Genomic DNA, 57,671 nt, shown 5'->3' with positions numbered 1-57,671 from the left:
CACCAGCGCGTTGCCCACCAGTTCATGAAGTCCGGTGACCTCGACGCCGGGCACCCAGTAATCCATCAGCGGGGGCAGGGCCGCCCGGTCGATGGCGCACACACAGCCCAGCATGTTGACGCCGTATTTCTCGTGAACATACTTGACCGCATTGGCTCTGGGAAGACCGCCCCTCAGACGCTGTTCCATGATTTCCTCGGTGTTGGTTCCCGAGCCGCTGCCGCAGCAGAAGGTGTATTCACGGATGGTGTTGGCGGGCATTTCGTAGAAATGGTTGCAGACCGCGTTCAGCACGTAGCGCGGTTCGTCGAGGAGACCCATGCCGCGCGCCGTGTTACAGGAATCGTGCCAGGTGACCTTGAGGTGGTCGTTGCGGCTCGGATCCAGCTTGAGCTTGTTGTGCTTGATCAAATCCGCGGTGAACTCGGCGATGTGGACCATTTTGGTTTCGGCCGCGTTGTGGAACACCGTGCCGGTGATCGGAGACTTGGGCACTTCGAGGAAGTCGGCCGGGCCGTTCATGGTGCTCATGTACTGGTTGATGACCCGCCACATGTGGCCGCACTCGCCGCCCAGGATGTACTTGACGCCCAGACGTTTGGCTTCGTGGTACATCTTGGCGTTGAGTTTCTTCATCAGGTCGGACGAGGAGAACAGGCCGAAGTTGCCGCCTTCGGAGGCGTAGGTGGACAGGGTGTAGTCCAGCCCGATGTGTTCGAACAGCATCAGGTAGCCCATGAAGGTGTAGGTGCCCGGATCGGCGAAGGCGTCGCCGGAGGGGGTCACGAACAGAATCTCGGCGCCCTTGCGGTTGAACGAGGGGTTGATCTTGACGCCGGTGATCTCTTCAATGTCGTCACAGAAAAATTCGATGATTTCCTTGAAGTTCTGGGGCTGGATGCCCAGATGGTTACCGGTGCGTGAGCAGTTGGCCACCGGGTCCTTGATCCAGTTGATGTTCACGCCCAGAAGGCTGAGAAGTTCCCGGCCCATCATGGTGACTTCCGCCGTGTCGATGCCGTAGGGGCAGAACACGGAACAGCGTCGGCATTCGGTGCACTGATAGAAGTACGAGAACCATTCCTTGATGACCATGGGGGTCAGCTTGCGTGCCCCGGCCAGGCGGCCGAAAATTTTGCCCACGGTGGTGAAATCGTTGCGGTAGATCGACCGGAGAAGCTCGGCCCGAAGCACGGGCATGTTCTTGGGATCACCGGAACCGATGTAGAAATGGCATTTGTCGGCGCAGGCACCGCAGCGAACGCAGATGTCCATGAACACTTTCAGGGAACGGTATTTATCCAGCCGTTCCTTGAAGCCTTCGTGAATGATCTGCTGCCAGTTTTCAGGGAGTTTCCAGTCCTCGTCGGCCGGAGACCAGTCTCTGGGGTTGGGCAGATGCAGGTAGTCCAGGGTTTTGGGTTTGGCCGGATACAGGTATTTGCCTTCGGAAAAATCCGGAGGAACATCCATCCAGTGTTTGGCCGGCGGTGTGTCGTCAATCTTTATCATATCTTCCGGTTTAATATTCATCAGGACTCCTTTTCCACTGGAAGACCAGCTTCGATCATTTTCTCCCTGAATTCGTTCTCGTATTTCTCATAGGTGACGAATTCCAGATCAGGGTTCCACGGGTTGATGTGCCGTTTGATGCGGCTGTTGTTGGCCAGGTTGCGGGTGGGGCTCAGGAACACACCGCCCATGTGCATCAGCTTGCTGAACGGAAAGTAGATCAGAAGCGTCGAAACCAGGAACAGATGAACGAACAGCATGGGGCTGACGTTCGCGGGGATGACTGCGTTGAAGGTCACGAGGCCCATGGTCATCTCCTTGATGGCCAGGATGTCCACCCGGAGGAAATAGCGCATGTAGATGCCGGTTCCCGCGATGCCCAGAATCAGGAGCAGGGGGAAATAATCGGCGATCATCGAGATGTACTTGACCTGGGGGATCATTACCCGGCGGGAGAGCAGGTAGAGCACCGCCGCGAACAGGACAATGCCCGACGCGAAGACCAGGGGGAGACCGATCTGGAAGAAGCTGTCCAGGGTTTCCACCAGGGAGACGCAGAAGGGAACCGGTTCGAGGAAGAACCTCAGGTGCCGAAACACGACGGCCAGGAAAGAGTAATGGAACGCCAGGGCCGCGAGCCACAGCCAGATTTCCCATTCGTAGGAGATCCGGTCTCCCTTGATCGCGCTCTTGGTGTTCCTGAAAAGGGACCGGAAGGTCACGATTTCAAAGAACATCCGAAGGATAACGCCTCTGGTCGTGGAGGGGTTATCGATCGCATTGTGCTTGATCCAGGTCAGGGATTTCTGCTGGCCGCATGTTGTGGGGATTCGGAAGGGGACCGGAGACTTGGCCCACTTGAAGATACGGTAGATGAAACCGAGGACGAAAACGGCCACGGCCACATACGGTATCCATATCCCGAACACCACCTGCAGCCCCGGTATGCTGCCGCCTGCATAGGCGACGGCTCCCAGAACGACAACTGCAACGAGGGACATCATAATATTTACGATCATTTCTTTTCCTCACCCTTTGGAGCTTCCCGGTGTTGACCGTCTTTCATTCGACCGCCGGCCTGACGCGAAGCGGGGTGTGTTGTGAACGCCGACCCCGATCACAGGCAACCCCTTTTCGGCATGCATGCCGCCGGTTGGAAGAAAAAACGGCTACTAACGTTCGAAGCCTCCGTTTTTATAAACATCATGTGGAATAATATCGGTCCCGACTTCGGGCACCTCACACAATATATCCGCTTTTTCCAGAAGCTTGAGCGTTCTGGTTTTCACATGCTCCGCCCGGAATTTGAAGATCTGTTCCCGGCAGCCCATATAAATGTCAAAGGCGATAAGGCTGAGTCCGTCCACCTTGCCGTTGAAATCGTCGAGCTCGGACCGGGTAATGTCGCCGGACGCCAGGCCCTTTTCGGCAAGTTCATGAACAATGGTTTTGAGAAAAAAAACAAAGGCGATGGAGATTGACGGGCTGAATTCCTGGACGGCCCGGATGCGGATCGCGGGGTCAAGCAGGGAGAGGAGGTCTTCCCGGGGCTTGTCCGTGATCAGGGCCTCGAAGGTGTCCGTCAGGCTGTGGAAGGTCGTGGCGCCCACCGGATTGGAAAAGGGATCCGACAGATTCAGAAGGAAGCTTGAACTTTCGGAGGGAAAGGATCGGATCACCTGATCGAACCAGCGTTTGACGATTTCGGACTTTTTCCGGTCCAGTAATTTTTTCAGGCCCATCGTCTCTCCTTCGGTTGTCCTGCGCGCCGTCCGGCGTGGCTTACGCCCTGTGACGATTTGTGTAACGCCCTTGAAAAACATTTATTTTCAAGTATATTCAAAGCTTTTTCAAACGAACCATATAGTGCATTTTTACGTTTTATGTCAAGACCTAGTTTGGCCGGTTTCAGGGCCGGGGGCCGTTTTCATCGGACGATCACCGGCGGGACCCGGGGCTGCCGATCGCCCGGCCTCAACGGTAAAATCGCTGAAGGTACGCAAGCGAGGTGTAAAGATCTTTTTCCTCGTGGGGCTCCAGAGTCAGCACCGGTCCGCGGTTTTCGATGAATCGGAACAGCGGGTCAAAGTCGATGGTGCCCTCGCCCATGGCCAGATGACTGTCCCGGTCCCCCCGGTTGTCGTGGAGATGGCACTGGCCGATGCGACGGCCGAGCACGGCCAGCCAGCGGTCCAGGCCGACGGTGCCCAGAGCGTGCAGGTGGCCCACATCCAGGCAGACGCCGACCGTTTCCGGGTCGAGGGCGTCGATGAGGGGAAGCAGGTCTTCGGGCGTTTCCTCGTAGACGTTTTCGAGCATCAGGCGGGTGCCCAGACCGGCGGCGCGCAGGGAGGCCTTTTGGAAGAAGGCGAGGCTCTTCTCCAGCCAGAGATCCCTCATGAACACGTGCTTTCTCGGATCGTACCCCGCATGGACCACCGTCGTGACGGGCTTTATGGCCCCAAGGGCTTCGAACATCTGATCGAACCGTCTTTCCGTCACAGCCGTGATGGCCGGATCCGGGGAGGTCGGCGACAGATCCATGAAGGGGCCGTGGACCGTGATGCGGCGGCCAAGGTCCCGGAACCGGTCGGCCGCCCGTTTGAAATCGTCCGGGGCAAACCGGTCCAGGGATTCGGCGTCCAGGCCGATTTCCGGGTTCAGCCCCAGGTCGAGAAACCGGTCCAGGTAGTCCGAAACGAGCATCCGGAAGGGAATATTCACCTGGACCTTGGCCGCCATGTCTTTCATCGCTTGATCCTCATCGGGTTTTCAGTTATACATGCAGAGGTATCGCACGTGCGCCGACACCTTGGTTTTTCACCCTCATTGACATAAAGGCGGCCGGAATCATGACGAAAACGGGTCCACCCTTTGCCTGTTCACGAACCGCATCGGTTCTGATCGTTATCCTTTTACTGGTTTTCGGGGTTTTTTCAAAGGCTTTTTCCGAGAATGCCCCGCAGCCGGGACGGGCCTACCTGATCCCGGTCAGCGGCGAGGTCAGCCCCCAGATGGCGGCCTTCATTAAACGCTCGGTGGGAGAGATTCCCCTGGGGGAAAAGCCCCTGATCGTGTTCGAGATGGATACCTTCGGCGGACGGGTGGATTCGGCCCTGGCCATCGTCGAGACCATCACCGGGATCCGGGAGGCCTCGACCCTGGCTTATGTGAAAACCAAGGCGATTTCAGCAGGCGCTCTTATCGCCCTGTCCTGCGAGCGGCTGGTGATGAAGCGGCACACCACCATCGGCGACTGCGCCCCCATCACCTATTCCCAGGACGGCCCCCAGATGCTCGGCGAAAAATTTCAGTCACCCCTTAGGGCCCAGTTCCGGTCTTTGGCCAAAAAAAACGGGTATGACGAAAATCTGGCCGAAGCCATGGTCAGCGCCGACCTGGAGGTGTTCCGCCTGGAGCTGGACGGGAATACCCTGTACCTCGAAGCCACCGAATACGCGGATCTTCCCGAGGCGGACAAACAGCGGGCGGCCAACAAGAAAACCGTGGTCCGCAAGGGCGAGCTGCTGACCATGGACGACGTGGAAGCCCGCGACCTTGGGTTTTCCCTGGCCAGTGCCGACGATCTGGCCGACGCTCTGGCCAAAGCCGGTCACGGGTCCCTCGAAACCGTGACCCTTGAAAAGAAATGGACCGAATCCTTTCTGGGCCTGATGATCAGCCTCAGTCCCATTCTGATGATGATCGGTCTGGCCGCCGTCTACACCGAAATCAAGGCCCCCGGCTTCGGTGCGCCGGGCATCGTGGGCATCATCTGCCTGTCTCTGGCCTTCGGCAGTCAGTACGCCGTCGGCATGGCCAATTACACCGAGCTTCTGATCGTTGTTTTCGGACTGGTGCTTCTGGGATTCGAGGTGTTCGTGATTCCCGGTTTCGGCATCGCCGGGATCGCGGGGTTTTTCTTCATCGCCGTGGGCCTGGTGCTGAGTCTCCAGGACTTTGTGCTTCCCAAACCGTCCATGCCCTGGCAGGGCGATCTGATGCTCAAAAACGTCACGATGGTCCTGGGTTCCTATGTGGTGGCCATCATCGCGGGCCTGTTGATGTTCCGCTATGTCCTGCCCCGGTTTTCCTTCGCCGCCCGGGGGCCTTACCTGACCGGCACCCTGTCCGATTCCCACGCCGACTCCATGGAGGTGCGGCGGGCAAGGGTGGGCGATCAGGGCGTGGCCGTGTCCTACCTCCGGCCCTCGGGTAAAATGAAAATCGGCGGCGACCTGTTTGACGTGATCACCGAGGCCGAGTTCATCGAAAGCGGCACGCCGGTGACGATCACCCGGATCGACGGCAACCGGATTATTGTCGCACGAAAGGAAGAGACCCCATGAACGCGCTTATCCTGCCTATTATCCTTCAACTCGCCGGCATCGTGGTGGTCATCGTGGAAGTGATCGTCCCCACCGGAGGCATCCTGGCCGTTCTGGCAACGGGCCTGATCGGCTACTCCCTTTATCTCGTGTTTTCCGTCGTGTCGCCTTCGGCGGGGATGATGTTTGTGGCCGCCGATCTGATCCTGATTCCTCTGGCCCTGGTTTTGGGGCTCAAGCTTCTGGCCCGGTCTCCGGCGGCGCTCCGGAAGAGTCTGTCCCGGGAGGACGGGGTACAGTCCCAGTCACCGGAGATGGAACATTACATCGGCATGGAGGGGACGGCCCTCACCGACCTGAGGCCGTCGGGGACGGCCCTGATCAACGGAAAAAGGCTTGACGTGGTCAGTCGCGGCGAGTATCTTGAGAAATCCTCAGTCATCGTTGTTCTTGCCGTGACGGGCAATCAGATTATCGTCAGCAAAAAAGAATAATGAACCAAAACGAATAAACGAACAGATGTGACACCTGATGAACTCGTAAAACGTCATCAAAGGACGGCAAAGAAAAACGTTCGAGCTTACGGCGTCGCGAATCCCGAGGAATGAGACGTACTTAAGGGTACGCCGCAGTGACGAGGGATGAAGCGCAACGCTTAAAATCGGACGTTTTACGAAGCCATCACACTTAAGAACCTAACATTCACGGAGGGTCCGGCAGGGTAAGGGTTCCTTTCCCCTTTATCCCTTCCGGTGCTCCACATCACGCAGGGGGAAAGTATGGCCAACTTGAACACCATTTTCTTTGTCATTGTTCTGCTCGCCATTGTCATCATGGTCTTTTTCGTGGGCTCGTCGATCAAGCTCTGGATTCAGGCCCTGGTGTCGGGGGCCCATGTGGGGATTTTCAACATCGTGTTCATGCGATTCAGGAAAGTCCCGCCCAAACTGATCATCGAATCGCTGATCATGGCCGTCAAGGCCGGCATCAGCGTGGATACGGACGGGTTGGAATCCCACTATCTGGCCGGGGGCAACGTGACCCGGGTGGTCCAGGCCCTGATCGCCGCGGACAAGGCCAACATCGACCTGAAGTTCAACCGGGCCGCAGCCATCGACCTGGCCGGACGTAACGTGCTCGAAGCCGTGCAGATGAGCGTCAATCCCAAGGTCATCGAAACGCCGAAAATCGCCGCCATGGCCAAGGACGGCATTCAGCTCAAGGCCATTTCCCGGGTGACCGTCCGGGCCAACATCGACCGCCTGGTGGGCGGGGCCGGGGCCGACACCATTCTGGCCCGGGTCGGCGAGGGCATCGTGTCCACCATCGGCTCGGCCAAGAGCCACAAGGAAGTGCTTGAAAATCCCGACACCATCTCCAAGACCGTTCTGGCCAAGGGCCTGGACTCAGGTACGGCCTATGAAATCCTGTCCATCGATATCGCCGACGTGGATGTGGGAAAGAACATCGGCGCCGACCTGGAAACCGACCGGGCCGAGGCCGACAAGAAGATCGCCCAGGCCAAGGCCGAGGAACGCCGGGCCATGGCCTTCGCCGCCGAGCAGGAAATGAAGGCCAAGGTGGTGGCCATGCGCGCCAAGGTGGTCGAGGCCGAGGCCCAGATTCCCCTGGCCATGGCCGAGGCCTTCCGCAGCGGCAACCTGGGCATCATGGATTACTATAAAATGAAGAACATCATGGCCGATACCCAGATGCGGGAGAAGATCGTGGCCGACGAGGACTCGTCCGAAGACCGCAACGTCTAACCAAGCGGGGAGCCCATGAATTTTGATACGCTGATCACCATCGGGGTGATCATATACATCATCGTGTCCATCCGCAAAGCCATGTCCCACGGGAAAAAGGGCGCGGGTGAAGCCAAGGGGACGACCGGCATCGGGAAAAAGCTCCGGGAGATGGCCGAGCAGATCAAGGACGAGATCGAAAAGGCCAACCGGGAGATGCAGGCCCAGACAGCGCCGCCCCCGCCTCCGCCGGTGCCCGACGGCCGGTATGAGGAGGACGACGAAGACGAGGAGGAGAGCCTCTGGGACGCCGTGGTCGATGAGGACGCCGACGAGGCCGAACCGGCCCGGGTTCTTCGGCAGAGCGTGCTCTACGAGGTGCCTTCCGCCCCGGCATCCCGGCAGGATCGCTGGGACAGTGAGGCGGACACGGCGGACGAGACGGATGAGGACAACCATCGGAACATCCGCGCCGCCGAGCCGGAGGCGGTGCCGAAACCGGTTCCTTCCGGCCGGCGGCCGCCGTCCCTGGCCCGGCAACGGGGCCGGCGGCATCTTCAGCATGCGGTGATCTGGTCGGAGATACTGGCCAAACCCCTGTCGCTCAGAAAATAATCCCAAGAAAAAACACCCGGGTTTCTTTCCGGGTGTTTTTTTTATTTCACCTAACGGCGTCCCCCCCCTATTCGGACGGGCGCACGGGAAAGGACACCATGACCACGCCACGACCCACCGTCCGCCTGACGGTGATGCTGATGGTCTTCACCGTCTGCGGGTGTACCGGCGGCCCCGGGCCGTCCGGATCGCCGGCCTCGCCTGCGGAGTCCCTGCTGCCCATGACCCGGGCCGGAATCCGCGGTCATCAGATGCTTTACGACGAGGGCTGGTTTGTGGTCACCTCCAGCCGGGACGCTTTGGCCTACGCCCGCGAAAACGCCTTTCGGCGATCCGCCGAATCCCTTCGGATGATCGCAGGGGATGTGAAACGGCACAGCCTCGATTACGCCGAGAAGACGGCTGACGACGGCAAGGCGGCTCTGTCCCGGTCCGTGGGGCTGCTCGAAGGGGGCACCGTGATCAGCGGGGCGCTGCTTTCCGGGGCCCTCGATCTGGCCGGCGAAGAGGTTGATTTTGCCGCGGACCGGTTTCAGGCCGCCTGTCTGCATTTTATCCGGGGCAACCTCAGCGTGATCAGGCGCAGCAGCGAGGAATACCTTCGCCTGACCGCCCTGCCCGGTCATTATTTCGATACGCTGAGCGAGGATTTTTCAAATATCCGTCAGCTTGCCGACCGTGCGAACCGCGTGGTGGCCGAGACGGTGGCCCTGTCCTGGGACGACGCCTTTGACGAGGCGGCCCGGGCCTTTCACGCCGAGTATGAACAATCGGGCAGGCGGGGCAATTCCCTGACGGCCCTGGGCGATATACTGTCCGGTTACCTCAAGGCCTTTTACGCCGGGTTGGCCAAGCCGGGCGCGAAAAGCATCGTCGAGTACGGGGCCAAAGGGGCCGGCTGTGGGATCTTCCTTCCGGCGGCCGCCGTGACCGTAATCAGCGGCCGGACCATCGAGGCCACGGGAATGGCCCTTTACCACACCAGCCGGACGGGCTACCATGTGATCGCCCCCACGGTGGAATCCGGCCTTTTGGCCGGACTGGCCCTGACCTCCGCAGCGGCGGCCCCGGTGACCCTGGCCGGAGGGGCAGGGCTGTCGGCCGTCAACCAGGTGGCCTTCACGGCGGCCTCACCCGTCTGGTCGGCGGGGAAAATCGCCGCCGACACCGCCGTCAACACAGGCCGGTATGTGGCCCGGGTGTCCGTCGATCTGGGCCGGGGCACGTCCGAGGTCCTTATTCATCAGGCCTCGTCGGCGGTGGTTTTGGGCTACAATGCCCTGACCGCCGTTCCGGTCCATCTGTTTCTCGGGACTTACGACGCCGTGGTGCTGCTCTGTCTGGACGGCCCGAACCTGGTTCTGGTCCTGGCCCGGGGCAGGGCGACCGGAGACGACGGCCCGTCGGCCTATTCCCTGGGCGCCCTGCCTGCGGGCACGGTGCTCGATCTTGATACACTCAGGCAGGATCCGTCGATAGATGTCCAGGTGATCAGCGATGATCCGGACATCATAGGCGGGGTCCTGGAACGACTTCCCGATGATCTGAGGGAGACACGATGAAACAGATCAACGCATGGATGGCGGTGGCGTGTCTTGTGCTGATTCCGGCCTGCGCCGCAAAACAGCCCGACCCCCTGGAAAACACCCGGAAACTGGTCCGGGAAGGGCATGCATCGCTTTACAACAACGGGGCGTTCCGCGTCCCCCGAAGTTCGATCTGCCTGATTCCTCCGGCGCCGGAAACCACGGAGCTGATCATGGAACTGGCCGGATTAAGGGCCCGTCAGGCCTTTCTCCGCTCGCTCAAACAGGCGTCCGAATCCGTCTATATCGTGTCCGAAGGCACCCGTCTGACGTTCCGGGCGGCCGGGACCGCCCGGGACACGGGCCGGGACACGGCGGAATATATAAGGCGCCACGCCCGGGAGGGGGCGGTGCTGCTGCTGGACCGGACCTGGGACGGCGGCCGGGACCTGGTCGGGGAATCCTGGCGTTTCAGCGGGCAGGTTGCCGATGGGGTGGCCGCCGCCGCAGAGGCCCTCGACGATGACGGCGCACGCCTGGGTCAGCGGCTCGATGCGGCGGGCAGCGCCCGCCGTCTGGCCCTGATCCGGGAGGCCCGCGCTGCGGCGGCAACGCTTTACAATGACCGGGTTGAGGGCGCCAAAGACAGCCTGGCAACGGCCCGAAGCCGGTTTGTCAAAGGGTATCTGGCGGTTCCCGAGAATCTGGGACGGAACCTGGACGCAGCGGGGGATCATCTGGACGAGGCTTCGTTTTCACGGATTCTCGCCCATGAGAACCGAAGGCGGAAAAAAGCCTCCGACAAGGCCGTCAATCTGATCGTTGGGACGGCCGCAGGCTATGCCGATGACGTCCGGGGCACCCTGGCCCGGGCCGGGGATGAATGGGAGGGCGTCTACACCACCGGCCTTCCCCTGACCAGTCTCAAGGTGTTTCGATGGGTGCTTCAGGGCCTGTTCTGGGACGCCGTCATCGAACCCGCCGCCAAGATGACGGCGGGGGGGCTGGGGTATATCGGCGTTAACGGCCTGGCCTTCCCGGTCATGGTCGTGGAGGAGGAAGGCCGTGCCCTGGCCAGGATCGCCGTGGACGTGAGCTGGAACGCCTCCCGATCTGTCTACGATGTGACGGCCCCGTCGGCGGAAGCGGCCCTGGCGGCAATTTACGGGGTTCTGGAATACGGTGCCGGGCCCGTCTCGGCCGGAGCCGTCCTGGCCGGAGGTCATCTGGCGGGCGGAGCCGGGCTGGCCGCCGCCAACGTCGGCGGCATGGTGGTCTCGGGAACCGGGAAAGCCGCCGGTGTCGCCGGCCGGTATATCGGGGTGCCCCTTGCGGCCGCCGGTGTGGCGGTCACCGGCACCACCGCGGGACTGGCCGTGATGAGCGGCGGTGCGGTCACCTCGGGCGCCGTCGTTGCCGGCGGTGAGGTCGCGGCGGGCGGTTCGGATCTGTTCGGCAACGTCATCGCCGGGACCACGCTGGTGACGGGTACCGCGGCGTCTTTGGGCGGCGGCGGGGCTTACGGCGTCTATCAGTTGTCCAAAGCCGTGATGGTCCCCAGCGGCTACGAGCTGGGGGCCGGCCTGGTGCTCAGCTATGAAACCCTGTCCCAGCTGGGAGCCCAGTCCATCCTGGCCGTATCCGACTGCGCCTACCTGGTGCTTTCGCTGGAAGGGCCCCGCTGGGTGCTTTACGCCGTCAAGGGAACGGTGGATCAGGGCGACGATCCGGCGCCCGGCACGGTCCTCGATCTTGACGCCATGCATCGTCAGGGGGAAGAAATTTACAACCTTCCCGTCAGTGACGATGAGATGAAACACGTGGTCTCATCCGCTTGTCAACATCTTCCCCTTCTGGGAAACACGCCGTCTGAAAATATTCCCTGATCGATGAATAAATCTTGACATTTCATCATATTTTGTCTTTAAGGGTAACGTTTTTCAAAGCCCGACGGTGTCACGAACCAAGACGTTACCGCATGAATCCGCTCCCTCCGGAGCCGTCCGAATCCTTTCTCCCCGTTTCGGTCCATTCATGGCACGCGGATCACGGACGGTGCCACCCGATACATCAATCACCCCGACCCTGACCGACGGCCCCGCCTGTTTGTTTTTCGGGAAACGGTCCCGGATCTGCGGTCCAACCCACGAAGACGGAAACGAATCAATGAACACGATGCACACGGTACAGCGGGCGGGTCGAACCCTGGTCATCCCGATTCTTGTTCTTTTTGCGGCCGCAGCCGTGCAGGCGGCGGATTATGAAATCCATACCCTTACCGATCTCCAGGCCGTCACGCCGGACCATCTGGCGGACCGCTGTATTCTGATGAACGACATCGACGCGTCGGAAACCGCAGGCTGGAACGAGGGCCGGGGTTTTGAGCCCATCGGCATGCTGAACGGCGCGCCGGTTTCTCCCTTCACCGGACAGTTTGTCGGAAACGGGCACCGGATCACCGGCCTGACGATCCGCCGGGACCAAAACACGGTGGGGCTGTTCTCCGTCATCGGCATGGGCGCCGGGGACGTGGTGATCTGCGACCTGACCTTAGCGGATGTGGACGTGTCGGGGCTGATGCACGTGGGGGCCCTCGCGGGCGGCGTGGACATGATGGGGGAGGCGGGGGCGTCGATCGAGATATCGGGCTGCTCGGTCCTGTCGGGAACCGTGGCCTCGAGCGGAACAACGCCGGAGACGGCTGTGGGCGCGGGCGGCCTGGTGGGCACGGTCCAGGGCTTTGGCGATGCCGGCACCTATCTGGTGGTTCCCGCCGATGTGCGCCTGACGATTCATGATTGCGAGACGGCCTGTACGGTGACGGGCGGCGATGCCGTGGGCGGTCTTCTGGGCTGGGCCCAGGGCAACGGGACCACGGCCGACGTGCTTTCGTTTTTCCGCAACACCAGCCGGGGGGCGATCACCGGATCGAACGCCGCCGTCGGGGGATTGGTGGGCCTTCTGGTCCACGGGACCCTGGCCGACAGTCAGGGCGTAGGTGCCGTGACCGGTATGAATCTGGCCGGGGGAGCCGTGGGGCTGATGTCCGGACTGTCCTCGGTCAGGCGGTGCAGCGCCGAAGGGCCGGTTGCCGTGACCGGAAACGAGGCGGGGGGGCTGGTCGGACGGGTCGAGCTCAACGCCGCCGTGACCAACTGTTTCAGCACCGGCGCCGTCTCCGGCGGCAGCACGGTGGGCGGCTTTGTCGGCGCAAATGCGGGCAGCATCACCACTTGTTACAGCACGGGAACGGTTACCGGCGCAGACCCGATGGGCGGGTTCATCGGGTCTTACGGGGGAACCCTTGCGGCCAACGTCTGCGACCTTTCGGCCACCGGATTGATCAGTGAGCCCCAGACCGGGATTACCGTGCTGACCGCTGCCCAGATGAGAGAGCCGGCGGGCTATCCCGGCTGGGATTTCACCGCCGTCTGGGCCATGGAAACCGCACCGGGCCATGAAACCCTGCCTTTTTTCCGGTTCCGGGGCGGATCAGGGACGGCCGACGACCCTTACCGGATCGGCGACGTCTACGGTCTTGAAGGGATCAGCCATGGCGCGACACTGTCGTACAGGCTTGTCGACGATGTGGATGCATCCGTCACGGCCCTGTGGAACGGGGGAACGGGGTTTTCGCCTCTGCCCTTTAACGGCCGTCTGGATGGGCAAGGGTTTGCAATCCGGTCTCTTTATGCCGATCGATCTTTGTTTGACGAACCCGCCGGACTGTTCGGTACTCTGGAGGCCAACGCGCTCATTGAGAACCTGATGCTTGAAGACGCCCGGGTCATCGGCGGTGAATCGCATCCCGCAGGCCTGCTGGCGGGAAGCAGTCGGGGGACCCTCCTCCATTGCGCCGTGTCGGGTCGGGTGTCCGGCGCTGATGAGACCGGGGGGCTGATCGGGACTCAGCTGGACGGGCACATCGCGTTTTGTTCGGCGGAGGGGGTGGTGATGGGCGGCGACGCCGTGGGCGGTCTGGCCGGTGCCGTCTCGGGCGGACGGATCGAACACGGCGTGACCCGTGTGGAGGTCCACGGCATGACGGCGGTGGGCGGTCTTGCGGGCAGTGAACGGAACACCGAGGTGACGCGGTGTTCGAGTCGCGGCACGGTCAACGGCTATCAGTCGGTGGGCGGGTTGATCGGACACGACGGCGACGGTCTTTCCATGATTTCCCAGTGTTTTTTTCAGGGTGAGGTCACGGGCTCCCTGGGTACCGGCGGTCTGATCGGTCAGGCCATGGGCACCCTTTCCGCCTGTTACTGTTCGGGTCAGGTCCGGGGGGATATCGAAACCGGCGGTCTGGTCGGCCGACTTCAGGGCCGGGCCGGCGACTGCATGAGCACCATGGCCGTTGACGGCCGAAGCCGACTGGGCGGCCTGACCGCAACCCTTGCCTCGACCGGCCGCATCACCCGGTGCTACAGCGCGGGAACCGTGTCGGGAGACGCTGTGACAGGCGGGCTTGTGGCCTTAAGTCTGGCCGGACCCGACGGAACACGCGACTCGTTCTGGGACTTTGCGGCCTCGGGCCTGACCGCCTCGGACGGCGGCGAGGGAGAGGACAGCGTCGCCATGCGGAAACGGGAGACCTTTGACAACGGGGTGGACCGCCTCTGGGATTTTGACACGATCTGGGCCATTGCCGAGGACCGGACCCGTCCGGTGCCCCTCTGGGATCTTAAGGCTGCGGACCTTGCGATGGCCCCGGATCAGACCGCCGACCCCATGTCCGGCCGGACCCGCCGGCAAGCCGGGATGACCTTAACCAATCTGGGCCCCCATGGGGCTGTGGCGGTGACCGTTACGGCCGTCGGTGAATCGTGGCGCGAGCCCTGTGTGTCCATGGACGGCGGTCAGACCTGGACAGCGGTCGACGGCTCGGTTCAAATCCCCGCCCTGGACGGGGGCGAGTCGATCCGCCTTTTGTTCCGGGACGACGGCGCCGACGGGATTCCGGATCCGGATGCCCGGATCCGGGTGGATGCAAACGGCCATGATCCGGATCTTTCCAACAATATCGGAGCCTTTGACCGGGCAGACACTCCGGTGTACGGCGGTGACGGCAGCGGCTGCTTCATCGGCAGCCTCAACGACTAAGGGCAACGAAAGGACGACGATGAACAAGGCGATAGCGATGATGGGCCTGCTGGTTTTCCTGGCGCTGGGATCTCTGCCCTGCGCGGCGGCCGAGATGACGGTCCAGAAAGCCCAGATGATTCTCAAACATTTGAATTATTTCCCCGAAGCTGTGGACGGCAGCCTGGGCCCGGCGACCCGGAAAGCCGTCCGGACCTTTCAGGCCGATAACGACCTGACGCTCACCGGTCGGCTGGATGCGAACACCTGCGCCCTTCTCAAATCGGAGGAAGAGCGGATCACCCGGGAGTTCGAACGGAAGAAGCTGGAGGAGCAGACCCGAAAGGCTCAAGCCCGGCTGGCGGAACTCGGGTATTACCGGGGGCCGGTGACCGGACGCAAGGGGGACATCCCCCAGACCGATCTGGTGGCCTTTCAGATGGTTCACGCCCTCACGGTCACCGGAGACCTGGACGCCGCCACCGTCGACCGGCTGCTCAGCGACCAGGCCCTTCCCAAACCGGCGCCGGAACCGGAGAAGGAGCCCGTCGCGTCGCCGGAACCCGTGGCGACGCCCCAGCCTCCGGCGATCCGGCGGACCGCACCCTATCTGACCGCGGCCGTGGGCGCCCTGTGTTACCGGCCCCATTCGGGTTACGACAGCACCGATTACGACGCCCTCAACCGGACCCTGAACCCCGATGAGGCCGTGCGGTACCAAAGCGAATCGCTGGTATTCACCCGCGTGACCGTCCATGATGACGACGATTATGTTTATGGAGCCACCAGCCGTCTGACCGGCGGGGACAAGGCGGCGGACGCCCTGGGGCTCGGCTGGGCCTTCGAGCTGAAAAAGCGCCCCTTTGTCGTGCATGTGGATTATGTGGAGGTGGAATCGGGGGCGGTGTTCGGCGGATTGGAACACACCATTGAAAGCCGGAGTCTCGAAGCGGAATGGCTGCTGCGGTATCGTCCGGGGCTGGACGCGGGGCTGAACGTCAGTCATGAGATCTATCCGACCCTGGTTTCCTGTCGGGCCGCGGACGCCGCCTTGCGGGCCATCCGGTTTGATGAGGATTTTCAGCTGAGTACGGTCAATCTGGCGCTGCGCTACGACAGCCTGGCTGCAGGCAAGGGGCCGGTTTTCGGTCGGGGGCATCTGGTTCCCTACCTGACGGCGGGGTTTTATGGCGGCCTGGCTCTGGGTACGGTGTCCGACGGGGTGATCGACGCCCTGAGCCGGGATCTGGATCATCGCTTTTCATCGTCGCTGATCCGGTTCAATGTCAAGGTCAGTCCCGAAGCGGGCCTGGTCTACAGGCGGGTGCGCAAAACCGGAACGATGAACCTCACCCTGGGTTACGGCCTGTCCGTTCACTGGCCCGTCTGGGAACTGCCCGGAGATTCCGATGACGACGAGGTGCGGTTCTACCGACGAAATCTTTCCCACGGACCGGTTTTGGGCCTTCACATGGTGTTCTGATCCTGATCGGCGGACACGTCGGGTTCACCGGAGGGACGGCGCCTCAGCCAACGCTGTCTGCGAAGTCTGAAGACCTGGGCGTGGAGCACATACTGATGGATGTGTTCCTCAAGGGTGGGATCAAGGTCCACAAAACGGCAGTGACAGGTACTCTCACCTGAGATCCGGAGGATTTCCGCCCGGGCTTCCAGAGCGAATCCCTTGCGTCCGGGCAGGGTCATGGCCAGACACTGACGGTCTCCGGCGCGCCCCCTGTCCCAGTCGAAGGACAGTCCCCCGGCGCTGATGTTCCGCATCAGAACCCGGTGCTCACCGAAGCGACCGAAAATCGGGTTGTCCGTGTCGGTATCCAGCCTGAAACTCATGCGCCGGTTGTCGCTGTCGAGATCGATGGTCGGCGTCTCAGATGTTTTCTTTTTCCAGAACAAATTCCACCCTCCTGTTGATGGCCCGGTTGGGCTCCGAGGTGTTGGGAACCAGGGGAAACATGTCTCCGAATCCGGTGGCGGTCAGCCGTTTCGGCGAAACGCCCTGCCTGATCAGGTATTTCAGCACGGCGGTGGCCCGAATGGCCGACAGTTCCCAGTTCGATTCAAACATCGGCGTCGAGATCGGCACATTGTCCGTGTGGCCCTTGATGTTGATGTTGTACTCGCTGTATTCGCCGAGGATGCTGATCACTTCGTCGAGGATCGGTTCGGCCGTGGGACTCAGGCGGGCCGATCCCGTGGCAAACAGCACCTTGCCCCGGATGCGGATCACGATCTTTCCGTCGAGGACCTCGAGCACCACGAAGTCGCCCAGATGTTTCTGGGTGATGTACTGGTTGATGTCCTCGAGGATGTCCTCGGTGTTCTCGGTCTGGCCGGGCGGCGTTTTTTCCGGTTTGGGCTTGAGGCCCGTCAGCTGTTCGATGGTCAGTTCCGTCTGCATGATGTCGGGGATTTCGATGAATTCCAGGAGGGTCGACGTGGGCTCGCCGGTGCCGGGATTGACCCTTATCGATTCGAGGATTTCTTTGTATTTCTCCACGTTGAAGGTCGACAGCGAGAACAGGAGCACGAAAAAGACCAAAAGAAGGGTCATCAGATCGGCGAAGGTCACCAGCCAGTCGGCGACGCCGTCTTCGTCGGTCAACGATTCCGTGATCGGGGCCTCTTTCATCATTTGATCACCATCTTGTGCAGGGGCACCCGGCTGTGGGCCGGAATGAAGGATGACAGCTTCTCGTAGACGATCATCGGGTTGTTGCTTTCAAGGACCGAGATCGAACCTTCGAGCATGATTTCCAGATTGATCACCTCCATGACGGTCCGGGATTTCAGCTTGCCGGCGATGGGCAGGAAAACCAGGGTCGAGGCCAGCGAGCCGTAGAAGGTGGTGAGCAGGGCCACGGCCATGGCCGGTCCGATGGTGGTGGGGTCGTTCAAGGTGCTGAGCATCTGGACCAGACCGATGAGGGTTCCCAGCATGCCGAAGGCCGGGGCGTAGGTACCCATTTTCCGGAACACGTCCTGAACGATGAAATGGCGCATCTTCAGGGATTCGATTTCCGTCTGGAGCGAGGCCCTTATCATCTCTTCCTCGGACCCGTCGGCGATCAGGCCGCAGGCCTTTTTCAAAAACAGCGAATCGGTTTTCACATTGCTCAGCTCGAGGATGCCCTGCCGTCGGCTGATATGGCAGAGCTTGAGCATGGTGGCCAGGATTTTGTTGGGGTCTTCCTTGTCCTTGGAAAAGACGAAATAGGCGGCCTTGAAGGCGGCCACCACATCCTTGAAGGCGAAGGTGATCAGGGTGGTGGCGATGGTGCCGCCGAACACGATCATCAGACCGGGGACATTCATGAAATTATGAATGTCCCCCCCCAGATAGATGGCGCTGAAAATCAGCAGAAGGCCGGAAATGATTCCGGTGAGTGACGCAAGATCCATGGCGAAATCCTCAAACGGGCCGGATGTGAACGTGAACGGCTGGAAAAGATGAAAAAACGGGATTATACTATCACGGTGAACGGGGTTGGGTCAAGGTAAGGCGAAGGGCACGGACCACGGACTGACACGGACATGCACGGACACACACGGACGGTCGTGAACACCGCTCCGAAGGACAAGACCGTGTCAGTCCGCGCCTGTCCGTGGTTCGTGCGCGCCGTCCGGCACGACATCCCCGGAAATCACCCGGTGAATCCGGCCGTCACGATCCTGAAGAATCAAGACCCCCTCGTCGTCCACGTCCGTGACCCGGCCCCTGAGTGCGGCGTCGAGCAGATATACGGTCACCGTGCGTCCGATCAGGTCGGACAAGGCTTTCCACCGTGTCATCAGGTCGGGAAACCCCTGGTTCTGGATCTGGTCGTAGGCCGCTTCGACATGGGCCAGAATCCCGGCGACGAGGTCCGGCCTGCTCCAGCGTCTGCCGCTTTCGATCAACAGGGAGGTGGCGAGCCGCCGGATCTCCGGGGCGAAATGGTCCACCGGGCTGTTGACGTTTAGCCCCAGGCCCACCACCACCACATCCACCTGATCCATTTCCATGGTCATTTCGGTGAGGATGCCCGCCAGCTTTTTCCCGTCAATGAGCAGATCGTTGGGCCATTTGATGTTCACCGGCAGGCCGGTGAGTTCGATCAGGGCTTCGGCCACGGCCACGGCGGTCATCAGGGTCAGGCGGGAGGCCGCAGCGGGGCTCATGCGGGGACGCAAAACCATGGACAGGCAGATACCCTCGCCGGTCGGGGACAGCCAGCTTCGGCCTTTGCGGCCCCGGCCTTCGGTCTGCTGCTCGGCGATGATCAGGGTGCCTTCCCCGGCCCCCCGGGCGGCCAGGACCTTGGCCTGGTCGTTGGTGGAGCCGATAACCGGGTGGTAATCGATTGTTGTTCTGCCGAAGGTCCGGGTGGTGAGACGGTGGCGGATCTCACCGGGCAGCAGGAGGTCAGGCGTGCCGGCGAACAGATACCCCTTGCCCGGCGATGCGCTGATGGCGTAGCCTTTCTGCTTGAGCACCGCCACATGCTTGGATACGGCGGCCCGGCTGATGTGAAGCGTCCGGCTCAGATCTTCGCCGGATACATAGTCTCCGGCCCGGCTGCGAAGGATATCGAGCAGTGTGTCCCGTGTGTCCATGGCTGAAGGGTCCCGTGCCGAATCAGTCTTCGTCGCTTTTGACGATGAATTCGCTGAGCTTGTCGCAGAGACTTTCCGGCCAGACCTCGCCGGCGAGAAACAGTTCTTTCTCCTCCTCGGTCAGGCTGTTGCGCAAGCTGGGGGGCAGGCTTTTGTATGCCGCCTGCCGTTCGTCCCGATCCTTTTTACTGAGCGTCGTGTGTCCCATATCCGTCCCTTTTTATGGCGATTGTGTGATCATGCCGCTTTTTAGCACAGCGCCGCCTTGAGTGCAATTGCTCAGTTGGCAGAGGTCAGATCCGCCGGAATCCGGTCGGTCAGGGCTTTGGTGATCATGCTCAGACTCGATCCCGGAAGCATTTTGCAGTTCGTGTCGTATTTTTTGCAAAGACGCTTGATCGTCCGGCAGGCATTGTGGCTGTTGCAGTTGACCGGGCAGAGGACCAGGTCGGCCTGGGCCACCATGTCGTCGATTTTTCGTGTGCCGCTTTTCATGTAGCCGTCGTGGTAGATGAACTCATGGCCGGAGGCTTCGACCAGATTCCGGTAGAAGGGTTCAAGCTTGGTGATGCCCCCCACCATCAGAACCCGGCGCGGACAGTGCGTGCAGTCCCGGCAGCAGGCCGGCTCATCCCCGGGCGTTTTGGAATCGTCGGCCCGGGGGCAGATCAGACGGCGGACCTCCTCGCTGAGCAGCCGGTTGTCCGATTCCAGTTCGAAAGACCGGATTTCCAGTGTGCGTTTTTGACGCTCCAGGTGCCGTTTTTCCTCCTCGGCCCGGGCCAGATCGGCCTTGAGTATTTTCAGCGCGTCGTCCCGGTAATCGGGCGCCGGGTATTTCGGGTGCGGGGGTGGAGCGGGCCGGTTCTGCCGCCGGGCTTGATCGTCCAAGTCCTTCCGGGCCTGCCTCAACTGACGGGTCACATCCCCGCATTTCTTTTTCTCCCGGTTCAGCAGGGCGGCCAGGCGGCGGTTCACATGAATCTGATCATCGATTTTTCGGCGAGCCCGGAGGATGTCGGTCATGTTGGTGTGGCAGAGCATGTGGAGATCACCGAAGGCCTTGACCTTCAGGGACTGCCCCACGTCGCTCCGGGCGCAGATCGTGAAAAAAAGGCCCTCGATTTCGCCGGAAGCGCAGGCCGGGGCCCAGGCGTTTTCCAGCTCTGCGGGACCCAGGACCCCGTACCGGGCGATGGCCCTGCGGTGTTTGTGACGGATGAACCGGTCCGCCCGGCGCGATGTCGGATTGTCCGAATCCAGAGCTTCCATCAGGGTGTGGTGGATCTGATAATCGGTTAAGGTCCGGGGGTCATGACCGCTTTTTTTCAGAATTGCCGCCTGTTCGCCCACCGTCAGGCAGGCGCCGATCACCGGGCAGCGGAAATTGGGGAACAGCTCCCACAGGGGAGCTATGATGCCGGGAGAACCGGATGCCGTTGGCTCAACGAGGCTCATGATCATGGGGTGTCTCCTTATGAATGTGATGATCCGATGATCGGATCGGGGTCAATGGGTCGTGCCGGGCGGTCCGGCCTCGTGCATCCGAGGTCTTTCGGACGAGGGACAGGACCGTGAGGCGACGTATGTTAGATATATCAAACAAAATAATATGGCAATAAAAAAATACGTTATGTCGAATCATGCGGCGCGGCCCGGCCATCATCATGAAAAAAGGGTGATTTCAAAGGGTAAACTGTGTTATGGCTGGTGATGGTCACGTCCGGATCGGGGAACCGGGCGGCCGGTCGCCACAGACCGGCCATGACGGCGGCTGCGTCATCACGTTCAGCAAAGGATTATCGACGGCATGAAACCATCCGACACCGGAGTGCGCCTCTCCCAGAAGGAAAAAAGTCAGTTGATGCGACAGCGCCTGATCGAGGCCACCCTCGACTGCCTTCAGATGTACGGGTTTCACGGAGCGTCCCTGTCCCGGATTCTGGACAGGGCCGCGGTTTCCCGGGGGGCCTGGCGTCACCATTTCCAGAGCAAGAACGATCTGGTGGCCGCCGCTTCGGAGTACCTGCTGTCCACGGCCCTGGACCGGGCCGGGCGGATCGCCGGGGAACTGTCCGAACAGACCGCCGGGCCGGCCGACCTGCTCGAGATGATCTGGGATCGTTTTTATCAGGGCCGTTATCGGGACGTCTGGGTGGAGTTCAACGTGGCCTGCCGGACCGATGCCGAACTTTCAGACCGCCTTGCGCCGGTGATCCGGCATTTTTTCGACGAGATGGACAGGATCTGGGAGACCCGGCTGTCCCACCTGTCCCGCCCGGGGCTGTCGGCCCGCACCGTGATGAACCTGTCGCTTTACCTGCTCCGGGGACTTGCCTTCCAATCGGTTTCCCTGGATCGACCCGACCACTATCGGGAGATGCGGGACAGCTGGACGGCTGTGCTGCTCCGGCTCCTCGAGGCCCCCGATACGGCTCCCTCAAAGTGACCTTAGGGCAACTGCCCTGAACCATACAAAATTCTTGACTTCATTCGATGAACCTGATTGGATGGTCAAAAAAACATACCGATCAGTTTGTTTTTATCAACCTCGCCAACCAAAAAGGAGAGCCAGATGTCAGACACCGGCAGACAGTACACAGCGGACGTGGTGGTTATCGGCGGAGGACTTGCAGGGATGGTTACGGCGTTTGAACTGCTGGACCTCGGCAAGCAGGTGGTGATTCTCGACCGGGACACCCCGGACAAATTCGGCGGTCTGGCCAAGGATTCTTTCGGGGGAATCATGATGGTCGACACCCCCCTTCAACGAAAAAGCGGCATCAAGGACTCGCCGGAGCTGGCCCTTGCCGACTGGCACAGCTACGCCCGGTTCGATCGGGACGCCCACTGGCCCAAACGATGGGCCGAATTGTACGTAAACCGGTCCCGGGATCTGATTCACGACTGGCTGGACCGTCGCAAAATCCGTTTCCTTCCCGTGGTCAACTGGCCCGAGCGGGGGCTGTACTGCCCCGGCAATTCGGTGCCCCGCTGGCACATCGCCTGGGGCACGGGCTACGGCATTATCGAGGCCGTCGAACGGGACCTTGCGGCCCATCCCAACCGCAAAAATCTGAAGCTCTGTTTCGGGCATCGGGTCAGCGGCCTGGATATGACAGACGGCCGGGTCACCGGGTGTCACGGCACCCTCGAAGGCACAAAAGACACCTTCCGGGCCACGGCCGGGGCCGTGGTGGCGGCGGCCGGCGGCATGTGCGGCGGTGATCTGTCCCGGGTCCGCAGGCACTGGTACAAACCCTGGGGCAGCCCGCCGTCCACCCTTCTCAACGGGTCCCATCCTTACGCCGACGGCTTGATCCATGACTGCATCGAGGGCCTCGGCGGCAACATCACCCATCTGGACAAACAGTGGCATTACGCGGCGGGGATCGCCTACCCCAAGGCCGCCATGCCCAACAAGGGCTTAAGTCTGGTCCCCCCCCGGTCGGCTCTGTGGATGAATGCTCTGGGCCGGAGGATCATGGGGCCCCTGCCCCTTGTGGGCTACACGGACACCCGCTATCTGGTCGAACAGATTCTCCGACAGCCCGGCCAGTACTCCTGGCATGTGATGAACTGGAAAATCGCAATCAAGGAGCTGGCGGTGTCCGGCAGCGAACACATGAAGGCCTTCCGGTATAAAAACAAGGTGAAGCTGGTCAAGGACGTGCTCTTCGGCAACACCGAGCTGGTCAATCGCCTGATCGGCGAATCGGCCGATATCGTCACGGCCGACAACCTGGACGACCTGGTGCGGCGCATGAACAGCATGGACAACGAATACATGGTCGACGCCGAGGCCTTCAAGGCGGACATAAGGGCCTACGACGACCACATAAGGCGGGGGCCCGCCTATCACAACGACGATCAGCTGAGGCGCATCGCCAACTTTCGCACCTACCGGGGGGATAAGATCCGCATGTGCAAATTCCAGATGATCGATGATCCCAGGGCCCGGCCCCTGATCGCCATCCGCCAGTTTATCCTCAGCCGGAAAAGTCTGGGCGGGGCCCAGACCGATCTGTCCTGCCGGGTGCTCACCAAAAACGGCGATCCTGTTCCCGGGCTGTTCGCCGTGGGCGAAACGGCCGGATTCGGCGGCGGCGGCATCCACGGCCAGGGCTCTCTGGAAGGCACCTTCCTGGGCAGCTGTGTTTTGACAGGGCGGATTGCGGCCCAGGCCGTCTGCGGCCGGACATTGTGATTTGCATTCCTGGATTTTTGTGGCATGATGGGGGTCATATCTTCCGGGAATCCCCGGTCTTTCGATATTATGAAGGCCATTAACCCCCATATGAGGTGAGGCGTATGGACATGAAGCGCGCCGATTTCGCCGGGAGCTGGTATCCGGCCACCGCCCCGGCCTGCGAAAAGGAAATCCTTGAGTTTCTTGACGATACATCGATAAGGCCGCTGCCGGAGAAGGCGTATCGGGCCGGTATTGTGCCCCATGCAGGCTGGTTTTTTTCCGGAGCCCTTGCCTGTCGGGTGATTCACACCCTCCGGTCCGGAGGTGTCCCCGACGTCATCGTCCTGTTCGGCAAGCATCTGGGCCCCCGTGATTCGGCCACGGTGATGGTCAAGGGCGGCTTGGAAACCCCCTTCGGCCCCATCGCCATCCACGAACCTTTTGCCCTGTCCCTGGCCGACACGCTGAACCTGTCCATCGAAGGCACGTCCTCTGCCCGGCCCGAAAACACCCGGGAACTTCAGTTTCCCTTTATCCGGTATTTTTTTCCCGACGTGCCCATTGTCCCCGTGGGAGCCCCTCCCGCCCCCCTGTCGGCGACCATTGGCCGGGAAACGGTTCGGATGGCCCGGGCCATGGGGCTTTCCCTGCGGGTGATCGGCTCCACGGACCTGACCCATTACGGACCGAATTACGGTTATTCCCCGGCCGGACGGGGGGCGCAAGCGGTGGACTGGGTCAAACAGGAAAACGACCGCCGCATGATTGACCGGATGCTGGCCATGGATGAACAGGGGATCCTCAACGAAGCCCTGACCGCCTACAACGCCTGCTGCCCGGGGGCCGTGGTGGCCGCTGTGGCCGCCGCCCGGGCCATGGGGGCCGAGCATGGCGACCTGGCCGGCTACACGACCAGTTACGACAAGCGGCCCGACGACAGTCTGGTCGGCTACGCGGGGGTGCTGTTTTCATGACGGAAGACCCGTTAAAGGCTTCGAGCCTGAAACGACAGTTCCTGAGATTCAAGAATGTTCATCTGGTTCATTTCACGGTCGTCGATGGAACGGGAAATCTTGTTGGCGAGGGCCTTGGAAAGACCCTGAACGTCAGCATGGGCGGAGCTTTGATCGGCATCGAGGATCTGATCGATGATGAGGCGGCGATTGTGTTGCTGGAGATGGCCTTCGACGATCGACTGTTTACACTCAAAACCCGGGTGGTGTTCACACGGCGCACAGGAAATCGCCGAAGCGAAATCGGGGTGCAGTTTCTGGATGTGTCGGAGCAGATGAAAGACGACATCGGGGCCTTTCTGAGCCGTTTCAATGCGGAAACGGGGCAGCGCCGAGCGCTCCTGCGCGAACCCCTGTCGGGTATCCGGAACGTGGTCTTGACCTTGTCAAAAGAACACCGGATTATCAACGATTATGTGGCGGTCTGCCGAAACATGCTCGAGAAAAGGCATCAGGGCGATACGGTTCAGAGCCTTCTCATCCTGTTCCAGAACATGCAGAAGGATCTGGACGCCCATTTTGACTTCGAGGAACGGATTCTTTTTCAGGCGGCCGTGTCGGGGGATTGTCCCAAGGAGCTTTATGCGCTGGTGGAGACATTGAAAGCGGATCACAACGCCATCTTGCGGCAGTTGACACCTTTGATCGCCCATCTTGAATCCCTGGTCGTGAACCGGCGGACCATGGATCAGGTTTCCCACGGCAAAATCGATTCCTTCATGATTCTGATCCGGCACCATGCCCGGAATGAAATGCTCGAGCTGTTTCCCCGCATCGATGCCGACCCGAATAAGATCATTGAGTTGAATCGCCTGATTTCCGAGAAGAAGAATCGAAACGATTGAAAGGGGGGCGCTCATGGTGATCGGTATCGCACGCATCGAATGGCGCATTCACGGCTGCCGTTCCCTCAAGGAGAAACGGAAAGTCGTCACCGCCGTCATCACCCGGCTTCGAAACGCCTTCAACGCCTCGGTGGCTGAAACAGACTTCAATGATGTGTACCAAAAAGCCGAGATCGGGGTGACCATGGTGGGCAACGACCAGCAGGTGATCAACGCCAAGATGGACAAACTGCTGGATATGGCCGAGGATCTGAACCTGGCCGAGATGCTGAGCGCCGACATCGAGTTCATGCACCTGTGACGCACCCGTCAGGTGCCGGTTCAATGCGGTTCCGGCCGCAGGACTTGGCGGCGTAAAGCAGGCCGTCGACTTTCTTGAACAGGTCCATGGCCGTTTCCCCGCGGTATTCGGCGACCCCGCCGCTCATGGTGATGGGGTCGAGGTTTGCCCACGTGATCTCGGCGATGCTCCGGCGGATGCGCTCGGCGATCAGACGGGCGCCCGGAAGGTCCGTGCTCGGCAGCAGCAGAATGAATTCCTCGCCCCCGAAACGTCCGGCCAGATCAATGTCCCGGATGTTTTCCCGCAGCACCCGGGCCACGGTCTGCAAGACCAGATCCCCCACATGGTGGCCGTGGTTGTCGTTGATCTGCTTGAAATGATCCAGGTCGAACATGATCAGTGAAAACGTGGTGCCGTAACGGCCGGCTTTGCGGATTTCCTCGTCGAGCCGCCGGTTGATGTGGCCCCGGTTGCAGAGGCCCGTGAGGGCGTCGGTGATGGACAGGCGCTCAAGCTTGTCGTTGGCCTTTTTGAGTTCCTCGATCAACTGTTCCCGTTCCCGGTCGGCGGCCTTGCGCCGGGTGATGTCGACCATGACCCCCACCACACCGGTCACCCGGCCCTGATCGTCGATGACGGGGGCCCGGTTGAACAGAAAATCCCTCCGGGTTCCGTCGGGGCAGGGCACCTGACCTTCGTACACCTGGATGCCTGGACGGTCGAACAGCTCCGAATCCCTGGCCATGTATTCCGCGATCAGATCGTCGGGTACGATCCCCTCCATGTCCTTGAACGTGGCCCCTGGAATCTGCTGGTCGGTCATGCCGAGAACCAGTTGGGCAAAGGCCCGGTTGCAGCCCCGGTACACCCCGTCCTTGTCTTTGAAATAGACGGGGTTGGGCATGGTGTCGAGCACCGTGCGCAGCTGGTCGTTGAGATCCTTCATGGCCAGATTTTTTTTCTCGATCCGGTCGTCGAGCAGGCGGTTGATTTCTTCGAGGGCGCGCCGCTGTGTGATCAGTTTTCGAATGATCAGGATCGACCCGGCAAGCAGCAGAACAAAGAGGACGGCAAGCGGGGGCAGCAGCGGGTGATCGATGATCCGGAAGCCCGTCGGGCAAACGGTCGACGGCAGGGGGGGGCTCGCCGTCGGTTCGGGGCCGGTCTGGCCGAGGCCGGGGCACGCCAAGACCATTAGCATCACCCCGAAAAAAAGGGGGCCGGCGGTACGCGCCGTCAATCGTCTGACATCGATCCTTATCATTATCCCCTCACCTGTTGACGGCGGCCACCGGTCCGATGGGCGGACGTGATCGCCTGTTGACACAACCTGCCGATTATAGCACCCCATTTTTACGAGGGCAATCACGGGTTGGGATTTTCGACGGGGGACTCACATGTATCGTATTTCCTCCTTTGGGACGTGTGTCACGAGCAGGTTCTCAATGGTGGTGTTAGGCTTTGACAAATCATGTTTTCTTCGTGCTCTTCGTGTGCTTCAGGGAGCGCAGCGACCGGGTGGTTGAATGATTTAACCACGAAGGTCACGAAGAGCACGAAAAAAAAGAGCCAGAGCTCTTTTCTATCATGATCTTGGATACAGATAAGACGATACAGGTTAGATGGTCCGGCCTGCCGTGCTCGTGAACGTGAACATGCACGTGAACGAATGTTGCATCTGATTGCCCTGGGGAGTTCCATGGGTTGACTTTAATGCGGACTTCACATTAAAACACCAGGGTCAATCGAACACTCACATGAACACCCGGGGCGGCGGGTGGGCCTTGAAGGATAGCAGCCATGAAATTTATCGCGGATCTTCACATCCACTCCAAGTATTCCCGGGCCACGGCGGGGAATCTGGACCTGGAACATCTGTATGTGGAAGCCCGGAAAAAGGGCATCCAGGTGGTGGGCACGGGGGACAGCACCCATCCGGCCTGGTTTGCCGAACTGAAGGACAAGCTGGTGCCCGACGAGGAGGGGCTGTTTCGCCTGAGGCCGGACCTTGAGGCCGCCTGCGACCGTCTGGTGCCGCCGTCCTGCGCTGGCCCGGTCCGTTTTATGCTGGAATCGGAAATCAGCTCGATTTACAAAAAGAACGGCAAGACCCGGAAAAACCACAACCTGGTGTACTTCCCGGATTTCGACAGCGCCGGGCGTTTCAACGCGAAGCTGGACGTGATCGGCAACATCCGTTCGGACGGCCGGCCCATCCTGGGCCTGGACGCCCGGAACCTTCTGGAAATCCTCCTTGAAAATGATCAGCGGTCTTTTTTGATCCCCGCCCACATCTGGACCCCCTGGTTTTCCCTTCTGGGATCACGGTCCGGTTTCGACAGCCTTTCCGAATGCTTCGAAGATCTCACCGGCGAGATTTTCGCCGTGGAAACCGGCCTGTCCTCGGACCCGTCCATGAACTGGCGGGTGTCCTTTCTGGATCATCTGACCCTGGTGTCCAATTCCGACGCCCATTCCCCGGCCAAGCTGGGCCGGGAGGCCAACCTGTTCGATACGGACATGAGCTATCCGGCCATCGTCAGCGCCCTCAAGAGCGGTGGCCCCGACCGTTTTCTCGGCACCCTGGAATTTTTCCCCGAAGAAGGCAAATATCACCACGACGGACACCGCCAGTGTCAGGTGCGCCTCAGTCCCGAGGAGTCGGTGCGGCGGCGGGGGATCTGTCCTTCCTGCGGCAAACCCCTGACCCTGGGCGTCAACTACCGGATCCTTGAGCTGGCGGATCGAAAGGAAGGCGAGCGCCCGGCGGTGACCCATCCCTATCACAGTATCATCCCGCTCAATGAGGTGATGGCGGAGATTCTCGGCTGCGGGGTTCAGACCAAAAAGGTCGGCCAGGCCCTGGCCCGGGCCGTGGAGATCCTGGGGCCGGAGCTTGTGATTCTCCGGGATCTGTCCGTGTCCGACATCCGGCAGGCGGGCATCCCGCTGCTGGCCGAGGCCATCGAGCGGATCCGCAGCACCCGGTTGAACATTCAGCCGGGTTACGACGGAGAATACGGACGGATCCGGATTTTCACCGACGATGAACGGGAGGAGCTGATGGGACAGACCATGATGTTCTCCTTCCTGGGCTCCGAAGATCCCGGCGGTTTTTTCCCGGCGGGCAGCCGCAAGCATCAGGGCCATGTGCCCAAAGCCGAATCCGGTAAAGCCGAGGCGGAAAAGGACCCCGAATCGCTCAACGACCATCAGCGCCGGGTGGTGACCCATCCCGGCGGCCCCCTTCTGGTGGTGGCCGGTCCCGGTACCGGAAAGACCCATACCCTGATCCGGAAAATCGGCCGGCTGATCGAGCATCAGAACGTCGATCCCCGGCAGGTTCTGGCCATCACCTTCACGGTCCGGGCGGCCCGGGAGATGGAAGAACGCCTGTCGGCCCGCATCGAGGGCCCCCTTCCCCTGGCCACGACCTTCCACGCCCTGGGTCACGCCCTGCTGTCCGAATGGCACAGGGATGAGCCGGTCGTGTCCATCGTCGATGAGACCGATCGAATGACTCTGATTCGAGAGGTTCTGGACCGCCGTCCGGGGACGGGGATTGGCGCCGCCCGCCTTCTGAGTGTGATCGAACGGGCCAAACAGGCCGTCCTGGGACCGGACGATGTGTCGGACGATGAGGCCGGAGCGGATCCGGACGCGGTCCGGGAACTCTTCCGGGACTACCAGGACCGTCTTTCCCGGGACCTTCTTCGGGATTACGATGATCTTTTGTGCGACACGGTCCGGCGGCTGGAGTCCGATGCCGATCTTCGCGAACAGTGCCGGAGGCGCTTCACCCATGTGTTCGTCGATGAATATCAGGATCTGAACCATGCCCAGTACCGGCTGGTCCGGGCCCTTTGCCCCCCGGACGGGCACATCACCGTCATCGGCGATCCGGACCAGGCCATCTACGGGTTCCGGGGCTCGGATGCGGGGTATTTTTTGCGTTTTCAGGACGATTTTCCCGGCGCGGAAACGGTCCGGCTGACCCGGAACTACCGGTCCACGGAAACCATTCTGGAGGGCGCGTTTGAGATGATATCCCGGGGCGGAGACCACGGGGCCCTTCCCCGGACGCCGGTGCATTCCGGCCGGGAGGGCGTCCGCACCATCACGGTTCTCGAAAATCCCAGTGAAAAGGCCGAAGGTACGGCCATCGGCAAATGCATCGAGCAGCTGATGGGGGGCACGGGATTCCATTCCATGGATTTTCAGACGGACATTCTTCCGGGGGATCTGAATCTGGGGTTTTCGGATTTTGCCGTGCTGACCCGCACGGGGGCCCAGGGGCGCATCATCGCCGAGGCCCTGGGCAGGGGCGGCATTCCCTGTCGTCACGTCAGCCGGGACGATCTGCTGACCCGGCCGTCGGTCATCGGTCTTCTGGCCGGATTGAAACACCTTGGGGGGCGGGCCTGTTCCGATCAGGAGATTCGAACCCTTTCCCGTCTGGTTCCCGAGGGTTTTTCCTCCGTGGACCCTCTGATCGCGGCGGGGCTTGCCGACCCGGCTGTGCCGGTTCGGGAACGCCTCGAGATTCTGGGCCGCCTTCCCGGTCTATCCGCCGCGGTTTCCGGTGACGACCGGGATGCCTTTGACCATCTGTTGGCCATGTCCGATCATTTCGGAAATGATCTGGGCGACTACCTTGACACCCTGAGGCTGGCCCAGGACGGGGATCTGGTTGACCTCCGGGCCGAAAAGGTGTCGATCATGACCATGCATGCGTCCAAAGGCCTTGAATTCAAAGTGGTGTTCATCGCCGGGTGTGAAGAGGGGCTCATCCCCTTCCGGAAGAGCGGCATGGCCGGTGATCCGGACGAGGAGCGCCGCCTGTTCTACGTGGCCATGACCCGGGCCCGGGACCTGCTGTTTTTGTCCTTTGCCCGAAAGCGCAGCCGGTTCGGACGGATTGAAACGACCACCCGGTCGCCCTTTCTCACGGACATCGACCGCAAGCGTCTTCGCTACGAGGTTCCGGTGTTTGCCCGCATGGAGCAGGCCCCGAAACCCGTTCAATTGTCTCTGTTCTGATGGGAGGCGCGGCGATGGGAGGCACGGCCGCCGTGATCGGCGCAGGCCCTGCGGGGCTGATGGCCGCCGAGGTGCTGCTCGAGGGCGGCCTGGACGTGACGCTTTATGAGGCCATGCCCCGGCCGGGCCTTAAGTTTCTGGTGGCGGGCAGGGGCGGACTGAATTATACGCGAAACGACCATCACGACGCCCTCATTGCCGCTTACGGCAGCGCGGGCTCTCGGCTCGGACCCATTCTTTCAGCCTTCGGTCCCGATGATCTGCGGCGGTGGATGAGCCGCCTGGGGTTTGAGTCCTTCGAGGGCAATGCCCGCCGGGTGTTTCCCGTCATCATGGGCGCAACGCCCATTCTTCGCGCCTGGCTGGACCGTCTGACAGGCCAGGGCCTTTCTTTGTGCTGTCGCCATGTCTGGCGAGGCTGGGATTCCGATCAGAGCCTTGTTTTCGAGACCCCCCGGGGCCGTCGAACGGCCCGTGCGGATCTGGTGGTGCTGGCGATGGGCGGGGCCGCCCGGCCCCGGCTGGGGTCCACCGGCCTCTGGGCGGAGGTTCTGGCGCATCGCGGCGTCTCCGTCAACCCCTTCAAACCCGCCAATTGCGGCTTCGACGTGACCTGGTCCGATCACTTTCGCCAGCGGTTCAGCGGCCGGCCCATCAAGCCGGTGGTGCTGACCATAACCGATTCGGGCGGACGGAAGGTGGCGCGGAAGGGGGAGCTTCTGGTGACAAAGACCGGCCTCGAAGGCGGTTTGATCTACGGCCTGTCGGCGCCTTTGCGGGAGGCCGTCGCGGCCCGGGGAACGGTGACGGTTCATCTGGATCTTTGTCCGGATCGGACCGTGGAACACCTTGCGGCCCGGCTGGCCCAGCCCCGGGGGGCCCGGTCCCTGGCCGGCCATCTGGAACGGAAAACCGGTATCCGGGAGGTGAAGGCCGGTTTGATCCGGGAGGTTCTGTCGCCGCAACAGATGGCCGATCCGGCGCGTCTTACCTCGGTCATCAAGGCCTTGCCCCTGACCCTGACGGCCCCCCGGCCCCTGTCCGAAGCCATCAGCAGCGCCGGGGGGCTGCCGTTCGACCAGCTGGATGAGCACCTGATGATCCGCCGTCTGCCCGGGGTGTTCTGTGCCGGGGAAATGCTGGACTGGGAGGCGCCCACCGGCGGGTATCTGCTCACCGCCTGTTTCGCCCTGGGCCGGGCCGCCGGCCGTGGGGCTTTGGCCTGGTATCAGGCCAGAATGGGAGCCAGGACCTCGAAATGATCGAAGGGGGGCATTACGCAGGCCCCCTTGAAACGATCTCGGGCGATGGCCAGCATGTCCCGGGCGTTTTTCACGCCTTCGGCCACCGGATCTTTGGCGGTTTCCATGCGGCGGCGCAGGGATTCGGGCACGGCGATGCCCGAGACCCTGGTGTGAAGAAATTCGGCGTGACGGAAGGTCCGCAAGGGGAGAATGCCCAGAATCACCGGCAGGCCCATGGGTGTGACGGCATCGGCAATGGCGGCGGCGCCTTCCTCGTCGTAGACCGGCTGGGTCACTGCAAACTGTGCTCCGGCCCGGACCTTTTCCTCAAGACGCCGGACGGCCCTCTCGAAGCCGCCTTTGACCTCGGGCTTGGCATCGAAGACCACCCCGGTGTAAAGGCCCGCCTCACGGGCCATGGCAATCAGATCAAACACATCCACATCCCCCACATGGGACACCAGGCCCCGGTCGTGAAGGGCAATGCGGTCGCCGGTGGCCGCCATCACCGTGTCGAGTCCCAGTGCCCGGGCTCCCCAGAGCTCGCCCTGGACCGCGATGCGGTTGTGGTCGCGGACGGTTGCGTGGAGAATGGCCGGTCGGCCCACCCGGGTCCGGATCAGGTGACAGGTGGCCATGGCGCTCATGCGGGATTTGGCCACGGGATTGGTGGCCACGCTGAACCCGTCAAAGGCCAGGCCGGACAGGGACGACAGTTGGTCGAGCAGGGGGGCCGCATCCGGTCCGCCGGGGGGGACGACCTCCACGGTGGTGACGAAACGGTTCGGGTCGGCAAGCAGGGTTTTCATCAAAGGCTCCGTGGGTTTGACGGCTTCGTAAAAGGTCCGATCTTAAGCGTTACGCTTCATCCCTCGTCACTGAGGCGTACCTTCAGTACGCCTCATTCCTCGGGATTCGCAAGCCTTGATCTCGAACGTTTTCCGAAGCCGTCTTTCGTGACGTTTTACGAGATCCTCATGTTTAAGGTAGGCAAACGTATGATCCGAACCTAAACGATGTTTCGCCGCTTGTCAATTGCAGCCGTAAATACGGGGCCGGGTGAACCGGTAGAAGCCTTGGGATTCTTCGGCGGCAATGGTCCGTGCCTTGGTGTCGAAATGCTTTTCGCGCAGCGCGGCAAGCGCCTCTTCCTGTTCGTGTTCCGGTACGGTGGAAAGCAGCGCCGCCCGCTCGTCCATGTAGCGGTAACCCTGCTGCCAGCGCTGCTCGTTTTTCGCATCGGTCCGGGCCAGGCGGTCGAGTTCCTCCTCGCTGAAGCCCAGGGTCCGGCGCACGTCCCGGATGTGCTGTTCCCGGTCCGCATCGGAGAGGGCCTTGAGGTTGTCCTGAACCGAATCCAGCCTCAGAAAGGCCCGGGTCAGGTAGATTTTCCGGTTGGCGAGAAAGCCGGGCAGGGGATCTTCCGTGGACGTCGCGATGGCCTGGACGTACAGGTCGAGTTTCTCGTCCAGGGTGGTGTCGTAGGCGTCGGCCACGATATCCAGCACATCGTGGATGGCTTCGGTTTGTGTTTCTTCGGCCCAGACGGCGTCGGCCTCCGGTCCGAACAGTTCCCGCCGTTTGGCCCAGAGCCGTTCCATCACCTTTTCGTGGTCAAGCAGCGACAGTTCCGTTTTTTGGGATTCCAGCCAGGCCTGGTAAGCGTCCATGCGGTCAAGGGTCGATAAAATGGCGTCGACCTGATCGGGAAAGGCCCGGCTGAGGATGGTGCGCAGCATCACGGACCAGGTTTTCGGATACCGTTCGGCCAGGAACAGGCGCAGACGGATCAGTTCGGCCTGACTGCTTGTCCGGCTGATGGTGTCCGCAAATTCGGCTTTCAGGCTTGTCACGGCCCAGTCGATCAGATCGGTTTCGTTCAGGGGGACGGCCCCGGCGTTTTTTTGCGCCGTTTCGGAACCGGGGCCGTCGGCCGGGGACGGCAACGGCGTTTCGTCTCCCCGTGAGGAAACGACGGCCGCCGGACGGGCATCGGCGGGGCCGTCGGCCGGACGCAGCCACAGCCTGACGGCCACAAGGGTCACGCCGGCCGCAATCAGCACGCCCGCCGTCAGAATGACAGGTTTCAGTTTCATGGGCAGACATCCGATCCGGGGAGCGTTTCCGCTCCCCGGTTTTGTTAAAATCAGCGATCGATCACGTTCCACAGCAGATTGGCCAGAACGGCCGAGCCGGCCGCCGTGGGATGGATGCCGTCGGCGATGATGTAGGACCCCTCCTTCCCTTCGAAGGCGTTTCTCGGGTCCACGAACACGGCGTTGACCGTGCTGTTGATGCAGGCGTCCCGCAGGCGTTTGTCGCCGTAGTCCACGGCATCGTCGAGTTTTCTCAGATCACCGAAAAGACCCCATTTCAAATGGTAGTATCCCATAAAGACCACCTGTTCGACGCCGTCGTCGTCCATGTCGTTCAGGAGGTCCACGGTGGCCACGTAGATATCGTCGATCAGATCCTTGCAGCTCCGGGACAGATCGCCGCACCACCAGTAGTTGCAGTTCTTGCAGCCGTAGGGGTCGAAGGCGATGGCCGGAATCAGAATGTCGTTGCCGCCGCCGTCCATGTAGATGACGCGGATGTCGGGGTTGTCACTGCGGGCGTCGGCATACTGGTCGGGAACGGGATCGGCCAGAATTCCTCCGACCATCTGGGCGCCGGAAATGGCGTAGTGCCGCCAGGTTTCATCGGATTTGGCTTCCAGTTCGGAATAGATATCGCCCGACAGGGCAAAAATCGAATCGCCCAGATTGACGATGTCGTCCCGGTCCGCATCGGGCAGCTGGTCGACGCTCATCAGAGCCCCGGCGCCGCACCCGGCCAGTGCCAGCATTGTCCCCGCAATGAGTCCGGCCAATAAAATGTTGCATGTGTGTGTTTTCATGGTTTCCCTCTGTGTTGGTTGAAAGATGATGGTGATATGCCCCGATGTCGGGGCGAGCCGGTGCAAAACGGTCAGACAAAGCAGAGGAGTCGCATCAGACGGCCCTCCTTTCCTGTGCAAGCGTCAGGGTGTGAACAGGGACCAAAACAAAACGGGCCTCCCCGGTCAGGCGGGCGGCATACGGTTTTGCTCAGGCTTATGAACGTTGTTTATTATATCAAACGGGGCTATTGAATACTGACCATATCCCCGTCTGCGGGGGGATGTCAAGGGTGTTTTTGGAGAGGGCAAGGCAATCGCATGTGACCCTCGCTCACGAGCAAGAATACGAAAAAACCATGGACCGGTTATTGCGTGCCACATCCTGACGCTGTGAGCCATGCCTTTGGCATGGTCTTGTTATCTCTGTGTCTTTGTGTCTCCGTGAGAAATCAAAAAGACCGGCTCCCCTTCGGGGAAGCCGGACGGGGGCTCTCACAGAGGCACAAAGACACAGAGAAAAGCCGGACATGCCGGGGCATGTCGCACGGTGAATCTAATGGTTGCATGGATTATAACAAACACCCCCGCTCGCGATCGAACGGGGGGGGCGATTTCGATCTCAATTTCGATAAACGCCTAAGGCTCCACGATCAGGAAAAAAGCGTCATCTGAACCGGGGTTTCCTTGGGCGCGTTCTTTTTTTTCCTGGGTTTTGACGGTTTGGACGTGCCTGGGACCGGCATGCCGGTCTCCGGGGTAAACCCCTGCCAGCGGGCGACCACGTCGGCCTGGGGGGCCTGGTCGTAGGTCACCTCAAAGGCCGCATCCCCGGTTTGGGTCAGGGATCGCGGTTCGTTGATCAGAAGGCCCGTTTCCTGGGCCGTGATCACCGGGAAATGATAATGGACATTGGTGTGCTTGATGGGTTTACCTGCGGCCAGCCGTTCTTCGATGAACCGTTCATGGGCCGCAAGACGGGTGTCGATCCGTTCTTTGGAAAGGGCCGTCAGACCCCCGGTCCGGGCCACAATGGTGTCCCGGAAGCCTTCAAACAGTTCGTAGCCCACACTGTTCCGTCCGGCACACATGGCGGCCAGCATGGTGGTGCCGATGCCGGCGAAGGGGTCGAGCACCGTATCGCCCGCAAGGGAATACATGGTGATCAGCCGGTAGGGCAGCTCAAAGGGAAAGGCGGCGCTGCGCTTGCGGACCTCCTTGTCGTCCATGGACTGCCGGGTTCCCAGAAGATCGAACCAGACATCGGAAAAAAAGGTGTTGCGCTCTTCCCAGAAAAAGGCGCTCCGACGCCGGTGTTCCCGGTCCTCATCGCCTGAAAATTCGCGTTTGCCCCCTTTGCGGAGAATCAGAATGTACTCGTGTTCCTGGGTCACGTAGGCCCCGGCAGGCAGCATGCCCGAGCCCATGAACTTGTTGGGGGCGTTGCTCTGTTTGCGCCAGACGATTTCCGGCAGGGGCGTCATGCCCTTTTTCATCATGAACGAAAGAATCCGGGCGTGGTTGGGGTAGAGCATGAAATGGCCGTCCACGGTGCGGGTGGCGTCGCCGATGTTGATGCAGGCGAATCCCCCCGGAGACAGCACCCGGATCACCTGATTCCAGACGGCGTCCAGCTCCCGGTGCATCAGCTCGAAGGCTTCCATGCGGTTCGTGTCGGCCAGGGCCTGGCCGATGGCCGGGTTCTGATCGGCGAACAGGCTGTCCCACATTTCGATCATGGGGTAGGGCGGCGAGGTTACCACCAGATGGACGCTGCCCGCCGCGATGTTTTTCATCCCGGCGGCGTGTTCAAAGACAATGCGGTGCGTGGATTTCATGACGCGGTTCCTTTATCCTCAATCGACCTGGCAATCACGGCTGAAGTCGTCGGACCAGATGACTGTGCCTTTCGCGGGTGGTTGTATTGCCCACGGCCATGGCCAGGGCTTTTTTCGAGCCCACCAGCACCACCAGATCCCGGCCCCGGGTCACCCCGGTGTACAGCAGGTTGCGCTGAAGCAGAATATAATGCTGGGTGGTGACGGGCATGACCACGGCCGGATACTCGGACCCCTGGGATTTGTGGACCGAAATGGCGTAGGCCGGCTGGATTTCATCCAGTTCCGGGCTTTCGTAGACCACGTCGTGATCGTCGAAGGCCACCCGGACCGTCTGGTTGTCGGGATCGACGGCCCGGATCCGGCCGATGTCCCCGTTGAACACGTCCTTGTCGTAGTTGTTTCTCATCTGCATGACCTTGTCGTTGACCCGGAAGATGCGGTTCCCCCGGGCGAGTTCCGGTCCTTCCGGGTTTAAGGCCGCCTGGAGCCTGGTGTTCAGGTTCTCGCTGCCCAGGGTCCCCTTGTGCATGGGGGTCAGCACCTGGATGTCGGCGAGGGGATCGTGGTTGAAACGCCGGGGAATCCGCCGTGTCACCAGTTCGACGATTAAATCCAGGGCCTTGTCCGGATCATCGGTTTCGATGAAGTAGTAGTCGTCGCCGGCTTCGGCCCGGCCGGTCAGCGGCATCTGGCCCTGATTGATCCGGTGGGCGTTGACAATGATGCGGCTGCGTCCGGCCTGGCGGAAGATCTCGCTAAGGGTCACCACGGGGCAGAGGCCCGAGGCGATGATGTGGGCCAGCACATGGCCGGGGCCCACCGAAGGCAGCTGGTTCACGTCCCCGACCAGAATCAGGACGGCCTGGGGCGGAACAGCCTTGAGCAGCTGGTACATCAGGACGATGTCGATCATCGAGGCCTCGTCGATGACCAGCACGTCGCAGGAAAGGGGCCGGTTTTCGTTGCGCTGGAACCCGCCCTCCTTGAAGCTGAATTCCAGCATGCGGTGAATGGTCCTCGCGTTTCGCCCCGTGGTTTCGCCCATGCGTTTGGCCGCCCGTCCCGTGGGGGCCCCGAGCATGATCCGTTTTTCCCTGCGGGTGAAGATTTTCAACAGGGCGTTGATCAGGGTGGTTTTTCCCGTGCCGGGGCCGCCGGTGACGACCATGACCTTGCTGGTCAGGGCCGTTTGTACCGCCTGTTTCTGCAGGGGAGCCAGGCTAATGGCCAGCCTGCTTTCGACCCAGGCAAGGTCGGCCTCGGCCTCGGACGGTGTTTTGTCAACGGAAGCGGCCGTGAGATCGATAAGGCGCCGGGCCACGCCCTGCTCGCAGAAAAAAAGGGGCGCCGGATAAAGCGATGGGCCCTTTCCCGCGTCGGCAAAGCGATCATCGGCGATGACCTTGCGATCCCGGATCAGTTCCCGCAGGGCCTGATCCACAAGGGGCGGGTCCACCGTTAACAGGTCGGCGCACAGGGCGATCAGATTCGGATAGGGCAGGCAGACATGGCCCTCCTCGGACTGGCTTTCCAGCACAAACAGAACACCGGCCCGGACACGGAAGGGCGAGTCCGGGGGAAAACCCAGGCCCGCAGCCACGGCGTCGGCGGTTTTGAACCCGATGCCCCGGACCTCGGTGGCCAGCACATAGGGATTGTTCTGGACCACCCGGATGGAATCGGCGCCGTAGTGTCTGAAAATTTTCGCGGCGAAGCCCGTGCCCACGCCGTGGGACTGAAGAAAGATCATCACGTCCCGGACGGCCTTCCGGTCGTTACAGGCTGTTTCGATCATGGCGATGCGTTTTTTCCCGATGCCCTCGACCTCGGCCAGGCGGTGGGGGGTCGTTTCGATGACGGTCAGGGTCTCTGATCCGAACTGCCGCACAATGCGTTCGGCCATGGCGGGCCCCAGGCCCTTGATCATGCCTGATCCCAGATATTTCCGGATGCCCGAAGGGGTGGAGGGGGCATGGGCGCGGAAACGGCTGACCCGGAACTGGCGTCCAAAACGGGCGTGGGTTTCCCACTGGCCCTCCATGACCAGGTGGGTGCCCGCCGCCGGACTCAAGAGGGCGCCGATCACCGTCACCGGTCCCGGTTGATCGGGGCAGGAGACTTTGGCGATGGTAAACCCGGTGTCCGGGTTTTCAAAGCTGATCTGTTCGACCTGTCCGTGGAGCTCCGTCATGACCCGTTCCTGATTGAAAAAAAGTGATCGTCCCCGTCACCGCGGGGGCAGCATGGAGGTTACCCTATACCATCTCCCGTCGCAAGGACAAGCCCTGATTGTCCCGGGGTCAGGGCAATCGCATGAACCCCTTCGTGCGCGTAAACGTGAACGGCATGATCCCTGCCCGCAGGAAGAGGCCCCTGTGTTTTAAAGATCATACATGGGAGGTCCCGGTCCCGGCCGGCCATGCATCCGTCGTTGACACAGTCTCCGGAATTGGTTAAATTAGACGGCTTCGTAAAAAGTCCGATTTCTGCGTTGCGCTTCATCCCTCGTCACTGCGGCGTACCCTAAGTACGCCTCATTCCTCGGGATTCGCGACGCCTTGAACTCGAACTTTTTTCTTTGCCGTCATTTGATGACTTTTTACGAGTTCATCAAATTTGGGACCACTTTTTTCATGGTTCAATCATCCGGTCTGATGGATTCCGGGGAATGCCGTCGGCATGAATCCTCGGCCGGACCCGTTCGGTGCCCATAAAATCAGATGACCATCGATTCGAAGCCCGCCTCCGGGGAGGGGCGGTGTTCGGAACAGGAGCTTGTTTTGTGATGCATCGTGAGGTTGAACGTTACTACATCGATCAGGCCCAGGCCTATTTCGACCGGACCCGGGCGTTGGATTCGTCGTTTTTTCTCCGCCCCTTTGTCGAACGTCTTCCCGAAGGTGCCCGGGTGCTCGACCTGGGGTGCGGCTCGGGTCGCGACCTGCTCTTTCTGAAATCCTTAGGGTTTGAGGCCCTGGGCGTGGAGCGTTCCCCGGCCCTGGCCCGGCTGGCCCGGGACCATTCCGGCTGCCCGGTGATCTGCGGGGATTATCAGACCCTCGATCTGTCCGATGCCCGGGCCGCGGGTCTGGTTTTTTCGGCCTCTCTGGTTCATCTGCCCCACGGCCGGGTGGAGCCGGCCCTGAAACATCTCCTTCCGGCCCTGGTTCCGGGGGGGCACGTTTACATTTCCCTGAAACAGGGCTGCGGGGTTCACGTCGACGACCATCGTCGCATGTTCTACCTCTGGGAGGACGGGTATGCCCGGATGCTGTTCGATGTGCTGGGGCTTGCCGCCGTCGACGCCCGGCAGACGGACTCCCTGGACCAAAATGATGTGATCTGGCTGTCCTACTGCCTGAAATACGAACCCGATCACCAGATGGTTTAAGCGCCTATGCATGTATCCGTCCGTCACGCCGAAATGAAGGATATTCCAACCCTGTGCGATCTTCTGGCCCAGCTGTTTGCAATTGAAACGGATTTCATGATCGACGCCTCCCGTCAGGCCCGGGGACTTTCGGCGCTGATCACGTCGGATCAGGCCCTTGTTTTGTCGGCCTGGTCCGGTGATCGTCTGATCGGCATGGTGACGCTCCAGACGGTGATTTCCACCGCCGAAGGGGGGGCGGTGGGTCTGGTCGAGGATCTGGTGGTCGACCGGGACTGCCGGGGGCGCGGCGTGGGCCGTCTCCTCCTCGAATCGCTCGAGGCCCGGGCGAGGGCGTCCGGGATAACGCGCCTTCAACTTCTGGCCGATCGGACCAACGCCCCGGCCCTTGATTTCTATCGGGCCATGAACTGGTCGACCACACGGATGGTGGTGCTTCGGCGATTGTGCGGTGAGGCCAACGAGGGGGCATGAACCCCGTTCGGTTGCCCGAAACGGGTATGCCGTCGGCGGACGACCGACGGTTTTCCGATCCGGAGTCTGTGGGCCGGAACGGCGATATGTTCCGATATTTCAAGGCGCTGCAAGAATAAGATCACGGCGGGGATCTTAAAATGTCATCGGTGCCGGGATGCGTTGAAAGACAATTTCCGATTTTCGGTGGAAATGGCCAGACAGAGCCCGCTGCCGGGGATAAAACCGAACACGGATCAGGGAGCGCTTCGCGTGCCCCGGTTTTGAAAATCACCTCGTATGCATTGTAACCGGACCCTTTGTGAAGGAAAGACGTTTCATCATGGACCAGCAAGTTGTCAATGCCATCATCCAGAAACTCGATGACATGTTTCTCAGGCTTTTCTGTATCGGGACCGACCGATCCGACATTGAAAGGCTCAAGGAAGTCGGCATCACCTCCATCGTCGAAATCAGAAAAAATCTCGATTCCCTGGGACTGACATTCAAAGACGAATTCTGAGCCTCGCCGCATTCCCGTGGTTTCACCCCGACCGGACCGGTATGGCCCGCGTGCAGGCGTTGTACACCCACAGGATGCCCAGGGCGAACAGGGCCGAGCCGACTCCGATCAGGGCACCGAAATAGGGCGGGGCGATCAGGGAAATGCGGATCAGCACCGTGACCGCGGCAAACCCCGAATTCCGGAAGGCGATGGGATAATCGTGGCCGTAGCGCATGGAGATGAACAGAATCATAATGTCGCTGATGATCAGAAGCGTGTAGAAGATTTCAAAGGGATCGCGAATCGCGGCCCCGGTCAGGCGGCGTGCAAGATGATCGAGCAGAATCAGGTGAAAGGCCGCAAGCAGACCCAGCGCCACCGCCTTTTTGGCCAGGATGAACAGGTGTTTGTCCTCGTCCGCCCCGGGGAAGCCCTCCTCTTTTTTAATCCGGTAAAACAGCGTCACCATGGCGAATATCAAAAGAGCCGCCAGGCAGACGGCGGCCAGGTGGCCGATTTCGCCTGAGAAATCCGACCAGACCAGCGGTTCGTTCAGATGGGAAATCTCCTTGAACACGTTTCGCAGAAGAATCAAAGACAGAATTTCCAGCTGCCGTCCGACGGAGATGCTTACCGACTGCACCAGGCTGAAGATCAGCCCCATGATTTCGATGATCAAAAGCAGGGTCAGCGAGGCCTCGACGGCCGCCAGATGATTGCGGGGAGTAAGGGCCGAAAGGGGGGCGGGCAGCGTTATCCACCCCCGTAATTCAACCAGAAAAAGGGACAGGAGAAAACAGACGACCAGAAGGCTTCCGGCCAGCCGATGGCCCCGGTTTCCGGCCCAGGTTTTTTCGAGTCCGTCATAGACGGCGTGAATCAGGCGGATGATGCGTTTCATGCCCCGTGCCTTTCGTCATGGGTTCTGGGTGCGAATGCCGACGGCTCCGCAAAAAGTCCGATATCTGCGTTACGCGTCATCCCTCGTCACTGCGGCGTACCCTTAGTACGCCTCATTCCTTACGGATTCGCAAGCCTTGATCTCGAACATTTTACGAAGCCGTCTGAAATTCGACTTTTTACGAGACCATCAATGCTAAAACGGCTTCCGGGAGCCGGCGCCCCTCGGCAGCCTGACGGATGTACCACAACGCGGCGTGAAAAGACAAGGTCCGCTAATCGACACGGTCCACGTCGATGCCGAAGGTCATGGCCCCGATAACGGTGTTGCCGTCGATCACCGGAACGGAGATCTGGATCTGAAAGGTCTTTGAACTTTCGTCATGGCCCGCCCGGTCCACAAACACGTCGCCCTTGCCGTCGTTGTATGCCCGAATGAATTTGGCTTCGTCGCCCTGATAGTAATCCGTGGTCGGGGCGGTCATGGCCGCCACGGCACCGAGTCGGTCCATGACGAAGATTTCCGAGAAATAGGGGCCGGCCGCCTGGAGCCGTCTCAGGTAATTCGAGCAGGGCGAGGCGAGAATACGGGCCGAAAGATCGTTCCGGGCCCCCGACTCCACCCACAGACGATCCGCCTCTTTGATCCGCTCCAGGGTGAGGCCGCCGGCGTTCTCTGCCCTGACGGCTGAGACGATAAGCGGATGACGACCGTATGCGGCCAGAATCGACGGGTTTTTCAACCCCTTCGGCGCCGGGGTCCGATCGGTGGGATCGCAGGCGCCCAGGGCCATCACGGCGAGAAGGAACAGAACGGTTTTTTTCATGGCGTCACGGCTCCATGGGACAGAGGATCGGGGGGCCCGAACGGAGGGTCCGGGTGTTCGTCGCGTTTAAACCAGGCGGATTATAAACAATCCATCACCCTGAATCAAGGCGGGATTGTCAATGAAACGGGTTTGTTCGGAATCCGTCATTGAAATCGGACCATTTTCTTTATATAGACAATACAAAGGTTCATCGAAAGAAACAGGATTCACGGTTCCGGCCGGTTCAGGGATGTGGGGGAATCATACGCATGAAACGTGTTGCAATGCTGACCATCATGGTGCTGCTGTACACCGGTGTCTGTCGTGCCGATCTGTATGAGGGCATTCGGGCCTATCGGACCGGGGATTACGGTAAGGCCTTTACCATTTTCTTTCATCTGGCCGAGGCGGGCAACGCCGAGGCCCAGAACAATCTCGGCGCCATGTACGACAAGGGCGAGGGGGTGGAGCAGAATTTCGCCGAAGCGGCCCGGTGGTACAGCCGGGCCGCCGATCAGGGACTGGCCGATGCCCAGAACAATCTGGGTCTGCTTTACGAAGACGGATACGGTGTGGATCGCAATTACGGCATCGCCGTCGATCTGTACCGGAAGGCGTCGGAGTCGGGCAGTGTCCACGCCCAGTATAACCTGGGCCTGATGTACAACGACGGCAAGGGGGTCGCCCGGAACAGGGCCATGGCCCGGCGGTGGTTCGAGCGGGCGGCCGAGCGCGGCTATGCCGACGCCCAGTACAATCTGGGCTGTATTTACGATTTCGGCTACGATGTGGCCAGGGACCCGGCAAGGGCCCTCGCCTGGTACCTGAAGGCGGCGGAACAGGATCACTCCGACGCCCAGTACAATCTCGGCGTTATGTACGATACGGGCTCAGGGGTCCCGAAAGATCAGGATCTGGCCGTGGCATGGTACACGAAGGCGGCGGAAAACGGCAGTTCGGACGCCCAGTATCATCTGGGCCTGAAGTACAGCTACGGGCAGGGGGTGCTGGTGGATTTCGTTCAGAGCTATCTGTGGCTGAATCTGGCCAACGCCGCCGGATACCCCGAGGCGCTGATCCATCTGAATTCGCTGAAAAAGGCCATGACGCCCACCCAGATCGCCGAGGCCCAGAAGAGGTCCCGCATCATGCAGGAGAAACTCTACCGCAAATAGCCGCTACGGTTTTTCAAGGGGTATCCCCCATTTTTTCATCGCCTTCCAGACGGCCGTCCGGCTGAGACCCGCCCGCCGGGCCGCTTCGGCCTTGTTCCATGCGCATTGATCGAGCAGTCGGCGTAAAGACGCTTCGGTCAGAGGCGACCGGTCGGGCCGTGCGCCGCCGCAGGTCCCTGTCGGGGCGTAGGTCATCCGGCGGATTTCCATCGGCAGATCGAACAGGTCGATCATGCCCCCCCTGCACAGCACAAAGGCGTGTTCGATGGCGTTTTCAAGCTCGCGGACATTGCCGGGCCAGTCATGGTCCATCATGATGCGCATGGCGCCCTCGCCGATGCCCTGGATCCGCTTGCCCGTCTTGGCATTCTGGCGGTCGATGAAGTGGGACGTCAAAAGGGGGATGTCCTCTTTGCGCATCCGCAAGGGGGGCACGGTGATGGGAAAGACCTTGAGCCGGTAATACAGGTCCTCCCGGAACACCCCGGCCCGGACCTGGTCCAGCAGATCCCGGTTGGTGGCCGCGATGATCCGGATGTCGATTTTTCGGGGCTTCGAATCCCCCACCCGTTCGATTTCACGTTCCTGAAGCACCCGGAGCAGCTTGACCTGGATAAAGGGATGGATCTCGGCGATTTCGTCGAGAAGGATGCTGCCGCCGTCGGCCTCCTCGAACCGCCCCCGCCGGTCCCTTATGGCGCCGGTATAGGCCCCCTTCACATGGCCGAACAGCTCGCTTTCAAGGAGAAATTCGGACAGGGCGCTGCAATTGACCGTCACCATGGGGGCTTCGGCCCGTGAACTGTTGTGGTGAATGGCCCCGGCGATCAACTCCTTGCCCGTTCCGCTTTCCCCCTGGAGCAGTACCGTGGCGTCGCTGGCGGCGGCGGCCCGGATCGCGGCGAATACCTGGCGCATGGCATGGCTTTTTCCGATGATCCGGTCCAGGCGGCTGAGTTCCCCAAGGCGGAGAATGGCCGAGTCGGCCTGCCTGCGGGCCTCGTAGAGTTCGGTCAGGTCCGTGACCGACTCCACCACCCCCAGGGCGGCGCCGTCGGGCCCGGTGATCAGCCGGGCGCTTTTCAACACCGGCACATCGTGGCCGTCCTTGTGGCGCAGCATGCATTCCCGGCCGTCCATGGCCCCGTGGCGGAAGATTTCACACTCGATCACATTGGACGGACAGCGTTTGCCCATGCAGCGGGTAAACCCCAGCATGATGCAGGTTTTTCCGATGGCTTCGCGGGCCGAATAGCCGGAAATCCGGGCCATGGACCGGTTCCAGGACGTGATGCGTCCCTGATGGTCCAGGGTGAACACTCCGTCTGCCAGGGATTCCAGAAGCAGATCCGCCCAGGTGTCGCCCAGGGTCTGGTGGGTCATGGGGCCTCCATGCGTTACAGGTTAACGTAAACCGATGCGTTGCCGTTATCATAGGTAACGTTTCCCGGCGAAGCAAGAAAAAGATGGTCGGGACGTCATCGCAAAAAATATGTTCCATGAATTCAAGCACTGCGGATTGTTTGAGCGGGGCCGGGGCGTCGTTGGTACGTCTTTTGATAGATGTGGGGAATCGGTTATCATCCAGGCGGGACGGGTGCTATGAAGATCGTCGAAATCACATCACAGGATGCGTTTTATCGGATCACGAAGGCCGGGGTCTGTCTGGCGGATTTTCAGGCGCCCTGGTGCGCGCCCTGCCACGAACAGGAGCCGATCCTTACCGATCTGGCGCGCCGGTATGACGGGCGGGCGGTGATCTGCGGGATCGACATCGACGTCCATCGGGGGCTGGCCGCAACCTGGGACATCGCCCATGTGCCCACCCTGATTCTTTTCAGAAACGGGCGGGAACTTGAGCGGCTGATGGGGCTTCAGTCCGCCGAGGTGCTGGCCGGACTGATCGACGGCGCGCTGGCCGTCGGGACCGGGCCGCTTTGAGCGGAACGCGGACCGGACGCAAGAGGCATACGAAGGAGATCGGCTATGGGATACTGCGTGAATCATCCGGAGGTGGAAACGTCCTATTACTGCGCCAAACACGAGGTGTATCTGTGTGAGGCCTGCCTGCGCTGCCGTGATCCGAAGATTCACTGCCGTCACCGGCCGTCCTGTTTGATCTGGTTCATGGACAAGCGGGGAGGGAAGGGGCTGGACGAACCGCCCCGGGAGAACCCGGAGACGGCCTGACCGGGCATATTATTGACTTAGATCTTAATCATCGAAAGGACGACACAAGCATGAAGACGAACCAGAATATCGTGGTGATCGGCGGTGTGGCCTGCGGCCCCAAGGCGGCAGCACGCATCAAACGCCTGAACCCCTCGGCCAACGTGACCATCGTGGAAAAGGGCGAACTGCTTTCCTATGCGGGCTGCGGCCTTCCCTTCTACATCTCCGGCGAGGTCCACGACCACAACGAGCTGATGGCCACCCCCACCGGCGTGGTGCGGGACACCCAGTTTTTCAGCATGGTCAAGGACATCACCGTGATGAACCACACCCTGGCCCAGTCGGTGGACCGGGAGAAAAAAGAAGTCTGCGCCGTGCGGATCGATACCGGGGAATGCACCCGTCTGCCTTATGACGCCCTGGTTCTGGCCGTGGGCAGTAAGGTGTTCAGGCCGCCGGTGCCGGGTCTGGACCTCAAGGGCGTTCATTTTCTCCAGACCGTGGAGGACGCCCAGAAAATCCGAAATAAAAGCGGCGACCTTTGCGGGAAGAAAGCCGTCATCATCGGCGCGGGGCTGATCGGCATCGAGGTGACCGAGGCCTTCACCCGTCAGGGCATGTCGGTGACGGTCATCGAGCGGGCCGACACCGTGCTTCCCGAAATTCTCGATCCGGAGATCGCCCACCATGTCCACCAGGAACTGACGGCCAACGGGGTCACACTCAGGCTCAAGGAATCGGTACTCGAAATCGTCGGCGACGATCAGGGCAACGCGGCCTGTGTGAAAACCAGTTCCGGCGATCTACCCGCCGATATGGTGCTGGTGGCCGTGGGGGTCCGGCCCAACATCCGTCTGGCCGAGGAGATGGGTCTTGAAATCGGCGAAACCGGGGCCATCAAGGTCGATCAGTTCATGCGGACCTCGGATCCCTCGATCTACGCGGGGGGCGACTGTGTGGAAAACGTCAACCTGATCAACGGCAAGCCTCTCTACGCGCCCATGGGCTCCACGGCCAACAAGCACGGCCGCGTCATTGCCGATCACATCTGCGGTGTAAAAACCCCGTTTCGCGGGGTGGCGGGTACGGCCATCTGCAAGCTGTTCAGCCTGAACATCGCCCGGACCGGTCTGTCGGAAAAACAGGCCCGGGGCATGGGCCACGACGTGATCACCGTGCTCAATCCCTCGCCGGACAAAGCCCATTTCCTGTCCGATGCCAGGATGATCATCATCAAGTTTATCGTGGAAAAACAGAGCGAAAAGCTGCTGGGTGTCCAGATCGTGGGGCCCGGCGACGTGGCCAAACGCATGGACGTGGCCGTCGCCACCATCACCGCCGGACGGCCGGTCACCGACATCGCCCATCTGGACCTGGCCTACGCCCCGCCCTTTTCCCCGGCCATGGACAACATCATCACCACGGCCAACATCGCCGAAAACAAACTCAAGGGCATCGGTCTGTCTTACAGCCCCATGGAAGTCAGGGCCAAAATTGACGCCGGTGAGGACTTCATTTTCCTGGATGTCCGTTCACCCCAGGAGGTGGAGGCGATGCGCATCGAGGATCCGCGTATCGTGAACATTCCCCTGGGCAAGCTGCGCAGCGCGCTGGCCTCCCTGCCCAAGGACAAGGAGATCATTCCTTTCTGCAAGATTTCCCTGCGGGGATACGAGGCCCAGCGGGTGCTGGCGGGCGAGGGGTACGAACGGGTTCGGTACATGGACGGGGGGCTGGTCTGCTGGCCCTACAAAAAAGTCGTGAACTCCTGATGCAAGGTGTGGTAAGATAACGATAATTTTCATCTTTTTCCGTCACCGGCCTCCGGCGGATTCGTCGGAGGCCCTGATGCCCCACCCCACTACATCGGAGGAACGTTATGCTGCGATGGATGCTGACGGCCCTTATCGGGTTGTGTGCCGCCGGTCTGGCTGTCCCGGATGTCGGATGGTCCCTGGATGAAGAAACGGCACCCGGGCGGACCATGGCCCGAACCAAGGTGGACGAAACCGCCCACTGGAACACCACCGATCATTCCAAACACGAACGCCTGAATCAGGCCTTCACCTCCGGTCCCGAGGTGACCCGGGCCTGTCTGTCCTGCCACACCGAGGCGGCCCTGCAGTTTCACCGGACCATTCACTGGACCTGGCTGGACCCCAATACCCGCCATGAGGAGAAACAGCTGGGCAAGGGGGGGCTGTCCCTCAACAACTTCTGCATCAGCATTCACAGCAACGAACCCCGCTGCACCTCCTGCCACGCGGGGTACGGCTGGGCGGACAAGACCTTCGATTTTACCGATCAGAGCAGGGTCGACTGCCTGGTCTGCCACGAGCAGACCGGAACCTACAAAAAGTATCCGACCAAGGCCGGGTACCCCGTGGACAGGCCCACGGTCTTTCCTGAAAACAAGGTCCTGTTTCAACCTCCGGATTACGCGGCCGTGGCCCGGAGCGTGTCGCTGCCCGGCCGGAACAACTGCGGCGTCTGCCATTTCTACGGCGGCGGCGGTGACGGGGTCAAGCACGGGGACCTGGATTCCTCCCTGTTCAAACCGTCCAAAAGCCTGGACGTGCACATGGGCATCGACGGCCAGGATTTCAGCTGCACGCGCTGTCATACCACCACGCTGCACAACATCGCAGGCCGGGTGTACAACACCCCGGCGGCCCAGGACCGCCAGAGTCTGGTGGACAACGACCTGATCAGCAAGATCACCTGCGAATCCTGCCACACGGCCACCCCCCACAAAAAGAACAAGAAGGCCAACGACCACACGGACAAGGTGGCCTGTCAGAGCTGTCACATTCCGTCCTATGCGCGGGTGAACCCCACCAAGATGTGGTGGGACTGGAGCCGGGGCGGAGACCTGAAGGACGGCAAGCCCTACGAGGAAAAGGGCCTCGAGGGCAAAGTCGTGTACACGAGCAAGAAAGGGGAAATGCGCTGGGACAGGAACGTGGAACCGGAGTATTTCTGGTTCAACGGCTCGATCCGGACGCTCACGGTGAAAGATACGGTGGATCCGACGGACATCGTCAAGGTCAACGAACCCTTGGGGCGTGCCGACGATAAACATTCCCGGATTTTTCCCTTCAAGGTCCATCGGGGACGCCAGCCCTACGACAAGGTCAACAAGAATCTCGTGATTCCCCATCTGTTTCCCGCCGGTCCCGACGACAAGGCCGCCTACTGGAAAGGCTTCGACTGGGCCTCGTCCATCAAGACGGGCATGGCGGCCGCCGGTCAGCCCTATTCCGGGGAATACGGTTTCGTGGAAACCTCCTATGTGTATCCCATCACCCATATGGTGGCCCCGGCCGAAGACGCGGTGTCCTGCACCGAATGCCATCGTCGGGAGGGCAGCCGCATGATGAGCCTGTCCGGCTTCTACATGCCGGGACGTGACCATGAAACGATCATCGACCGCCTGGGCTGGGGTATTCTCAGCCTGAGCCTGGCCGGGGTGCTGCTGCACGCCCTGGGACGGGTGGTGTCCAGACTGATCGCCAAGGAGGAAAAATCATGAACCGGACGATGACCAATATCTATCTGTACACCCGCTATGAACGTTTCTGGCACTGGATCCAGATGGTGATGATCGCCATCCTTTTGTTTACGGGGTTTGAGGTCAAGGGCGTGTACCAGGTCCTGGGGTTCCAGACCGCCGTCAAGGTTCACAACGTGACGGGGCTGACCTGGCTGGGATCGTTTTTCTTTTTCATTTTCTGGGTGCTGACCACCGGTGAGTGGAAACAGTACGTGCCCACCACCCGGATGATGTTCCAGGTGGCCCGCTACTATGCCCTGGGTATCTTCAAGGGCGAGGCCCACCCGGTGCCCAAACGGAAAAATGCCAAACACAACCCCCTCCAGCGTCTGACCTACCTGATGCTGGCGGCCCTTCTTTTACCCCTCCAGATGGGCAGCGGCTTTCTGTACTGGGCCTACAATTTCTGGGAGGCCTGGGGTCTTTCCTTTCTCAACCTGAAATACCTGGCCCTGTTTCATCTGATCTGCGCCTTTGCCATTCTGCAGTTCGTGATCATCCACGTGTACATGACCACCACGGGTCACAGCGTGTTTGCCCACATCAAGGCCATGATCACCGGCTGGGAAGAGGTGGAAAAAGGGGAAACGGTCGAGGAGTGGGAAAAGGCAACGCCCCGAGGCGGGCGCTGAGAAAAACCGGCCCGGCCGGATTGAAAAAAATGAGAAGGATGGGACCCTCCCGGGGATGGTCCCATCCTTTTTTTATCGCATGCTGTAGGGGTTCAGGCCCCGATCCGACGATCCGCGCCGGGCGGCCGTCGGTCGTGCCGGGCGTTTGGCGGCAACCACCGGCTGCTTTTCGGGCATTCGGGTCGCGGCGGAACGGGGGCGTCCGGAGGATGCAGCGCGGGGGCGCTCATCGGATGCAAAGCGGGGACGCCTTGCGGTCGCGGAACGGGGTCGCTCGGCGGATGCGGAGCGTGCCGTCTCGTTTTGGTACTCCGGAAGCAGCTCCACGTCCAGGGTCTGCTTGAGCAGTTTCTGGATGTCGGAAAGACGGGGTTTTTCGTCCGTGCTGACCAGGGACAAGGCGATGCCCAGGGCTCCGGCCCGGCCGGTGCGGCCGATGCGGTGGACGTAATCTTCCGGCACATGGGGCAGTTCGTAGTTGACCACCCGGGGCAGCTGGTCGATGTCAAGGCCGCGGGCCGCGATATCGGTGGCGATGAGGGTCCGGACCTGACCGGTTTTGAAATCGGCAAGGGCCCGGGTCCGGGCGGCCTGGCTTTTGTTGCCGTGGATGGCGGCGGCGCTGACCCCGTCTCTGAGCAGCTGCTCGGTCAGTTTGTTGGCTCCGTGTTTGGTCCGCGTGAACACGAGAACCTGGGTCCACTGTCCGTCGCGGATCAGGCTGGACAAGAGTTCGCGCTTGCGAGACGCGGCCACGGGATAGACTTTCTGGCTGATGGCGGCCACGGCCGTGTTGCGGACGGTGGTTTCGACCAGGGCCGGTGAGTTGAGAAGCCGGTCGGCCAGGGCTTTGATCTCGCTGGAATAGGTCGCTGAAAACAGCATGTTCTGACGTTTTTTCGGCAAAAGGGCCATGATCCGTTTGATGTCGTGGATGAAGCCCATGTCCAGCATGCGATCGCCTTCGTCGAGCACCAGCATCTCCACCCGCGACAGGTCCACGGTGCGCTGACCGGCGTGGTCGAGGAGCCGCCCCGGGGTGGCGACGAGGATGTCCACGCCCCGGCGCAGGGCGGTCTTCTGGGGATTGATGCCCACACCGCCGAAAATCACGGTGGACCGCAGTTTCAGGTGTTTGCCGTAACTGCGGAAGCTTTCCTCCACCTGGGCGGCCAGTTCCCGGGTCGGGGTGAGGACCAGGGCCCGGGGGGCCGGGTGCCCGGCGGGCTTGCCGCTGAGTTTCTGCAGCATGGGCAGGGCGAAGGAAGCGGTTTTTCCGGTGCCCGTCTGGGAACCGGCAAGGATGTCCCGACCGGCCAGGACCAGGGGAATGGCCTGGGATTGAATGGGGGTGGGACGGGTGTAGCCCTGACCGGAAACCGCGCGCAGCAGTTCGGGACAAAGGCCGAGTGTTTCAAATGACATAAATGATTTTCCTGAATTTTGCCCACCCGTACGTCGGGGCCGGTTCAGGCTGAAATGGTAATTTTGCTCGGATTGTGACTGAAAAGGAAGGAATCAACCACGATACAGCAGACGCCAACCGGAAGGCGCCGAATATTAAGGTGTCTCTCTCTACCACGCCCCGTTTCAAAAAGCCAGGGATTATTTCAGGGTCGTCACCCGTCACGGTCACACCGCCGTTTTTTATAGGGGTACGGCGCGGTAGGGTCACGGCGCGCCGTGTCCCTACACATCCCATCGCAGGGGATGGGCAATGAAATATTCGAAATGATTTATCGTCTGCATCGGTTCCTATAAAAAAAAATATAAATTTGGATTTTGTGTCATTTGGTGCTATCAAAAAAACAATGCCTCAAACGACAGGTGTTTTTATTCCCATGTCTCAACAACTCTTTTTTTAGCGTTTATCGATTTTCAACCGCTTTAACCGGCTTAACATCTTTTGAGGACTGGAGATTGCTATGGCATCAAAACAGATTGGGGTTGTGATATGTGATTGTCATGGAGAAATATCCGGTAAGATTGATACTGCTTCATTGCAAAATGAAATCAGCTCACTGGACAATATCTCATTTGTGAAACGGTATGATGCAATCTGCAATAAGGCCGCGTGCCGGGAGATTGCATCAGAACTTAAAAAAAGCGGCGCCGAGGCGTTTCTGTTCGCCGGATGTTCTCCGCGGTCTTCTTTACGATTTCCTGAAGAGCGGATCGTGCAGCTGATGGCATCTGCAGGCATCGATCACACCATGTTTGAAGTGGCCAATTTAAGAGAACAGGGAAGCCGGCTTCATAATGCCGGAAAAGGCCTGAACGCCAAAGCGCTGGATGAAGTGAAAATGGCACATGCCAGGCTGATGTTCGACGGCGGTAAGGCTGAAAACGTTCCCATCGCCAAAAAAGCGCTGATTATCGGCGGCGGGTCGGCGGGGCTTGCAGCGGCAAAAGATCTTGCCGGTATGGGCAGGGACGTGACCATTGTTGAAAATGCGCCCTATCTGGGCGGACGATTGAACCAGATTCGCATCCTGTTTCAGTCGGAAAACTGGAACGGAAAGTGTATCCACCTCTGTGTGGGCCCTGTCCAGGCGCTGGGGACCATGCTTGAACCCACCGTATCCGCCTATGTCAATGCCTCCGTTGCCGATATCCGGAAAGACAATGGGAATTTCCATGTAAAAATCGAAAAAAAGCCGGATTTTGTGGATCCTGAGAAGTGTGTCGCCTGTGGGAAATGCGCCGAGGTCTGTAAGGCCTATGCACACAGTGATTTCGACGAGGGTCTTTTTGTCAGAAAGGCCATCGATAAGGCCTTTGACCGGGCGGTGCCGGATACGTACAGCATCCTGGAGCCCTTTTGTACCAAATGTGGCGATTGTGTGGCGGTCTGTCCGGCCGGTGCCGTTTCGCTGGACGATCAGGCCACCGTCATCGAGGATGTGTTCGGCACGGTATTGTTAAGCACCGGCTTCGATATGAAAGACCTTGACGCGTATCCTGAATACGGCAGTAAGGCATCGAACGTCATTTCCGGGCTTGATCTCGAACGCCTGTTTGACCATGGGGTGACCTGTCCCTCAAGCAAGGAGGCGCCCGAGAGAATCGTGTTTGTCATGTGTTCCGGCTCACGGGCCACGGATGAAAAAATCGCGGGCGGCGTCCCCTACTGTTCAAAAATCTGCTGCGGCACCACCATGAAACAGATTGTCCAGCTTGCCCAGGTGCTTCCCGAGGTGGAAATCACGGTGGTTCATTATTACGATATTAGAACCTATGAACGAACCTTTGAGGCGCTGTATGACACGGTCAAAAAAATGGGCGTGGAATTTGTTCAGGGAAACCTTGAAACCATTGAAGAAAACGAGGACCACACGCTTTCCGTCAAACTGGCTCAGCTTGGGGAACAGTCAACGTCAAGCATGGAAGAATATGCGTTTGAAGACGGGGAGCTGACGATCGAATCGGATCTGGTGGTGCTGGCCTCAGCCCAGACACCCAGGAAAAGCGGCAACGATCTGATCACCAAACTCAAGGTCAAGGTGGACCAGCACGGCTTCCCCATTGAAAACCAGCCCCGGATTTTCAGGCCCACCGAGACCTTTGTGGACCGGGTTTATGTGGCCGGTGCCTCACGGGGGCCGGTGGTTGTCCAGCAGGCGGTGGAACAGGGGCGGGCGGCTGCGATGAATGCCATCCCCCATCTGGTTCGCGGCGAAAAAACACCGGTGAAATACTTAAGCGCCATCAACCCCGAACGATGTATCACCTGCAGGTTCTGCGAAACCGTCTGCCCCCATGGGGCCATCTATTTCAAGGACGATAAAATGGTGGTTGACCCGGCGTTCTGCCAGGGATGCGGTCTCTGCCAGGCGGCCTGTCCGACCCATGCGGCCAATCTGATAAACTTTTCCGATGAGCAGATCCTTGCGCAGGTCGATGTGGCCTTTTCAGGACTGGCGGAGGGCGAACCGAAAATCATGGCCCTGTTGTGCTACTGGTGTTCCTATTGCGGCGCCGATCTTGCCGGCAGAAACGGATTCATTCTGCCGGACAATTTCAGGAGTATCCGCATCCGGTGTTCATCGTCGGTCAACACCGCCCTGATTCTGGAGATGTTCAGGCGAGGGGTTGACGGCGTTCTGGTTGCCGGCTGCCCGCCGAACAGCTGTCATCATCTGCACGGAAACTATCTGGCGGATAAACGGATCAGCCTGTGCAACAAGCTGATGGGCCAGATGGGGCTGGACGCAAACAGACTGAGATTCGAATACATCGGCGTGCCCCATTCAAAGAAGTTTGCCGACAATATCCTTTCCATGGACAAAAAACTGCGGGAGCTGGGTCCCAATCCGGTGGCCCTGCTGGACAGGGAGGTGTGCCGTGAAGAATAAGATCAAGCTCGCAATCAACTGGGCGGGGGCCTGTGGCGGCTGTGATGTGGCCGTGCTGGATATTGAGGAAAAGATTCTGGATGTGGCGGCCATGGCGAATATCGTTTACTGGCCGGTTGCCATGGATTTTAAGCGGGAAGACCTGTCGGCTGCTGACGATCAGAGCATCGATGTGTGCCTGTTCAACGGCATGATACGAAATTCCGAGCACAAAGAGGATGCGCTGATTTTACGAAAAAAATGCAAGGTCATGATCGCCTTTGGCTCCTGTGCCTGTTTCGGAGGTATTCCCGGGCTTGCCAATGTGACGGATCGGGCCGGCGTTTTTGAAACGGCGTACAAAACAACCCAGACAACCGTCAATGACACGGATACCTACCCCCAGCCCTCAACGATGACCGACCAGGGCGATGCGCTGACCCTGCCGAAAATGTTTGATGCCGTGTATGCCTTGAATCAGGTGGTGGATGTGGACTATTACGTGCCCGGCTGCCCGCCGACCACCGATCTCATTTTAAAAGCGGTCCGTGTGATTGCAGACTATGCCGAAGGCGGCCCGCTGCCTCCCAGGGGCAGCGTGATCGCCGGTGAAAAAGCCCTGTGCACCGAGTGTAAACGGATTGCAACCAAAAAAAGCGACAGAATACAGCGTATCGTCCGGCCCCATGAAATGGTCATCGACCCCGACATCTGCCTGCTTGAGCAGGGCATCATCTGCATGGGACCGTTTACCCGGGCAGGATGCGGTGCGATTTGCGTGAACGCAAATATGCCGTGCCGGGGCTGTTTCGGCCCTACAGGCGCGCAACTGGATCCGGGGGCCGAAGCCCTGTCCGCCCTGGGCTCTGTGACAGGCCCTGAAAATGAGGATTATGTGCTGAAGGCCGACATGTTGAGACCGGTCAATGACATTCAGGATCCGGTGGGTACATTTTACAGGTTTGCACTGCCCACGGCCATTATCAGCAGAACGGTAAAACCCAAAAAATAACCCGCAGGGTCATTCCCATCAGGAGCTTACGATTTATGCAGAAACGAATATCCATTTCTCCAATCACACGTCTGGAAGGCCATGGTAAAATCGATATCATTCTCGATGAAAACGGTGATGTCAAAGACAGCTATTTTCAGGTCGTTGAATTACGAGGCTTTGAAAAATTCTGTGAAGGCCGGCCGGTGGAAGAGCTGCCCAGAATCATGCCGAAAATCTGCGGGGTCTGTCCGGGGGCCCATCATATGGCCTCATCAAAGGCCTGTGATGCACTTTATCATGTTAAGATTCCCACGGCCGCCCGAAAACTCAGGGAACTGTTTTACAATGCCCACGTGTACCACAGCCACGTGCTTCATTTTTTCGCCCTGGCAGCCCCGGATTTCATTCCCGGTGCGGATGCGGACCCTGCCAAACGCAATATTCTGGGGCTGATCGATGAGGTGGGCCTTGACATCGGAAAAGCCGTTATCAAAAACAGAGGCTATGCTCAGAAAATCCAGGGCATCATCGGAGGCCACCCCATCCATCCCGTCGCGTCTCTGCCCGGGGGGCTGTCCAAACCGATCACCGTGGATGAACGCGGTGAGATTCAAAACATGGCGGCCTCCATGCTTGACTTTTCTCTGGCCGCCATCAAGATCTTTGAGGATCTTGTCCTGGGGAACAACGCCTACCGGGATATGATCACCGGCGATACCTTTTTCCACAAAACCTATTATGCCGGGCTGGTGGATGAAAACGGCAAGGTGAATTTTTACGATGGCACGGTCCGGGTCATCGATCCCGAGGGCAACATTTTCGCTGAATTTGCCCCGGAACGCTACCAGGATCATATTGAAGAACGCGTTGAGTCCTGGACGTATCTGAAATTTCCCTATTTGAAAAACATTGGTTGGAAAGGCATTGTGGACGGGCCTGACAGCGGTGTCTACCGTGTGAATTCCCTGGCAAGGCTCAATGTGTCAGACGGCATGGCAACGCCTCTGGCCCAGAAGGAGTACGAAAAGTTCTTTGACCTGTTTGGTACAAAAACGGTTCACAATACCCTGGCGTTTCACTGGGCAAGACTGATTGAAAATGTGTTTGCCGCGGAAGAGATGGTCCGGCTTGCCGATGATCCCGACATTATAGACAAACAGGTGAGAACCATTCCGGTTGAAACGCCCACGGAAGGCATCGGGGTTGTGGAGGCCCCCCGGGGAACCCTCTATCATCATTACATCACCGACAAAAACGGTATCGTGAAAAAAGTGAACCTGATTGTTGCCACAGGCCAGAACAACGCGGGCATGGGCATGTCGGTCAAAAAAGTCGCCCAGACGCTGATCAAAAACGGTGCGGCTGACAAGGCCATTCTCGATCATGTCGAAATGGCGTTCAGGGCCTATGATCCCTGCCTTGCCTGTGCGACCCATGCCATGCCGGGATCGTCCCCGATCGAGATCAGAATTTTACAGAATGGTGACGTGATCAGGCGGTTGAAACGATAGGATATGATGAAAGTTCAGATCCTTGGCATAGGAAATTCAATTCTGACCGACGACAGCGCCGGCCTCAGAGTGATCGAAAAACTGCGGCAGGACCCTTTTTTTGACGCGTGCATCCTGACCGACGGAGGCACCGGCGGACTTGGCATCATTGATCTTCTGGAAGCCTGTGACCGTCTGATCGTGGTGGATGCGTTTTTGACCGGCGCCCCTCCCGGAACGATTCATACACTGACGCTGGACGATCTGGATGACAACCGATCGATCCACCTGTGCTCCGCCCACGGCTTTGATTTCAAAACCGTGTTTGAGCTGTTCAAACGAACAGAACCCGAAAAAGCACCGGATTCGGTCATCATTTTCGGCATCGAAGCAAAAAACGTGACCCAATTTTCAGAATCATGCACAGACGAGGTGGCCGCAGCCGTCGACCAGGCGGTGCAGATGATCCGGTCGGTTGTTGACGGCTGATGCGCACGGCGCGGGTAGG

48 protein-coding genes (1 of these 48 running past the window's edge) are annotated in these 57,671 nt (G+C 60.3%); 28 read left to right on the top strand and 20 right to left on the bottom strand.

The window, feature by feature from the left end:
* The 4 genes from dsrK to ACYQ11_RS11180 all read right to left on the bottom strand — a co-directional run.
* Nucleotides 1-1,533, bottom strand: the 5' portion of a protein-coding gene (gene dsrK / locus ACYQ11_RS11195) for a sulfate reduction electron transfer complex DsrMKJOP subunit DsrK (RefSeq protein ID WP_459923872.1). The gene continues 78 nt to the left of window position 1, outside the view; the window shows 1,533 of its 1,611 coding nt (coding positions 1-1,533); the start codon lies at nucleotides 1,531-1,533; the stop codon falls past the left edge of the window.
* Nucleotides 1,533-2,531, bottom strand: a complete 999-nt coding sequence (dsrM, locus tag ACYQ11_RS11190; protein ID WP_459923871.1) for a sulfate reduction electron transfer complex DsrMKJOP subunit DsrM — start codon at nucleotides 2,529-2,531, stop codon at nucleotides 1,533-1,535. Before dsrM ends, dsrK begins: the two co-directional genes overlap by 1 nt.
* Nucleotides 2,532-2,684: 153 nt before the next feature.
* Complete coding sequence (locus ACYQ11_RS11185) at nucleotides 2,685-3,254, bottom strand: RsbRD N-terminal domain-containing protein (RefSeq protein ID WP_459923870.1); 570 nt, start codon at nucleotides 3,252-3,254, stop codon at nucleotides 2,685-2,687.
* A 232-nt stretch (nucleotides 3,255-3,486) separates the two neighbouring features.
* Nucleotides 3,487-4,263, bottom strand: coding sequence for a sugar phosphate isomerase/epimerase family protein (locus ACYQ11_RS11180; protein ID WP_459923869.1), 777 nt, complete (start codon nucleotides 4,261-4,263; stop codon nucleotides 3,487-3,489).
* 101 nt (nucleotides 4,264-4,364) lie between these two features.
* Between ACYQ11_RS11180 and ACYQ11_RS11175 the strand changes: the two genes are divergently transcribed.
* From ACYQ11_RS11175 to ACYQ11_RS11140, 8 genes are all read left to right on the top strand, one after another.
* Nucleotides 4,365-5,861 (top strand): NfeD family protein, encoded by a 1,497-nt coding sequence (locus ACYQ11_RS11175; RefSeq protein ID WP_459923868.1) that lies wholly within the window; start codon nucleotides 4,365-4,367, stop codon nucleotides 5,859-5,861.
* Nucleotides 5,858-6,334, top strand: a complete 477-nt coding sequence (locus tag ACYQ11_RS11170; RefSeq protein ID WP_459923867.1) for an NfeD family protein — start codon at nucleotides 5,858-5,860, stop codon at nucleotides 6,332-6,334. The genes ACYQ11_RS11175 and ACYQ11_RS11170 overlap by 4 nt, the downstream gene beginning before the upstream one ends.
* A gap of 285 nt (nucleotides 6,335-6,619) precedes the next feature.
* Nucleotides 6,620-7,606, top strand: coding sequence for a flotillin-like protein FloA (floA, locus tag ACYQ11_RS11165; protein ID WP_459923866.1), 987 nt, complete (start codon nucleotides 6,620-6,622; stop codon nucleotides 7,604-7,606).
* 15 nt (nucleotides 7,607-7,621) lie between these two features.
* A complete protein-coding gene (locus tag ACYQ11_RS11160) occupies nucleotides 7,622-8,200 on the top strand; it encodes a hypothetical protein (RefSeq protein ID WP_459923865.1) in 579 nt (192 codons plus the stop codon).
* Between the two features lie 98 nt (nucleotides 8,201-8,298).
* Nucleotides 8,299-9,762, top strand: coding sequence for a hypothetical protein (locus tag ACYQ11_RS11155; protein WP_459923864.1), 1,464 nt, complete (start codon nucleotides 8,299-8,301; stop codon nucleotides 9,760-9,762).
* A complete protein-coding gene (locus ACYQ11_RS11150; RefSeq protein ID WP_459923863.1) occupies nucleotides 9,759-11,612 on the top strand; it encodes a hypothetical protein in 1,854 nt (617 codons plus the stop codon). Before ACYQ11_RS11155 ends, ACYQ11_RS11150 begins: the two co-directional genes overlap by 4 nt.
* Before the next feature lie 280 nt (nucleotides 11,613-11,892).
* Nucleotides 11,893-14,829 carry a GLUG motif-containing protein gene (locus tag ACYQ11_RS11145; RefSeq protein WP_459923862.1) on the top strand — a complete coding sequence of 979 codons (2,937 nt, stop codon included), beginning with the start codon at nucleotides 11,893-11,895 and terminating at the stop codon, nucleotides 14,827-14,829.
* A 19-nt stretch (nucleotides 14,830-14,848) separates the two neighbouring features.
* Entirely contained in the window at nucleotides 14,849-16,291 is a 1,443-nt protein-coding gene (locus ACYQ11_RS11140) for a peptidoglycan-binding domain-containing protein (protein WP_459923861.1), read from the top strand.
* On the opposite strand, the gene ACYQ11_RS11135 is transcribed toward ACYQ11_RS11140, so the two are convergent.
* The 6 genes from ACYQ11_RS11135 to ACYQ11_RS11110 all read right to left on the bottom strand — a co-directional run bounded on the left by ACYQ11_RS11135 (nucleotide 16,276) and on the right by ACYQ11_RS11110 (nucleotide 20,883).
* Nucleotides 16,276-16,719, bottom strand: a complete 444-nt coding sequence (locus ACYQ11_RS11135) for a PilZ domain-containing protein (protein ID WP_459923860.1) — start codon at nucleotides 16,717-16,719, stop codon at nucleotides 16,276-16,278. The two genes, ACYQ11_RS11140 and ACYQ11_RS11135, sit on opposite strands and share 16 nt — an antisense overlap.
* A complete protein-coding gene (locus ACYQ11_RS11130) occupies nucleotides 16,694-17,458 on the bottom strand; it encodes an OmpA/MotB family protein (RefSeq protein ID WP_459923859.1) in 765 nt (254 codons plus the stop codon). Before ACYQ11_RS11130 ends, ACYQ11_RS11135 begins: the two co-directional genes overlap by 26 nt.
* Nucleotides 17,455-18,225, bottom strand: coding sequence for a motility protein A (locus ACYQ11_RS11125; protein ID WP_459923858.1), 771 nt, complete (start codon nucleotides 18,223-18,225; stop codon nucleotides 17,455-17,457). The genes ACYQ11_RS11130 and ACYQ11_RS11125 overlap by 4 nt, the downstream gene beginning before the upstream one ends.
* Nucleotides 18,226-18,411: 186 nt before the next feature.
* Nucleotides 18,412-19,419: a biotin--[acetyl-CoA-carboxylase] ligase gene (locus tag ACYQ11_RS11120; RefSeq protein WP_459923857.1), complete on the bottom strand. Its 1,008-nt coding sequence runs from the start codon at nucleotides 19,417-19,419 to the stop codon at nucleotides 18,412-18,414.
* A 22-nt stretch (nucleotides 19,420-19,441) separates the two neighbouring features.
* Nucleotides 19,442-19,627, bottom strand: coding sequence for a hypothetical protein (locus tag ACYQ11_RS11115; protein WP_459923856.1), 186 nt, complete (start codon nucleotides 19,625-19,627; stop codon nucleotides 19,442-19,444).
* 71 nt (nucleotides 19,628-19,698) lie between these two features.
* A complete protein-coding gene (locus ACYQ11_RS11110; RefSeq protein WP_459923855.1) occupies nucleotides 19,699-20,883 on the bottom strand; it encodes a DUF2325 domain-containing protein in 1,185 nt (394 codons plus the stop codon).
* A gap of 346 nt (nucleotides 20,884-21,229) precedes the next feature.
* Between ACYQ11_RS11110 and ACYQ11_RS11105 the strand changes: the two genes are divergently transcribed.
* The 5 genes from ACYQ11_RS11105 (at nucleotide 21,230) to ACYQ11_RS11085 (ending at nucleotide 25,770) form a co-directional block, all read left to right on the top strand.
* Nucleotides 21,230-21,868, top strand: coding sequence for a TetR/AcrR family transcriptional regulator (locus ACYQ11_RS11105; protein ID WP_459923854.1), 639 nt, complete (start codon nucleotides 21,230-21,232; stop codon nucleotides 21,866-21,868).
* 126 nt (nucleotides 21,869-21,994) lie between these two features.
* Nucleotides 21,995-23,626: an FAD-binding dehydrogenase gene (locus ACYQ11_RS11100; RefSeq protein WP_459923853.1), complete on the top strand. Its 1,632-nt coding sequence runs from the start codon at nucleotides 21,995-21,997 to the stop codon at nucleotides 23,624-23,626.
* A 104-nt stretch (nucleotides 23,627-23,730) separates the two neighbouring features.
* Complete coding sequence (gene amrB, locus ACYQ11_RS11095; protein ID WP_459923852.1) at nucleotides 23,731-24,585, top strand: AmmeMemoRadiSam system protein B; 855 nt, start codon at nucleotides 23,731-23,733, stop codon at nucleotides 24,583-24,585.
* Nucleotides 24,582-25,469 carry a hemerythrin domain-containing protein gene (locus tag ACYQ11_RS11090; protein ID WP_459923851.1) on the top strand — a complete coding sequence of 296 codons (888 nt, stop codon included), beginning with the start codon at nucleotides 24,582-24,584 and terminating at the stop codon, nucleotides 25,467-25,469. Before amrB ends, ACYQ11_RS11090 begins: the two co-directional genes overlap by 4 nt.
* 13 nt (nucleotides 25,470-25,482) lie before the next feature.
* Complete coding sequence (locus ACYQ11_RS11085; protein WP_459923850.1) at nucleotides 25,483-25,770, top strand: DUF503 domain-containing protein; 288 nt, start codon at nucleotides 25,483-25,485, stop codon at nucleotides 25,768-25,770.
* On the opposite strand, the gene ACYQ11_RS11080 is transcribed toward ACYQ11_RS11085, so the two are convergent.
* Nucleotides 25,757-26,947: a GGDEF domain-containing protein gene (locus ACYQ11_RS11080; protein WP_459923849.1), complete on the bottom strand. Its 1,191-nt coding sequence runs from the start codon at nucleotides 26,945-26,947 to the stop codon at nucleotides 25,757-25,759. The genes ACYQ11_RS11085 and ACYQ11_RS11080 overlap by 14 nt on opposite strands.
* Before the next feature lie 605 nt (nucleotides 26,948-27,552).
* On the opposite strand from ACYQ11_RS11080, the gene ACYQ11_RS11075 reads away from it, so the two are divergent.
* Together ACYQ11_RS11075 and ACYQ11_RS11070 are read left to right on the top strand one after the other, a co-directional pair.
* On the top strand, nucleotides 27,553-30,792 hold the full coding sequence (locus tag ACYQ11_RS11075) for a UvrD-helicase domain-containing protein (RefSeq protein WP_459923848.1): 3,240 nt from the start codon (nucleotides 27,553-27,555) through the stop codon (nucleotides 30,790-30,792).
* Nucleotides 30,793-30,806: 14 nt separating this feature from the next.
* Nucleotides 30,807-32,054 carry a TIGR03862 family flavoprotein gene (locus ACYQ11_RS11070; RefSeq protein WP_459923847.1) on the top strand — a complete coding sequence of 416 codons (1,248 nt, stop codon included), beginning with the start codon at nucleotides 30,807-30,809 and terminating at the stop codon, nucleotides 32,052-32,054.
* Here ACYQ11_RS11070 and ACYQ11_RS11065 read toward each other — a convergent pair.
* From ACYQ11_RS11065 to recD2, 5 genes are all read right to left on the bottom strand, one after another.
* Nucleotides 32,021-32,845 carry a methylenetetrahydrofolate reductase gene (locus tag ACYQ11_RS11065; protein ID WP_459923846.1) on the bottom strand — a complete coding sequence of 275 codons (825 nt, stop codon included), beginning with the start codon at nucleotides 32,843-32,845 and terminating at the stop codon, nucleotides 32,021-32,023. The genes ACYQ11_RS11070 and ACYQ11_RS11065 overlap by 34 nt on opposite strands.
* A 222-nt stretch (nucleotides 32,846-33,067) precedes the next feature.
* Nucleotides 33,068-34,132, bottom strand: a complete 1,065-nt coding sequence (locus ACYQ11_RS11060; RefSeq protein WP_459923845.1) for a lipase secretion chaperone — start codon at nucleotides 34,130-34,132, stop codon at nucleotides 33,068-33,070.
* Between the two features lie 50 nt (nucleotides 34,133-34,182).
* The gene (locus ACYQ11_RS11055; protein WP_459923844.1) at nucleotides 34,183-34,935 is read right to left on the bottom strand and encodes an SGNH/GDSL hydrolase family protein; all 753 of its coding nucleotides are present in this window, start codon (nucleotides 34,933-34,935) and stop codon (nucleotides 34,183-34,185) included.
* A gap of 632 nt (nucleotides 34,936-35,567) precedes the next feature.
* Nucleotides 35,568-36,752: a DNA-methyltransferase gene (locus ACYQ11_RS11050; RefSeq protein WP_459923843.1), complete on the bottom strand. Its 1,185-nt coding sequence runs from the start codon at nucleotides 36,750-36,752 to the stop codon at nucleotides 35,568-35,570.
* Between the two features lie 34 nt (nucleotides 36,753-36,786).
* Entirely contained in the window at nucleotides 36,787-38,946 is a 2,160-nt protein-coding gene (gene recD2 / locus ACYQ11_RS11045; protein ID WP_459923842.1) for an SF1B family DNA helicase RecD2, read from the bottom strand.
* Nucleotides 38,947-39,540: 594 nt separating this feature from the next.
* On the opposite strand from recD2, the gene ACYQ11_RS11040 reads away from it, so the two are divergent.
* The 3 genes from ACYQ11_RS11040 to ACYQ11_RS11030 all read left to right on the top strand — a co-directional run bounded on the left by ACYQ11_RS11040 (nucleotide 39,541) and on the right by ACYQ11_RS11030 (nucleotide 41,122).
* Nucleotides 39,541-40,146, top strand: a complete 606-nt coding sequence (locus ACYQ11_RS11040) for a class I SAM-dependent methyltransferase (RefSeq protein WP_459923841.1) — start codon at nucleotides 39,541-39,543, stop codon at nucleotides 40,144-40,146.
* 6 nt (nucleotides 40,147-40,152) lie between these two features.
* On the top strand, nucleotides 40,153-40,620 hold the full coding sequence (locus tag ACYQ11_RS11035) for a GNAT family N-acetyltransferase (protein ID WP_459923840.1): 468 nt from the start codon (nucleotides 40,153-40,155) through the stop codon (nucleotides 40,618-40,620).
* 322 nt (nucleotides 40,621-40,942) lie between these two features.
* Nucleotides 40,943-41,122: a hypothetical protein gene (locus tag ACYQ11_RS11030; RefSeq protein ID WP_459923839.1), complete on the top strand. Its 180-nt coding sequence runs from the start codon at nucleotides 40,943-40,945 to the stop codon at nucleotides 41,120-41,122.
* Nucleotides 41,123-41,144: 22 nt separating this feature from the next.
* Here the strand turns inward: ACYQ11_RS11030 and ACYQ11_RS11025 are convergent, their stop codons facing one another.
* Nucleotides 41,145-42,005 carry a hypothetical protein gene (locus ACYQ11_RS11025; protein ID WP_459923838.1) on the bottom strand — a complete coding sequence of 287 codons (861 nt, stop codon included), beginning with the start codon at nucleotides 42,003-42,005 and terminating at the stop codon, nucleotides 41,145-41,147.
* Nucleotides 42,006-42,279: 274 nt separating this feature from the next.
* A complete protein-coding gene (locus ACYQ11_RS11020) occupies nucleotides 42,280-42,831 on the bottom strand; it encodes a PDC sensor domain-containing protein (protein ID WP_459923837.1) in 552 nt (183 codons plus the stop codon).
* Between the two features lie 251 nt (nucleotides 42,832-43,082).
* Between ACYQ11_RS11020 and ACYQ11_RS11015 the strand changes: the two genes are divergently transcribed.
* Nucleotides 43,083-43,988, top strand: coding sequence for a tetratricopeptide repeat protein (locus ACYQ11_RS11015; RefSeq protein WP_459923836.1), 906 nt, complete (start codon nucleotides 43,083-43,085; stop codon nucleotides 43,986-43,988).
* 3 nt (nucleotides 43,989-43,991) lie between these two features.
* Here the strand turns inward: ACYQ11_RS11015 and ACYQ11_RS11010 are convergent, their stop codons facing one another.
* A complete protein-coding gene (locus ACYQ11_RS11010; protein WP_459923835.1) occupies nucleotides 43,992-45,371 on the bottom strand; it encodes a sigma-54 interaction domain-containing protein in 1,380 nt (459 codons plus the stop codon).
* A 219-nt stretch (nucleotides 45,372-45,590) separates the two neighbouring features.
* Here ACYQ11_RS11010 and ACYQ11_RS11005 point away from each other — a divergent pair, with 219 nt between their 5' ends.
* From ACYQ11_RS11005 to ACYQ11_RS10985, 5 genes are all read left to right on the top strand, one after another.
* Nucleotides 45,591-45,929: a thioredoxin family protein gene (locus tag ACYQ11_RS11005; protein WP_459923834.1), complete on the top strand. Its 339-nt coding sequence runs from the start codon at nucleotides 45,591-45,593 to the stop codon at nucleotides 45,927-45,929.
* 45 nt (nucleotides 45,930-45,974) lie between these two features.
* Nucleotides 45,975-46,178, top strand: coding sequence for a hypothetical protein (locus tag ACYQ11_RS11000; protein WP_459923833.1), 204 nt, complete (start codon nucleotides 45,975-45,977; stop codon nucleotides 46,176-46,178).
* A 50-nt stretch (nucleotides 46,179-46,228) separates the two neighbouring features.
* Nucleotides 46,229-47,932 (top strand): FAD-dependent oxidoreductase, encoded by a 1,704-nt coding sequence (locus tag ACYQ11_RS10995; RefSeq protein WP_459923832.1) that lies wholly within the window; start codon nucleotides 46,229-46,231, stop codon nucleotides 47,930-47,932.
* Nucleotides 47,933-48,039: 107 nt separating this feature from the next.
* Nucleotides 48,040-49,692, top strand: coding sequence for a tetrathionate reductase family octaheme c-type cytochrome (locus ACYQ11_RS10990; RefSeq protein WP_459923831.1), 1,653 nt, complete (start codon nucleotides 48,040-48,042; stop codon nucleotides 49,690-49,692).
* Nucleotides 49,689-50,345 carry a cytochrome b/b6 domain-containing protein gene (locus tag ACYQ11_RS10985; RefSeq protein ID WP_459923830.1) on the top strand — a complete coding sequence of 219 codons (657 nt, stop codon included), beginning with the start codon at nucleotides 49,689-49,691 and terminating at the stop codon, nucleotides 50,343-50,345. The genes ACYQ11_RS10990 and ACYQ11_RS10985 overlap by 4 nt, the downstream gene beginning before the upstream one ends.
* A gap of 72 nt (nucleotides 50,346-50,417) precedes the next feature.
* On the opposite strand, the gene ACYQ11_RS10980 is transcribed toward ACYQ11_RS10985, so the two are convergent.
* On the bottom strand, nucleotides 50,418-51,770 hold the full coding sequence (locus ACYQ11_RS10980) for a DEAD/DEAH box helicase (RefSeq protein ID WP_459923829.1): 1,353 nt from the start codon (nucleotides 51,768-51,770) through the stop codon (nucleotides 50,418-50,420).
* Nucleotides 51,771-52,531: 761 nt separating this feature from the next.
* Between ACYQ11_RS10980 and ACYQ11_RS10975 the strand changes: the two genes are divergently transcribed.
* The 4 genes from ACYQ11_RS10975 to ACYQ11_RS10960 are packed head-to-tail and all read left to right on the top strand — an operon-like array spanning nucleotide 52,532 to nucleotide 57,652.
* A complete protein-coding gene (locus ACYQ11_RS10975) occupies nucleotides 52,532-54,700 on the top strand; it encodes a hydrogenase iron-sulfur subunit (RefSeq protein ID WP_459923828.1) in 2,169 nt (722 codons plus the stop codon).
* On the top strand, nucleotides 54,690-55,691 hold the full coding sequence (locus ACYQ11_RS10970; protein WP_459923827.1) for an NADH-quinone oxidoreductase subunit B family protein: 1,002 nt from the start codon (nucleotides 54,690-54,692) through the stop codon (nucleotides 55,689-55,691). Before ACYQ11_RS10975 ends, ACYQ11_RS10970 begins: the two co-directional genes overlap by 11 nt.
* A 35-nt stretch (nucleotides 55,692-55,726) precedes the next feature.
* Nucleotides 55,727-57,184: a Ni/Fe hydrogenase subunit alpha gene (locus ACYQ11_RS10965; RefSeq protein ID WP_459923826.1), complete on the top strand. Its 1,458-nt coding sequence runs from the start codon at nucleotides 55,727-55,729 to the stop codon at nucleotides 57,182-57,184.
* Between the two features lie 3 nt (nucleotides 57,185-57,187).
* Nucleotides 57,188-57,652 carry a hydrogenase maturation protease gene (locus ACYQ11_RS10960; RefSeq protein ID WP_459923825.1) on the top strand — a complete coding sequence of 155 codons (465 nt, stop codon included), beginning with the start codon at nucleotides 57,188-57,190 and terminating at the stop codon, nucleotides 57,650-57,652.
* Nucleotides 57,653-57,671 lie beyond the last annotated feature (19 nt).

Source organism: Desulfatiferula olefinivorans (assembly GCF_054657895.1).
Note: the sequence above shows the minus strand (reverse complement) of the source record. Positions and strands in the feature narration are given on the sequence as shown.

Bases quoted from the DNA above. Each gene is read 5' to 3' on its own strand.
- dsrM (WP_459923871.1), bottom strand. From the start codon at position 2,531: ATGATCGTAAATATTATGATGTCCCTCGTTGCAGTTGTCGTTCTGGGA.
- ACYQ11_RS11185 (WP_459923870.1), bottom strand. From the start codon at position 3,254: ATGGGCCTGAAAAAATTACTGGACCGGAAAAAGTCCGAAATCGTCAAA.
- ACYQ11_RS11180 (WP_459923869.1), bottom strand. From the start codon at position 4,263: ATGAAAGACATGGCGGCCAAGGTCCAGGTGAATATTCCCTTCCGGATG.
- ACYQ11_RS11175 (WP_459923868.1), top strand. From the start codon at position 4,365: ATGACGAAAACGGGTCCACCCTTTGCCTGTTCACGAACCGCATCGGTT.
- ACYQ11_RS11170 (WP_459923867.1), top strand. From the start codon at position 5,858: ATGAACGCGCTTATCCTGCCTATTATCCTTCAACTCGCCGGCATCGTG.
- floA (WP_459923866.1), top strand. From the start codon at position 6,620: ATGGCCAACTTGAACACCATTTTCTTTGTCATTGTTCTGCTCGCCATT.
- ACYQ11_RS11160 (WP_459923865.1), top strand. From the start codon at position 7,622: ATGAATTTTGATACGCTGATCACCATCGGGGTGATCATATACATCATC.
- ACYQ11_RS11155 (WP_459923864.1), top strand. From the start codon at position 8,299: ATGACCACGCCACGACCCACCGTCCGCCTGACGGTGATGCTGATGGTC.
- ACYQ11_RS11150 (WP_459923863.1), top strand. From the start codon at position 9,759: ATGAAACAGATCAACGCATGGATGGCGGTGGCGTGTCTTGTGCTGATT.
- ACYQ11_RS11145 (WP_459923862.1), top strand. From the start codon at position 11,893: ATGAACACGATGCACACGGTACAGCGGGCGGGTCGAACCCTGGTCATC.
- ACYQ11_RS11140 (WP_459923861.1), top strand. From the start codon at position 14,849: ATGAACAAGGCGATAGCGATGATGGGCCTGCTGGTTTTCCTGGCGCTG.
- ACYQ11_RS11130 (WP_459923859.1), bottom strand. From the start codon at position 17,458: ATGATGAAAGAGGCCCCGATCACGGAATCGTTGACCGACGAAGACGGC.
- ACYQ11_RS11125 (WP_459923858.1), bottom strand. From the start codon at position 18,225: ATGGATCTTGCGTCACTCACCGGAATCATTTCCGGCCTTCTGCTGATT.
- ACYQ11_RS11120 (WP_459923857.1), bottom strand. From the start codon at position 19,419: ATGGACACACGGGACACACTGCTCGATATCCTTCGCAGCCGGGCCGGA.
- ACYQ11_RS11115 (WP_459923856.1), bottom strand. From the start codon at position 19,627: ATGGGACACACGACGCTCAGTAAAAAGGATCGGGACGAACGGCAGGCG.
- ACYQ11_RS11110 (WP_459923855.1), bottom strand. From the start codon at position 20,883: ATGATCATGAGCCTCGTTGAGCCAACGGCATCCGGTTCTCCCGGCATC.
- ACYQ11_RS11105 (WP_459923854.1), top strand. From the start codon at position 21,230: ATGAAACCATCCGACACCGGAGTGCGCCTCTCCCAGAAGGAAAAAAGT.
- ACYQ11_RS11100 (WP_459923853.1), top strand. From the start codon at position 21,995: ATGTCAGACACCGGCAGACAGTACACAGCGGACGTGGTGGTTATCGGC.
- amrB (WP_459923852.1), top strand. From the start codon at position 23,731: ATGGACATGAAGCGCGCCGATTTCGCCGGGAGCTGGTATCCGGCCACC.
- ACYQ11_RS11090 (WP_459923851.1), top strand. From the start codon at position 24,582: ATGACGGAAGACCCGTTAAAGGCTTCGAGCCTGAAACGACAGTTCCTG.
- ACYQ11_RS11085 (WP_459923850.1), top strand. From the start codon at position 25,483: ATGGTGATCGGTATCGCACGCATCGAATGGCGCATTCACGGCTGCCGT.
- ACYQ11_RS11080 (WP_459923849.1), bottom strand. From the start codon at position 26,947: ATGGTCTTGGCGTGCCCCGGCCTCGGCCAGACCGGCCCCGAACCGACG.
- ACYQ11_RS11075 (WP_459923848.1), top strand. From the start codon at position 27,553: ATGAAATTTATCGCGGATCTTCACATCCACTCCAAGTATTCCCGGGCC.
- ACYQ11_RS11070 (WP_459923847.1), top strand. From the start codon at position 30,807: ATGGGAGGCACGGCCGCCGTGATCGGCGCAGGCCCTGCGGGGCTGATG.
- ACYQ11_RS11065 (WP_459923846.1), bottom strand. From the start codon at position 32,845: ATGAAAACCCTGCTTGCCGACCCGAACCGTTTCGTCACCACCGTGGAG.
- ACYQ11_RS11060 (WP_459923845.1), bottom strand. From the start codon at position 34,132: ATGAAACTGAAACCTGTCATTCTGACGGCGGGCGTGCTGATTGCGGCC.
- ACYQ11_RS11055 (WP_459923844.1), bottom strand. From the start codon at position 34,935: ATGAAAACACACACATGCAACATTTTATTGGCCGGACTCATTGCGGGG.
- ACYQ11_RS11050 (WP_459923843.1), bottom strand. From the start codon at position 36,752: ATGAAATCCACGCACCGCATTGTCTTTGAACACGCCGCCGGGATGAAA.
- recD2 (WP_459923842.1), bottom strand. From the start codon at position 38,946: ATGACGGAGCTCCACGGACAGGTCGAACAGATCAGCTTTGAAAACCCG.
- ACYQ11_RS11040 (WP_459923841.1), top strand. From the start codon at position 39,541: ATGCATCGTGAGGTTGAACGTTACTACATCGATCAGGCCCAGGCCTAT.
- ACYQ11_RS11035 (WP_459923840.1), top strand. From the start codon at position 40,153: ATGCATGTATCCGTCCGTCACGCCGAAATGAAGGATATTCCAACCCTG.
- ACYQ11_RS11030 (WP_459923839.1), top strand. From the start codon at position 40,943: ATGGACCAGCAAGTTGTCAATGCCATCATCCAGAAACTCGATGACATG.
- ACYQ11_RS11025 (WP_459923838.1), bottom strand. From the start codon at position 42,005: ATGAAACGCATCATCCGCCTGATTCACGCCGTCTATGACGGACTCGAA.
- ACYQ11_RS11020 (WP_459923837.1), bottom strand. From the start codon at position 42,831: ATGAAAAAAACCGTTCTGTTCCTTCTCGCCGTGATGGCCCTGGGCGCC.
- ACYQ11_RS11015 (WP_459923836.1), top strand. From the start codon at position 43,083: ATGAAACGTGTTGCAATGCTGACCATCATGGTGCTGCTGTACACCGGT.
- ACYQ11_RS11010 (WP_459923835.1), bottom strand. From the start codon at position 45,371: ATGACCCACCAGACCCTGGGCGACACCTGGGCGGATCTGCTTCTGGAA.
- ACYQ11_RS11005 (WP_459923834.1), top strand. From the start codon at position 45,591: ATGAAGATCGTCGAAATCACATCACAGGATGCGTTTTATCGGATCACG.
- ACYQ11_RS11000 (WP_459923833.1), top strand. From the start codon at position 45,975: ATGGGATACTGCGTGAATCATCCGGAGGTGGAAACGTCCTATTACTGC.
- ACYQ11_RS10995 (WP_459923832.1), top strand. From the start codon at position 46,229: ATGAAGACGAACCAGAATATCGTGGTGATCGGCGGTGTGGCCTGCGGC.
- ACYQ11_RS10990 (WP_459923831.1), top strand. From the start codon at position 48,040: ATGCTGCGATGGATGCTGACGGCCCTTATCGGGTTGTGTGCCGCCGGT.
- ACYQ11_RS10985 (WP_459923830.1), top strand. From the start codon at position 49,689: ATGAACCGGACGATGACCAATATCTATCTGTACACCCGCTATGAACGT.
- ACYQ11_RS10980 (WP_459923829.1), bottom strand. From the start codon at position 51,770: ATGTCATTTGAAACACTCGGCCTTTGTCCCGAACTGCTGCGCGCGGTT.
- ACYQ11_RS10975 (WP_459923828.1), top strand. From the start codon at position 52,532: ATGGCATCTGCAGGCATCGATCACACCATGTTTGAAGTGGCCAATTTA.
- ACYQ11_RS10965 (WP_459923826.1), top strand. From the start codon at position 55,727: ATGCAGAAACGAATATCCATTTCTCCAATCACACGTCTGGAAGGCCAT.
- ACYQ11_RS10960 (WP_459923825.1), top strand. From the start codon at position 57,188: ATGATGAAAGTTCAGATCCTTGGCATAGGAAATTCAATTCTGACCGAC.